Genomic DNA, 57,671 nt, shown 5'->3' on the forward strand with positions numbered 1-57,671 from the left:
TTCTTGGATTCTCTGCAGGTGGTCACCTGGCTTCCTCAGCGGGTACACTATTTGATGCTGGAAACCAAGACGCAGATGATCCTATCGAGAGACAAAGCAGCCGTCCAGACGCTTTAATTCTTTGTTATCCCGTCATATCCTTCGATGAGTTTGGACATGTGGGTTCCAAAAGGAATCTGTTAGGCGAGGCACCGGATGAAAAGCTGGTTACTTTGTTATCCACAGAGAAACAAGTATCGTCGGATACACCGCCAACTTTTCTCTGGCATACTGCAGACGATGCCGCCGTTCCCGTAGAGAACAGCTTGCTTTTTGCCGGGGCGCTTAGCCGTCATAAAGTACCGTACGATCTGCATGTTTTTGAGAGCGGACGGCACGGTATTGGCATGGCGACGGATCATGACGAAGCCTATATGTGGCCTGAACTTTGCGCAAACTGGTTGAAAAAGCAGAAATTTGCATGACGAAGCTCCATTACGAATGGCATCACCTTGGGGATTCGGCCATCGTACTTACGCTTGGCACGAGCATTGAGCTGTCAACGCTAGATCTGGTGCGGCAAGTGACTGCCTATCTGGAGAAGCACCCTTTCGCAGGTTTTATAGAACTGGTGCCCGCTTATACGACGATTACGATTTATTATGATCCGGTCGTGGTATATGAGCATTTCTCAGAAGCGGAGGTTCACCGCAAACATGTGCATCCTGCCGGAGAGAACTATATGCTTCCTTGCGACAAAGTTCTTCAACACATCGGGCGGTGCTTGGACAGTTTTGAGTTCACGAACGAGCAGCAGTCACCCCAGACCGAGAAACTTATTGAAATTCCTGTTTGTTACGGTGGGGAATATGGTCCTGATCTTGCGGAGGTAGCGGCTTATCACAGTTTGACAGCGGAAGAAATCGTCGCCCTGCATACTGCACAAATCTATCCGGTCTATATGATTGGTTTTGCACCGGGTTTCCCATATTTGGGCGGAATGGATGAGCGGTTGGTTACACCTAGAAAAGCAGTACCCCGACCCCGTATTCCAGCCGGATCGGTAGGAATTGGCGGCGCACAAACAGGCATTTATCCATTTGAAACGCCAGGCGGGTGGAACCTGATCGGTCGGACCCCGCTTGCTTTATTTCAGCCGCAATCCACTCCCCCGTCTCTATTGCAGGTAGGGGACCGGGTGAAATTCGTCGCCATCACGCCGGAGCAGTTCCATTTTACCGCTGAAAGGAACCTGGGACATGGGCTTTAAAATCATCAAGCCGGGAATGTTATCGATCCTGCAGGATCAAGGGCGTTATGGATACCGTAAATTTGGCGTCATTGCATCGGGTCCTATGGACTTTTTTGCCCACCAAGCGGCTAACATTCTTGTAGGGAATACCGCCGATGCCGCCGTATTAGAAATGACCTTGAACGGACCAAGCATGGTCGCGCAATCAGATATGCTGATAGCCTTGTGTGGAGCTGATCTCGAGGCGGATGTGGAAGGCAGAAGAGTGCCGTTATGGCGATCTTTTTTCATCCAAAAAGGGGAACAACTGGGCTTTCGCTATGCGGTGAAGGGCTGTAGAGCTTATTTAGCCGTCCATGGGGGCTTTGCAGCGAATGCCAGCATGGGAAGCACAAGCACTTATCTGCGGGCAGGGATCGGCGGGCATGAAGGCAGAGCACTTCAAGCGGGAGATGAACTAAAGCTAAGCAATGCGGGGAAGGCAACCGTGAACATCAACAACTGGTCTGTTTCCGGTGCGGTCACTCCTTTTATTCGACCGAAGTACGAAGACAATCCGGTCGTGGGCATTGTATGGGGCAAGGAAGCGGACCATTTTGCAAAATCGGTCAGAGCGAAGTTTCTGGCACGAAGCTTCACGGTTACCCCACAATCGGACCGGATGGGATATCGGCTGGAAGGGAAACCTCTTTCGTTGAAACGAGGGATTTCCCATGAGATGATTTCGGAAGCCGTTGTCCCAGGCACGATTCAGGTGCCGCCGAGCGGTCAGCCCATTCTTTTGCTTTCCGACTGCCAGACAACAGGCGGCTATCCGCGCATTGCCCATGTCATTACGGCTCATCTGCCGCTAATCGCTCAAGTGAAGCCAGTGGGCAAATTGCGTTTCCGTGAGGTTAGTTTGAGGGAAGCCCAGGAGCAGCTTTTGTTGCAGGCTATGGATATGCGGTTGCTGGAAGCCGGCGTGCAGGCTTGGTTTAGGGATCATGGGTGATTTGAAAAGTGCAGCTAAGAACTTATGAAAAAGCAATGGAGTTAAGAAAGGTGATGGAAGAGTGAGTGGGCTGCGTATAGATTTAAATTGTGATATGGGCGAAGCCTTCGGCGCTTATCGCCTCGGGCGGGACGAGGAGCTGCTGGACTTCGTCAGCTCCGCCAACATCGCCTGCGGGTTCCACGCAGGCGATCCTGCCACCATGCGTAGCACTGTGCAGCTGTGCTTGCGCAAAGGCGTGGCGATCGGGGCCCATCCGGGCCTCCCCGATCTGCAGGGCTTTGGCCGGCGCGAGATAGCCATCACGCCGGCTGAGGCTTACGAGCTGACGTTGTATCAGCTCGGGGCGCTGCAGGCGTTCGTCCACGCCGAAGGCGGGTGCCTGCAGCACGTCAAGCCGCATGGCGCGCTCTATCACATGGCGGCGAAGCGCCATGATCTCGCCGCGGCCATTGCGGCTGCGACGCTCAGCGTCAGTGCGGAGCTGACGCTGCTTGGACCGCCCGCCAGCGAACTGCTGCGGGCGGGTGCCGCCGCGGGGCTGCGAACCGCGAGCGAAGCTTTCGCGGACCGCACCTACCGGCGGGACGGCACGCTGACGCCCCGGGATCAGCCCGGGGCGCTGCTGGAGAGCGCCGCGGATGCAGCGGCGCAGGTCGTGCGCCTCGTCCGCGAGGGGAAGGTCCTCTCCCAAGAGGGAGAGGATCTGAGCATGCGCGCGGACACGATCTGTATCCACGGCGACGGTGCTCACGCCGTGGAGTTTGCGCGCGATATCTGCGCGCTGCTGAACCGCAGCGGCATCGCGGTGACGGCGCTGGGGCATTGATCTGTGACTCTAGCGGACTGAGATGCCGCTATTCTGCCACTTTTAGGATGAAAATTGGATCTAGCGGACTCAGGTGCTGTTATTTACCTGAAAGTTATCGATATCCACCCTAAAATCAGCAGATAGCGGCTATACAGTCTTTTACTCCTTGCTCATACAGCAAAAACACTTATAATAGCGGCAATCAGGTCCGTTAGCCTCTACGGAAGCACTCGATGCCAACCACCCAGTCCCTGCACCCCGTCACCTCCTTTCAGCCACACATTCCTTCCCTTCCTTCCCAGCACCCACCACACGTCTTCCCTCATTCAAATGCCATCCAGTCCCAGCACCTACATACTCATCACATCCAGCCCTGCAATCCTTCAAATGCCATCCAGTCCCTGCACCTACCACACTCTTCGCACCCAGCCCTAGTCCTACCACTCCAACTACCACCATCCTTCAATTCCATCCCAGACACCCGCCTAGGAAAGAATCCTTATAACGATTCTTTCACTTGAGAATGGGGTAGGATTATGAGTAAATAGAGAAGTAGCCGGCCAGCTAATAACTTCGGAAAGGAGTGATCAAGGTGATTACAACAAAAGCGGAGGTGATCTCTGCGTAAGCAGAGGTCATCGTTACAACCGGGGGCCCTCTGGGCTCCCGCATATTCTTTAACTTACGAGTAGACAGCGAGAAGCTTTTTACATATAATGAGAATTGTGAACACGAAGTGAACACACAGGCAATACAGGAGAGACTTTGCTCTCCAACCCCATGTAATACAATCCCAATATTAGGTGAAAGGAGTGTTTTATAATGAACACAATGACAATGACAGTAGCGATGAGTGTTGCGGCCGCCGCAGAGGTAATCGTCTCCTAACTGAATATCATTCGTGGAATAACCGTTCACCTGAATTTGTATAATTGCATATACAACCGACAGGCACGATTATGGTCGTGTTTTTTTTATTCCATTTTGATAAGAATGGTATGAGGTTTAGGGGCGATGAGATTACTCTCTGCAAATCCGAACAAAGTTTAATCTTTGCGACAATTTGAGGAGGTTTTCATCCATGAGTTACAAGAACGGGAAGGACGTTCTTCCCCCTAACCTATTAAAACAATTACAAGAATATATCCAAGGTGAAATCGTATATATCCCTAAGAAAGAGCAGAAACGCGCTGGATGGGGAGAAAATAACGGAACACGCATTATTATCGAGCGTAGAAATCAAGAAATTTTCCGGTTGTACCAAACAGGCTCCACGGTGATGGAGTTAATTAAGGTCTTTCATTTATCGGAAGACAGCATCCGCAAAATTATTGTGAAAACGCGCGAGTTAACAGCTAATCAAGCATAGAAGCAGCATCCATTGTGGATGTTGCTTTTTTTCTTTGCTCGGCTCTACATGAAATTGTAAAAGGTTGGATGTTTTGAAAAGGGATCGGGGAGATGGCTAGCGAATTTAAAATGAACCTTATAAATTACATAATTCGACAGGAGGAGTTTTCATGATATCTGTATTTGTCTACGGCACACTGCTTGTGGGAGAGAGTAACCACTTCGTAGCAGCTCCTTTTGTGCAGTCCGTGCAATCGGGCACGATTTTTGGCCGTTTATTTGATGTTGGACCTTATCCTGCGCTTTTGCTAACGGAAGGCAATGGGGAGCAGCACGTTGTTGGAGAATGGTTGGAAGTGACGGAAGAAGGCCTGCAAGCGATGGATGTTCTGGAAGGTTATTATGGTCCTGGCGCCTCCAATAATGAATATGACCGCGTCTGGATCCGAGATGTGAACGGGCAGCGTGAAGGTTGGGTTTATATCTACCCCACTGTGGATGGACTTAAAGAAATTAATGGCTCTTCGTGGAAAGAATATGACGCATCGCGAATCAAATAATATTTTTTGACTTTATTCGACAAATTCCTATCTTGCCTATGAGCATGATGTTATAATTAAAGTTATATTTTAATAGAGGAGACCTTTATGTCTGTATATAAAATATTGCTGGCTGACGACGAGCTTGCACTCCGCTTTCTGCTCACAGAAACGTTATCGGATGAAGGGTATGAAATCACGGAGGTAGAGGACGGTCAACAAGCCATTGAACAGCTTCAGAAGGAATCGTTCGATCTGGTTATCCTTGATTATATGATGCCGGAGCGTACGGGTGTTGAAGTATGCGAGTGGCTTCGTCAGAGCGATAACGTGAACAGTGACCTGCCTGTTATTCTTTTAACAGCGAAAGCCTTGGACAAAGATAAAGAGAAGGCCAAAGCGGCAGGCGTCACCACTTATATTGTGAAACCATTCAGCCCGCTTCAACTTCTAGATACAGTCGGACACTTATTAGAGAGTTGATTTGAAACCTATAGAGATTAATTTTATTTGTAAAAAGGGTGATTGTGCGTCATGAATCATACGAATCTAGAGCCAAAGAGCTCCAGGTCAGAATCGGATAAAGATGCAAGAATTCTAAGACAAGGCAGGAAACTGTTCATTCGCGAGTTTGAAAAGCAGTTGAAGGAGCTTGAAGCTCTAATAGGTGCTGTTCGCGCTTTGCCAGTCGTAGAGGACTTGAATCGGTTCTATCGCATTATCCATACGCTGAAGGGCAGTGCGCCGATTTTTGGCTATGACAGGATTGGCCGGCTGGCGGAGGAATTGGTGCGCCTATGGGAATGGACGCAAACCATCGATCCGGATCAGGCGTTGTCGTTGACATCGACGAACCCGGTTCAAGAAAACGTTGAGCGCAGTCTCGGGCTCCTTCGCGATATGAATATGGAATACGATATCTGTCTGACGGAGATCCAAATGGACGAGCAGAAGGATCCTACAGGAGGTTCTATGCTTCGAACGTTAAAAAGCCGCTTGCTGCTTGTCGATGATGACGAAGTGCTGCGTTCGTATTTGACCCGGCGCCTTCAGCTTGATGATTGCATTGTCGATGAGGCTGCTGATGTGGAGTCCGCTATAAAACTATTGCGTACACACACCTATGATCTCGTGACGCTTGATCTCATGATGCATCCGCAATCGGGCTATGAGCTGTTTGAGTTTCTCAAAGAAGATCCAACGTTGAAATGGCTGCCTCTCATTGTTCTATCAGGGCGCAACGATTTGAATGATAAAGTTCGCTGCTTCCATCTAGGGGCTGACGATTATGTGACCAAGCCCTTTCAGTATGAAGAATTAGCCGCCAGGATCTATGGTTTGCTCAAAAGGACGAAAAACTTCGAGCAGTTGGCCTTCCGCGATCCGCTTACCGGCGTGTTCAACCGGCGGTATTTTGACCTTCAGATTGGCATGGAGCTTCAGCGGATTGAGCGGTATCCCGCTCCGATATCGCTTGTTTTTATCGATATTGATTATTTCAAAAGAATCAATGATACGTATGGACATCACGTGGGAGATTTGGTGCTGCAAGGCTTGGCTCATCTCTTGCAAACCAATTTGCGCTCAACGGATTTACTGGCGCGTTTTGGCGGTGAAGAGTTCGTGATTGCCCTTCCGAATACAACTTTGGAACAGGCGCATTCCACGATGCAGAACATTCTTCACATCATTAGCTCGAATCCTGTTGCCCACTATGAGGGAAAACCTTTCTCCATCACGTTCTCCGCAGGGGTCGCCCAGTGGCAGGAAGGGTTATCCGTGGCGGATTGGGTTTCGAAGGCGGACGAAGCGATGTATCAAGCCAAACAGCAGGGGCGGAACCGCGTTCTGTGCGCTGCCGCAGAGAAAGAGAGCGATCCGAACAAATCGGCGCCGCCGCCTCTTCCTGAGAAGAAAAGCTTGCTAATCGTTGACGATGATCCAATCTTAAGAGCGATATTGACTTCTCATCTGGAGCATTTGCCGATTGCCATCACACATGCATCCGATGGGGAAGAAGCGCTCAGCTTGCTGCAGGAAAAGACCTATCATGCGTGTATTCTAGATGGCATGATGCCTAGGCTGGACGGTTTTTCCTTGTTAGATCAGATTAAAAAAGATGAGCGCTCCGCGAATGCGAACATGAAGGTGCTGATGCTTTCCGGCAAGAAAAAGGAAGACGATATGCTCAAAGGCTATCAGATGGGCGCTGATGACTATATGACGAAACCTTTCTCACTCGTAGAACTGGAAGTTCGCGTGAAAAAACTAATGAACTTTATCTAACAAGCAGGAGAGCGGGGCGTATGTCCGCTCTCTTTTATCATTTTTACATAAAATAGCGCTGCCCATTTTGCGACAACCCTACTTTCTGGTAGAGTGAAGGTAGAGGACAGGTTAGTTAGAAAGGAGCGTGATCCCATGTCGGAGAAAGAAACGCTTGTACGTTTTGGCATCTCTATGCCGCAATCATTAATTGAGCAATATGATCGGCTCATTGCCATTCAGGGTTATAGTAACCGCTCTGAAGCGATCCGAGATCTCACACGCAAAGCGTTGTTGACCTCCAGTAGCATGCAGTTGGACGAAACGGTAGCCGGAACGATTGTAATGGTATATGACCATCATATTAGCGATCTGCCCATTACGTTGATGGAACTGCAGCATGAATATCACCATGCCATTATTTCCACGATGCATATTCATTTAAATCATCAGCAATGCTTGGAAATATTAGTTGTTAGGGGCAAGGTGGAGAAGCTAAGAGAATTGCAGCAGCGAATTCAAGTGCTTAAAGGTGTCGGATATGCCGAGTTGTCTGTGACTCATGTGGATGAGCATGGATCCTCACACGAGCATCCGCATACGCATGTGTAGAATTCGAAGTTGCGCTCTTTTTTTGTTAAAATTAGGCATGGAGGTGCGAGATGTCTGATAAAAAATATTTTAGCTTGGAAGAAGCGAATGAAATGCTTCCGTTTGTTGATCAGGAGTTAAAGAAAATGCAAATGCTGAAGCGGGCTTTTGAGGAGAAATACACAGAGCTTCGCAGGAAGAAAAATGAGTTGGCTGAGAAGCCCGGCACGGAAAAGGATCCATTTTTTATGCAGGAAGCCGAACTTGAATTTATGCAAATCGAAGCGCGCGGGCTGATCCAACATTTTCAGCAAACGGGTATCGAGCTTAAGGATATAGAGACGGGTCTTGTGGATTTTCCCTCTACGATCGGGGGCCAAGAAGTTTTGCTTTGTTGGAAACAAGGAGAGGACAAGATCCGTTATTACCACGGCAAAGAAGATGGTTTTGCCGGACGTAGACCAATAACGGATTAGAGGAATTTATCTATGTATAAACAGAAACAACATGTTCGTCGGTTTTGGTTCTTGCCTGCTGTTTTATTGTGTATATTATCAATGATGCTCTTAAGTTCTTTCGTCGCCCCGCAAACGGCTTCTGCTCATGCATCACTGGTACAGGCAATTCCGGAATCGGGCGCTAAGCTGAAAAGCTCTCCGCCCCAAATCGCTATTACCTTCAATGAACCTTTAGATGCAGGGCTCTTTTATATCAAAGTTTTTAATCATGACGGCGACGAAATGACCCGTAATAAAGCTTATTTGAACAAAGAGCAAACAGGTGTGCTCCTTGATCTGCCTAAGCTGACCGAGGGCGTTTATTTAATCAGCTATCATGTCATTTCGGCTGACGGCCACCCTGTTGGCGGAAGCTATCCCCTGACAATCGGCAATCCGCCGCAAGAAGATACACTAGATCTTCCTTCCGCCCATGCTAATCACGAGCACGGTTCAGGTCCGCTGACGACGAAGGTTCTCTTGCAATATGCGTCTCGCGGGCTGTGGTATCTCATGGTGCTCGCTTTGACAGGATGGGTCATATGGTTAAGGATGCTAGGTACGAATGGCGGGAATGAAACAAGAAAAACATTATCTTCATGGACGCTGAATTTGCAGCGTGCTCAACTTGTCGCCCTCCTTTTGCTTATTTTTACTCATATCGAGGATTTACTAGGCGGCGGCGGTGTAGAAGAAGTCGTGAAGCTTTTTAGTGCGACAAATATCGGGATATCCTGGCTGATTCTACTAGTCTTATCTTTCCTCGGGTTTGTCCTTATCGGCAGGTGGGCATGGTTAGATTGGATATGGCCATTAGGCTTGCTAGCGGCCAAAAGCTTTAGTGGCCATGCGGCTTCTTTTTCACCTGTATGGGCAACGATCGGACTTGATTGGATTCATTTGGTGGGCGCAGCCATGTGGGTGGGAGGCTTGGTACTTCTCTACGCGAAGTGGCGTCAGAAGAACAGTGACATTGCCACGTACATGCGACAATTTTCGAATATGGCGCTGATTTCCATTATCGTGCTCACGATATCCGGATCTTTATCTGTGTTGTTATTCCTGCCGAATTTGCATTATTTGTTATACGCCGGGTGGGGGATCTTGCTGCTAGTGAAAGTTGGCGCAGTTATTCTAGTCGTGCTTACGGCATTTGTGATTCGTCTCATGATGCGCAAAAAGAAGGCTGCACAGTCCTTCTTATGGGTAAGAGTGGATTTGACCCTAATGGTTATCATTGTGCTGTTGGTGGGAATTATCACCTATGTGGCGCCAATTCCGGCCAATGAACCGCTGCAGTGGCATCAGATGGGAGATAAAGTCCATGTATCTGCGGATATTACACCAAAAATCCAGGGAACCAATTCGTTTACAGCCAAAGTATTCCTTCCTGAAAATTCAGGGAAACCGAAGCAGGTGCTGATGATTCTTCATTATTTGGACGACAAAGAGATCGCTCCGATTTCAGTGCCGATAGCGGCTTATGAGGATAAGGAAGTAGAGGAGTCATACGGCTTTGCCAAGTTCAGCTATCGAGCGGAGGGAGCTTATCTGCCATTCAGAGGGAACTGGGAATTGGAAATGCGTGTGATGGATACAGAGGATAATGAAACGGTTTACAAAAAAGAATTCATCGTCTACTAACACATTGACCGAAAGTAGGTGCCGTCATGGCTTGGATTAACATGCTCGAAAGAGAACAATTGTCTGTTAAATTGGATGACAAGGATGAGGTGGCCTTGCTGGAGATCAACGATGGCGGAATATCACCTAACTATGTGACGGTTCGCCTGAATGAAAATGAGATTGATGAACTGATTGAAGTGTTGCAGCGAATTAAACGAGCCATTCAATAGCTTGCTTTATATACGAAGTAGCTGTCCCATAAGTTAAAAAGAAAGAAGCTCTCCCTCCATCATTTGATGGCTTCTGGGAGAGCTTCTTTTTTTGCGGAGTCATATCCGCGCAGCCTCTTAAAACAAGCTCCAGTCAAACTCCTGCGAAAGCTTCCCCAGGAGATGAACGCCAGCGGTGCTGTTGCCTTTGCGGTTGAGGGCAGGGCTGACAAGACCGATGCCGTATCGTCCGGGCACCATCGTTAGAATACTGCCGGACACACCGCTCTTAGCGGGAAGCCCTACGTTCATGGCGAACTCGCCTGAAGCATTATACATCCCGCAGGTAAACATGAACGTCTTCGCGATTTGTACGAACCGCCGCGGAATCAGGCGCTGGTTGCGAATCGGATCGACGCCGTTATGAGCGAGAACTAAAGCCATTCTCGCCAAATCCGTGCAGTTCACTTGGATGGAACAGTGGCTGAAATAGACCTGCAGGACATCGTCAACCTCGCGGTCCAGAACGCCGTTATCTTTCAGGAAGTAAGCAAGCGAACGATTTCGGTGGGCCGTGTCTGATTCCGATTTGAATACATCCTGATTAATGTCCAGCGCCGGATTGTCCGCAAGTTCCCGGAAAAACTGCAGAATTCGCTGCGTTTGTTCAGGTGGCGTGTCCCCTGCAATTAAGGACGAGATAGCGATAGCTCCGGCATTGATAAGCGGGTTAAAAGGGATACCGGGCTCTACCAGCTCGAGCTTCAGCATCGAGTTGAAATCGTCTCCTGTCGGCTCCATGCCGACCTTGGAGAACACATACTCTTCGCCGTTATCCATGAGAGCCAGAATAAGGGTGAATACTTTGGAGATGCTTTGCAGCGTAAAATGATAGTCGGTATCACCGGCTGCAACGGTATTCCCTTCTGCATCCATGATGCAGATCCCCAAGATATCAGCTGGAGCATTCGCTAGTTCAGGAATGTAGGAAGCAACATGGCCATCTTCGGTATGGACTTTGCTAGCTGTAACCCATGACGCCAAATGGTCATTAAGCTGCTTCCAAGTTGTTGTATGCTCGTCCAAGTTCATCTAGAAGTTAGTCCTTCCTATTGCTTAAGCTTTCCATGCTTGTGGGTGGTTGTCGCTGATAAGATCCGTTGCACTTGCGTTTGCAATAACTTGCTCAGGATTTTTGCAGCCTGGAATGACGCTTGTTACAGCATCATGCTTCAAGCACCATGCGAGCGCCCATTTGGCCATATCCATGCCTTCCGGGACTTCTTCTTTTTGAATGCGCTGCACTTCCTCCAGCTTTTGTCTGACGTTCTCCGCATCATGGCGATGACGGACATCGTTGTTGCCAAACACCGCACCGGGCTTGTACTTGCCGCTTAGATAGCCGCTTGCCAAAGGCACGCGTGCCAGTACGCCAAGATCCTGATTCACACAGGAAGGGAAAACAAGCTCTTCCGGCGCTCGATCTAGACGATTATAGACCACTTGAATCGCTTTGGAATTCACCTTCGTAGAGGCTTCGGTCTGATGGATGTTGGCATTGCTGCCGATGGAAGTTCCCAAATGTCTGATCTTCCCTGCCTGCACTTGTTTATCTAAGGTTGTCCATAAGTCATCGTTGTCGAATACACTGTCCGGTCCCGAGTGAAATTGGTATAAATCTATGTAATCCGTTTGCAAAGCCTTAAGCGAAGCATCCAACTGTTTGATGACACTTTCCGAGTTGAATTCGTCGGTTCGCGTAAATAGATCGTGGAAATGGTGACCGAATTTCGTGGCTACAACCCAATTCTCACGATTGCGTCTGGATAAATAATTGCCGATAAACGATTCGGAAAGATGATCCCCATAGCATTCCGCGGTATCTATTAGGTTAATGCCAAGATCAGCGGCTTGATCCAAGATAGCATCTGCTTCTGCTTGCGTGTACGTAAGTCCCCATTCTCCTCCGAATTGCCAGGTTCCAACACCAACGATAGAAACTTTTAAGTCTGTTTTCCCAAGTCTGCGATATTTCATGGTAATCACTCTCCTTTTATAGTATCCAACCTCATTAAACGCTATTGATGCAAGGTTGTCAAAAGATAAAAAGCCCCCAACCTTCCGAAGAAGGAGGGAGCCTGATGGATACATTAAGCAAGTTCAGCGGAAAGGTCTTTTTCAGCTTTTGGACTTGTCTTTTTCGATTTAGGGCCAACTTTAATGTTGCCGATAAAGAGGGTAAGAACTGCCCCCAGCAATACGAATACTAGCCCGATTATGAATACTTGATGAAGAGAGGAGACAAGGGCATTTTTTAAAATAGGCAGCATGTGCTCTACAAATTCTTTCGGCATTTTCGCCAACGTTTCAGGACTTAAGAGAGACGAATACAAGCCCTGCGGATTGGAGTGAATCATATCTGTCATTTGATTGGATAATTGGCTCGCTTCTGCAGGCAGCTGCTTAACAACAGGCGTTAAGTCCTGATCGAGCAAAACCGATGATTTGTGGTTCATGATGGCACCTAGAATGGTCATACCGAATGTACCGCCGATTTGACGGAAGAATTGGCTGGAAGACGTAACCACACCAAGCTCAGATTTAGGGAAGCTTTCTTGCAAAGCAAGAGTTAGAATCGGCATCACAAGCCCCATGCCAAGACCTAAGATCAGCATATAGGCAGAAGCTATCAGTTTGGTTGTGTCTATGCCCATCGTGCTTAGGAAATAGAAGCCTACGGCCATGATGATCATCCCAGCTAACAGTTGCTTCCGTACACCGATTTTATGAATAAATTGACCGGAAACTACGCTGGCCGCAATCATCGTCAGCATCAGAGGCATCATCACCGTACCGGACGCAGAAGCGCTGATCCCGACAATGCCTTGCATGAAGAGAGGTACGAACATAATAGCACCGAACATACCGATAGCCATAAGGAAACCTACACCGTTAATGGTTGTAAAAGTTCTGTTTTTAAATAAACGAACGGGAAGAATTGGCTCTTGCGCTTTGCTTTCAATAATGACGAAGGACACTAACGATACAATCGCTAAGGCAAACAGACCAATGATTTGCCAAGATAACCAAGCATAATCTTTACCGCCGAATGTCAATGCTAACAGTAGGGAAACAACACCGATAATCATGGTGACAATCCCCGGAATATCGAATTTCACTTTACCGATGGCTTTATGCTTAGGCAGTGCAATTGCGATTAAGATAACAGCCAGGATACCAACGGGAAGATTGATATAGAATACCCAGCGCCAATCTAAAGCATCAACGATCCAACCGCCGATTTGCGGACCGACAACGGAAGAAAGACCGAAAATCGCACCGAAAACACCTTGCCATTTGGCACGCTGTTTACCGGTAAATAGATCCCCGATAATAATCATCGCCATCGGCATCATGATACCACCGCCCAGACCTTGCAAGCCGCGGAACAGGATGAGTTCCGTGATGTTCTGGGACATCCCACATAACGCGGAAGCTCCGATAAAAATGATAAGACCTGTCACATAAATAACGCGGCGGCCCATTAAGTCAGCCAATTTACCAGCGATAGGAACAACAACGGTTGAAGTCAGCATATAAGCTGTTGTAAGCCAAGCCATTAAGCCAAGACCGCCTAATTCACCAACGATACGAGGCATGGCGGTTCCGACAATCGTACCGTCGAGGGCACCGAAAAGCATGGCAATAATAAGTCCTGTGAGCAGGAGGCCGCGATTTTTTAGTACAGGAGCCGCTGATTCGGAAAGGTTGTCGTCAGAAATTGTTTTTTGTATAGTTTCCAATACAGTTCACTCCTTTTTTAATCATAATAGATTTCAATAATAGGTGGTTAGCTTTTCAAAAGCACTTACGAGGACCCTGAGTTCTTCAGGCGGGAGCTTAGATAAGCCTCGGGCGATTACTTCTTTTTGAACGTTTTGAGCTGTGGTAAGAACCTCTTGGCCAAGCACTGTGTTTTCTACGAGAACAATGCGCCGATCCGATTCATGATGCTTGCGTATGACATGTCCGCTTTGGACAAGACGATCGATCATTACGGTAATCGCACTTGGTTTGACCCCCATTTTCTCAGCGAGAACGGTTTGTTTGGGAGTTCCCTCCTTGGCGATCATGAACAGCATAAATAACTGAGGCCCCGTTAACTCTGATTTCAATTCAGCGAATACGGCGCTGTTAATTTTTCGATGGGCTGCTTCAAACGTTGTCCGAAAACGATTGGTATAAGCCATCAAGTCATCTTCCATTGAAACGCTCCTTCCGGTTAATTGCATGATCAAATGATTAAACAATAAAATATTTATATAAATTAATGTTTAAACTGTTTAAATAAAATATACGCTTATTTACTTTCCGAGTCAACTGGGAAAATGCGAAATGTGAAGGGCGTATACTTGCATATGAGCACTATCTTGCATATAATTACTGGTACATATACGTAAAATGCTTTGACGGAGAAGAGTACGCAGTGCTTCTTGACAGGGAGGGTAAGTCGTTGATTGAGAGCTGACCCCGAGAATCAGGCTGCAGAAGTTCGCTCCCGAGCAGTCCTTTGAACCGAGCTAAGCTTTATTGGCTTTCTTCTAAGTAGAGGGAACCGGACACATCGTCCGTTATCTGGAATGAAGTGAGATCGTTTTTTGGCCTATTGGGCGGGAAATGTATCTAATTAGGGTGGTACCACGGCTTTTCGTCCCTTGCGAGGGAGCGGAAAGTCTTTTTTGTGTTTTCATTTTGGTTGATTCAGGGGCCTAATTCAGGAGGGATTGCAATGAAAGAGCGGTTAGAAGCTTTGAAGCAGGAAGCACTGCAAGAGCTAAGCGGCGTACAAAGCCAGCAGGAGCTGAACGATTTACGTATTAAATATTTGGGTAAAAAAGGTCCATTAACCGAGGTTCTTCGCGGAATGGGAGCGCTAAGCGCAGAAGAGAGACCGATCATCGGGCAAGTGGCGAATGATGTTCGCGCTGCGATTGAATCGGTGATCGAAGAGAAGCAAGCGGCGTATCAGCAGCAGGAAACGGAAAACAGACTTCGTGCTGAAATGATCGACGTTACACTGCCGGGCCGTCCGTCTGAGCAAGGCGCCGTACACCCATTAAGCAAAGTGATTCAAGAAATTGAAGATATTTTCATCGGAATGGGTTATACCGTTGCCGAAGGTCCGGAGGTTGAGCAGGACTATTACAATTTCGAAGCGCTGAATCTGCCCAAAGACCACCCGGCCCGCGACATGCAGGACTCCTTCTACATTACAGAAGAAATCCTGATGCGTACGCAAACTTCCCCTGTTCAAGTGAGAACGATGGAGAAACGTAAAGGTGAAGTTCCGATCAAAATCATTTGCCCGGGTAAAGTATACCGCCGCGACGACGACGATGCGACACATTCCCATATGTTTACGCAAATCGAAGGTCTGGTTATTGACCGCAACGTTCGGATGAGCGATTTGAAGGGTACCTTGCTGCAATTCGTGCAAGAAATGTACGGCAAAGAAACGAGAATCCGTTTGCGTCCTAGCTTCTTCCCTTTCACAGAGCCAAGTGTCGAGGTTGATGTGAGCTGTGCGATGTGTGGAGGCGTTGGCTGCCGGACTTGTAAACAAACAGGTTGGTTAGAAATTCTCGGAGCGGGTATGGTGCATCCGCGCGTTCTTGAGATGGGCGGCTACGATCCGAAGGAGTATACAGGGTTTGCTTTTGGTATGGGCGTTGAGCGTATTGCCATGCTGAAATACGGAATCGAAGATATCCGTCATTTCTACACGAATGATCTGCGTTTCTTAAAACAATTCTTACATCTGTAAGCACCAGGAAAAGGAGGGGTTAAGCATGAATGTTTCATACCAATGGTTATCGGAATATGTAGATGTATCAGGTTTCACAGCTGAGGAATTAGCGGAAAAATTAACCCGAAGCGGTATCGAAGTGGATATCGTAGAGGATCGAAATAAAGGCGTAACGAACGTAGTTGTCGGGTATGTGAAATCCCGTGAGAAGCATCCGGATGCGGATAAATTAAGCGTGTGTATCATTGATGCCGGTCAAGGCGAAGATTTGCAAATCGTCTGTGGAGCCAAAAATATCGATGCGGGTCAAAAAGTGCCTGTCGCTATGATTGGAGCTGTTCTACCGGGAGGCTTGCAAATCAAACGGGCCAAACTGCGCGGCGTTGAATCCCAAGGTATGATTTGCTCTGCCAAAGAGCTTGGCTTGAATGATAAACTGCTGCCGAAAGAAATTCAGGAAGGTATTCTGGTGCTTCCGCAGGAAACGGAAGTCGGAAGCTCTGTTCTTGATGTTCTGGCGATCAATGATAAAGTGCTGGAGCTTGATCTGACTCCGAATCGTTCCGACTGCTTAAGCATGCTCGGAGCTGCTTATGAGATCGCAGCGATCCTTGGCCGCAGCGTTAAACTGCCGGATGCGGAAGCGGCGCTGCAACAGGCTGGATCAGCCGGTGTGAAAGCCGCTGACCGTATCAGCGTGAAGATCACAGCGACCGAGCAGTGCTCTCACTACGCAGCGCGCCTGATCGAAGGCGTGCGCGTAGGCACTTCTCCGCTGTGGATGCAAAACCGTTTGATGGCGGCAGGTATCCGTCCTATCAATAACATCGTCGACATCACGAATTTCGTGATGTTGGAGTATGGTCAGCCGCTGCATGCTTTTGATGCAGAACAGCTGAACAACGGCCACATCGACGTACGCCTTGCTGAGGCTGGCGAGAAGCTTGTTACGCTCGACGATGTTGAGCGTACCCTGGAGCCGCACATGCTGCTTGTCACGGACGGCACGAAGCCTGTAGCGATCGCCGGTGTTATGGGCGGCGCGAATTCCGAAGTGACGAATGATACGACTCGCATTTTGCTGGAATCCGCAAAATTCGCAGGCTCCTCTGTGCGCCGCACATCGCGTCAACTAGGCCTTCGCTCTGAAGCGAGCCTTCGCTTCGAGAAAGAAGTGAACCCGGAAGCGGTGCTTCCGGCATTGAACCGCGCGGCTGCATTGATTGCTGAGTATGCAGGCGGCAAAGTCGCGGACGGCATCGCCCAAGCTATCGCCGGCTCGCACAAGCCCGTCAGCATCGAGCTAGCTGCTGACCGCGTGAACAACTATCTCGGGACGGCGCTTTCGCTTGACGAGATGGGCCAAATCATCGAGCGCCTGCACTTCACGTTCGAGCCGGCGGGAGAAGGCAAGCTGCTCGTGCACGTGCCGAGCCGCCGCGGAGACATCACACGGGATGTTGATTTGATCGAAGAAGTGGCACGCCTCTTCGGCTACGATAACATCCCGACGACCTTGATGACCGGCGTGACGACGCCAGGCTCCTTGTCCAAAGAGCAGTCGATTCGCCGCATCGCGCGGAATCTCCTGACACAAAGCGGGCTGCATGAAGTCATCACGTATTCCTTCACGCACCCTGATCAAACCGTTTCGCTGCCGGGTCTATATTCAGCGGCTAAACCGATCTCCCTCGCAATGCCAATGAGCGAGGATCGCAGCCAATTGCGTACCAGCTTGCTTCCGCATTTGCTGGAAGTCGTGAGCTACAACCGGAACCGTACGATGGATGACGTGGCTATTTTCGAAATCGGCAAAGCATTCATTACTGATGAGTCAGCACTTACTGCGCTGCCGCAAGAGAAGCTTCTGCTTTCTATTGCTATGACAGGCAAACGCCGCGGGGCGCATTGGGCGCAGAAGTCCGAGGCCGTTGATTTCTATGATATCAAAGGAATCTTTGACCGCCTGATCAGCTACTTGGGTGTCAAAGGTCTTACTTACACATCGGCTTCCCCGGATGGTTTCCATCCAGGGCGTACAGCAGAGCTTTTACTTGCTACTTCCGAAGGTTCGAAAGTAATTGGCCGAGTGGGTCAACTGCACCCAACCGTTCAACAACAGCGTGATCTGGATGACACGTATGTGCTTGAGGTCGAACTGTCTCCTATTCTGGAAGCTGCTGGCGATGCTATTGTGTATAAATTGCTGCCGCGTTATCCGTCCGTTGGACGCGATCTTGCAGTCGTTGTCAATGCAAGCGTACCGGTCGGTCTCATGGAGCAGTCCATTGCCGAAGTTGCCGGCGATTTGCTTGAATCTATCCAGGTTTTTGATATCTACACAGGAGAGCGCCTTGGTGCAAATCGTAAGAGCGTAGCGATCGCTCTCGTGTACCGTCATGCGGAAAGAACCCTGTTGGACGAAGAAGTAACGGAGCTCCATGCCAAAGTGGTTCAAACCCTTGAACAGCAATATGAGGCAGAGTTAAGAAAATAGAGCAAGTTTCTCATAAGTTGCAGGAAAACAGGCTGGTCTTATCGAAATTAACCTCGATAAGGCCAGCCTTTTCATCTAAGGGGGAAATAATATGACTGCAGAAGATAAAACGAAAATAACCGTTGACATATATGGAAATCAATACAAGTTAAAAGCAGATACAAGCACGAATTACATGAAGCGTGTGGCGGAGTATGTAAATGATCAAATGTTTCGCATCGCCAAGGGCTATCCGCGGTTAGATTCACAAAGAATTGCCGTGCTCGCCGCTGTGAACATGGCCGATGAATGCTTCCGAATGAATGAAATTATGGAAGAGTTGAGCGCGGCGCAGAAAGAGCAAGAGGCGACCAAAGCGGCATTTGAGAAAGTGAATGTTACATACAATCAATTGAAGCATGATTATGATAAACAGCAAACGTTCCTGAATGAACAAAAAGGGAAGTTAGACCAAGCTCAAGCACAAAAAGAGCAGCTCCAGCAGGAAGTGCAGAAGAGCAAACAAGAGCAGGAGCTAGTCAAGCAGCAATTGCTGCAGCAGCAAGAGCAAGCGAAGCAACAGCAAGAGCAAACGAAGCAACAGCAAGACCAAGCCAAACAACAGCAAGACCAGGCTAAGCAGGTACATGAACAAGTCAAACAACAGCTCGAACAAGAAAAAAAGCAAGCTGCCCAAACGCGACTGCTGCTTGATCAGGAAAAACAGCAGCATCAACAAGCGAAAAAGCAAATTGAACAAGGTAAACAGCAGCAGGAGCAGCTGAGACAGCAATTGCAGCAGGTTAAAAAGGAACAGGATCAAGCTAAACAGATTCACGAACAAATCAAACAGCAGCTGGATCAGGAGAAAAAACAACGAATGCAAGATCAGCAGCTGCTTGAACAGGAGAAACAGCAGCATTTGCAAGTCGTCAAGCAGCTTGAACAAGGCAAACAAGAACAAGAGCAAGAACAAGAACAGCTAATCCAGCAGTTGCAGCAAGTTAAAGAGGAGCAAGTTAAAGCCAAGCAGCTTAGCGAGCAAAACACGCAACAACTTAAACAACAACTGGAACAAGAGAAAAAACAGGTTACGGAAGCACAGCAGCTGCTTGAACAGGAAAAGCAGCGGTACTTAGATCTACAACAGCAGTTCGAACAAACTAAACAAATACAAGAACAAATGGAACAACAATTACAACAAGCTGGCCAACAGCATGAGGAAGTCACAAGTATTCAGGAGCAACTCAAACAACAGCTTGAACAAGAGAAGCAGCAGCACTTCCAAGCCAAACAGCAGATCGAACAAGGGAAAGAACAACAAGAGCAGCTGAAACATCAATTGCAGCAAGCCAAACAGCAGCAATTAGAAATGCAACAACAACTGGATCAAAATAAACAAATTCAAAAGCAATTGGAACAACAATTACAACAAGTCAGTCGGCAGAACGAAAAAGTCACACTTATTCAAGAGCAAATCAAACAACAGCTTGAACAAGAGAACCAACAGTACTTGCTAGCCAAACAGCAAATCGAACAAGGCAAGCAGCAACAAGAGCAGCTGAAGCAGCAATTGCAGCAGATCCAGCACGAGAAATTAAAGTTGCAGCAAGAGTTGGAAGAAGAGAAAAGTCAGACTACGAAAGTAGAGCAAAAATTTGAGCAAGAAAAAGAAGCGCTTGTTCAACAATATTTGCAAGAAAAAGCTGACTTTGTAGCAGATTTCCAAAACCAACAAACAAACATCGTACAACAGTATGAAGGCCAGAAATCTACCATTATTCAGCATTACCAGGCTCAAATTAAAACGATCATTCAGCAGCAACAGCAAGAAAGAACGTTGTTGAACACCTATTTGGAAGAAGAAAAAGAACGCATTCAAGAACAATACAACAGTGACAAAGAAGTATTGCTGAACCAGAGTTTAAATGACGATGCCTTGCAACAGGAATTACAGCAGATTAAAAAAGAATACAGTGAACTGCGCGAGGAGTACGCTAAACTTCAAAATGAGTATAATGAATGGATTGAATTAGCTGAAACAGACAGCCCGGCCAGGTAATCCTTGAGATGCTGAACAAACTGGATTATTTCTTATTGGCTATAGTTGCTTTGGGATTGTTGATTGGTTACTTTAGAGGGTTCATTGCTCAAATTGTATCCATCTCCGGGTTTGTGCTCGCTTATTTAGTAGCCTTTTATTTTTACAAGGATTTTGCACCGGTGCTTCGAAATGCAATCTCACTGCCTACGTATCAAAGTTATCAGAAATACGAATTTATCGTGAAAGGCCTCAATCTGGATACCTATATCTCGAATGCAATCGCCTTTGCCATCTTGTTTTTTGGTGTGAAATTCGCATTGGTCTTCATCGGAAGAGCATTAAATATTTTAGCTAAAACGCCGGGATTGAATGTCATTAATCGTTGGAGCGGGGCGTTGCTGGGCTTAGCTGAAGCACTTTTAATTGTCATTATCGCCGTAAATGTGATCACGATCATTCCATCGGATGGACTTCAAAAGTTGCTTTCGAGCTCAGCCGTAGCTCCTTATCTGATTAATGAATTACCCAATATCGCCGGTAAACTGCAAGAGCTCTGGAAACAGGGGATCCCCATATGAAAGCTGCCGATTTCTATTTTTTATAGAAAAAGGCGGCTTTTTATTATTTCCGAAACAACAAAAAAGCCTTACCGCGTTTGCCGCGATAAAGCTTTTAACATGTAGTCATTCAACAATTAATGTTGTTTTCATATTGGCGTGGCCGCTTCCGCACATGATGGAGCATGTAATAGGAAATGAACCCGTTTTATCCGGTGTAAAAGTAAAAGTTTTGTTGCTGTTATCAAGTTTAACGTTGAATTCTTTGATCGACGCGCCGTGAATACCTTGTGAGTTATCAAGCGTAATCGTTACAGGCTCGCCTTTTTTTACGCGATATTCCGTCTGATCAAATTTGAAGTTCGTTGCTTTCAGAGTTACGTTCTGACCACCAGCCGCTTGTGTTGCTGCAGCAGGAGAAGTCGTTTCTGCCGGCTTGGACGCTTTACTTCCACAAGCAGTGATTGCGATAACTATAGCAACTCCCATTAAAAGAACGAGTAGTTTTTTCATAAATACCCTCCGACGACAAAATGTATTTGTTTTCCTTTCAATTGTACATCACCGATTTAGAAAAAACAGTGACAAACTAGTGAAAGCGTTCGGATGGGTTTGCGTAAAAGGAAAAGATCGGCCCGGCGATTGGTACGCAGCAGACCGATCTTTTTGGGGCTTTATCATGGCTATCAGGACTACAAACTGATACAGTTATCGACGATCTTCTCTTCCTGTGATCCCTTGTTCGAAGGGGGTTTTCACAGGAATGAACAAGTCGATGATCCCAATGACTAAAGCGGCTAAAATCGCACCTATGATGCTCGTTGAAACATTGCTTACGACGAACTGGGCGGCCCAGATGACCAGAGCGCTCACCAGAAAGCCTACGATTCCTCTGCCAAAAGGAGTGATTTGTTTGCCAAAAATCCCTTCAATGATCCATGCGGCAATGGCAATGACCAATGCAAGGAAAAACGCGCTCCAGAATCCGCCGACTTGAAATCCTGGCACTAACCAACTTACAAACATTAATACCAAAGCAGATACAATAAACCTGACCAGATGTCCTAGAAGATGCATTCAAGAACCTCCTTTTTTCTACGATGAGACAACCGTGCGCTCATGGCTAGAAAAGATGTTTTTGTTGAATTTTGCTTGGTGTGTTTGACATGTACTTTGATTCCTTGGCAGAAGGAATAGGTGCACAAATTAGTGTATCCAACTTTTGAACAGATTATGGCAGGCAGCATCTTCCATATAACAATTGTCTCCGTAGCTAATCATACGCAAAATGGTTTATAATATAGGATAGAAATGAGGTTGGGACAGTTGAATCAGAAAATTATTAAAACATTGGAATATGCGAAAATTTTACATAAACTAGCTCATCACGCGGCTACCTCTCTCGGGAAGGACGCTGTCCAGCATCTTGAACCGATCGGGGATTTTGAACTCGTTAAGCTGCGGCTGCAAGCAACCGATGAAGCGGTAAATGTAGAACGTCTGAAGGGTAACGCGCCGTTCGGCGGCATACGGGATATTCGTTCCTCCTTGCACCGTGCCAGAATTGGCGGGATGCTGAATCCGGCCGAATTGCTGGATATATCGACGACGATGTTTGGTACCCGCAGGTTGAAACGATTTATACTGGCTGTCCACGAGGAGTATTCGATTCCGATGCTCAAGGGGCAGGTTGAATTGCTTACTGAGAATAAATCATTGGAAGATAAGATTAATAGCTGTATTGATGAGAATGCCGTTGTTGTCGATAGCGCAAGCATTGAATTAGGTCGTGTGCGCAGTGAGCTGCGTACGGGCGAGAGCAGAGTGCGCGAACGTTTAGAGCAAATGCTCCGCAATTCATCGATACAAAAGATGCTTCAGGATGTCTTGATCACGATCCGAAACGATCGTTACGTGATTCCGGTCAAATCCGAATATCGTTCTAACTTCGGCGGGATGGTACATGATCAATCGGCTTCGGGAGCGACTCTATACATTGAACCTGACGCTATTGTTCAGCTGAATAATAAGATTCGCGAGCTTAAATTCAAGGAAGAAGCGGAAATTGAGAAAATTTTGCGCGCCTTAACTGCTCTTGTGGCTGAACAAGTTGATGTCCTTGTTTATGATGTAGATCAGTTGGCTGAGCTTGACTTTACGTTTGCCAAAGCGGGTCTGGCCAGAGAACTTAAAGCGACGATGCCAAGGTTGAATGACCGCGGCTTTATCAAGATCAAGCGCGGGCGTCATCCGCTTATCGCGGCGGATATCGTTGTTCCGCTTGATTTGGAGTTAGGGAATGATTTTACGCAAATTATTGTGACCGGACCGAATACAGGGGGAAAAACAGTCTCTCTCAAAACGGTAGGTTTATTAAGTTTGATGGCGATGTCCGGTTTGTTTGTACCTGCGGAAGAAGGCAGTCAATTATGTGTATTCGATGCGATTTATGCCGATATTGGGGATGAACAGAGCATCGAACAGAATCTAAGTACTTTTTCGAGTCATATGACAAATATCATCAGCATATTACGGGATATGACGCCTAAGAGCTTAGTGCTGCTGGATGAGCTTGGAGCAGGTACGGATCCTGCCGAAGGCTCTGCGCTGGCCATCTCGATTCTTGATTATATTCACCAAATAGGCTGCCGAATTATTGCAACGACCCACTACTCGGAGCTTAAGGCTTACGCGTACCAAACGCGAGGCACGATAAACGCGAGCATGGAATTTGATATCCAAACATTAAGTCCAACTTATCGTTTGCTTGTAGGGGTTCCAGGGCGAAGCAACGCGTTTGCGATTGCGGAACGGTTGGGCTTGTCGCGCCGAATTATTGAGCATGCGCGCACCCAGGTCGGCGAAGAGGAGAAACGCGTAGAGTCGATGATCGCGTCACTCGAAGAGAACCGCTTAATCGCGGAAGCGGAGCGTGAGAGCGCCGAGAGGCTGCGGCGCGAGGCGGAAGAGATGCGCCGCACACTAGAGGCGCAGCAGCAGAAGTTCGACGAGCAGCGCGACAAGCTGCTCGAGAAAGCCGAACGCGACGCGCGTGAAGCTGTCGCCAAGGCACGCCGCGAGGCGGACGAAGTGATCGCCGACCTGCGGCGCATGGCGCAAGAAGAAGCCGGTGGGGTCAAAGACCACCGGCTGGTTGAAGCGAAGCGCCGCCTCGATCAGGCGGCGCCTGAACTGCGCGAGAAGCAAGTTCGCGCAGCAAAGAAGCGGCCTGAGAGAATCGAGGCCGGCGATGAAGTGCGTGTCGTGAGCCTGGGTCAGAAGGGTCACGTGGTCGAAATCGTTAGCGCTACGGAAGCAACCGTGCAGCTGGGGATTATGAAAATGAAGGTGGAGATAGCCAACCTTGAGAAAATCGGCAGTACGGCTCAGAAGAAGCCGGCTCATCAGGTGGCGACCACCGTCAAACGAACAAGGGATGACAGCATTCGTATGGAATTGGATATGCGCGGGCTGAACATGGAGGAAGCGTTAATTGAGGCAGATCGCTTCCTGGATGAATCGTTCCTTGGCAATCTGGGGCAAGTATATCTGATTCACGGCAAAGGAACAGGCGTGCTGCGCACAGGCATGCAGGAGTATCTGCGCCGCCACAAACACGTGAAAAGTTACCGTATGGGGAACTACAATGAAGGCGGAGCCGGAGTGACCGTTGTGGAATTGAAATAACTTTTAAAAATATTTTCAACTTTTTGAAACTCATTCTTTGGGATTGCGTATTTAATGTGTGTAAGCACCGGTGATTAGAAAACAAAACGCAATACCAATTATAAAATAAATAAGGATTAACCTTAGGAGGAATTCAAAATGGGTATTTTTAAAAGATTACGTGATATGACTATGGCTTCGATCAATGATTTGCTGGACAAAGCAGAAGACCCAGTCAAAATGTTAAATCAGTTTTTGCGTGACATGGAAGAAGACATTCTAGAAGCGGAATCCGCAGTAGCTAAGCAAATCGCGATCGAGAAGAAATTCAAGCTTCAATTCGAAGAAGCGGAAGAAATGGTTACCAAACGTACTGAGCAAGCGATGAGAGCTCTTGAAGCCGGCAATGAAGATTTGGCCCGCCGTGCGCTTGAAGACAAGAAAGAGCAGCAAGTTCGCTTCGATGAGTTGAAGCGCCAATATGATCTTGCCAAAACAAATGCGGATCAGCTTCGCGGCCAGTTGACGGAAATGAAAGACGAGTTCAACAAAATGAAAAACAAGAAAGATTTGTTGATTGCCCGTGCTGAAACAGCAAAAGCGCAAAAACAAATCAATCAAGCGATGTCCGGATTCGGTACAGACAACGCAGCCAAAGGCTTTGACCGCATGAGCGAGAAAGTCCTCCAAATGGAAGCTGAAGCGCAAGCAAGCGGCGAGATTCGTGCTAAAAACCGCAGCTTGGATGATGAGCTAGAAGGACTTGGCTCGAGCAAAAGCGGCATCGATGATGAATTGGCCGCTATGAAAGCAAAGCTTGCTGAAAAAAAACAATCTTAATGATATACTAATAGTACCTGCGAGAGACTGAGCCAAACTCAGTCTCTTCTACCGTATATAGGGATTTTTAAATCAACGTTTAAACTCTCTACGTGGAAGGAAGGCAGGAGACGAAATGAATGAAGAGGTGGATGTGTTGCTGAGTAATCCGTATTTATCGACGCTTGCATTTTTTGCAGTAGCTGTCATCGCGCTTGTGGTATTTTTAACAATTTTCGAAATGGTCACGAAGTATGATGACTGGGCAGAGATCAAAAAGGGCAATCTCTCTGTGGCAATGGCGACAGGCGGGAAAATTTTTGGGATTTGCAACTTGTTCCGGTTTTCCATTTTGAATAATGACACGATGATTCACTCTCTCATTTGGGCAGGCTACGGATTCTTGCTGTTGCTAGCAGCCTACTTCATTTTTGAGTTTTTAACGCCTTATTTTAAAATTGATGAAGAAATCAAAAAAGATAACCGCGCTGTAGGGTTCTTGTCTTTGACGCTATCTGTCTCCCTATCTTACGTAGTAGGCGCATGCGTAACCTAGAATCATACATAGTCTTGGAGGCTTGAACATGAAATACCTGTGGGGCACCTTGTTTGCTATTGCATTTGTGTTTATGGCGGCAGGGATTTATTATTTAATGAAATTTGCTTGAATGCAATAGATGGAGGATTACGTCATGAGTGCGAATGAAGAAGTGGTTTGTCCTTGGTGCCAAACAGAGATCGTTTGGGATCCTGAGATTGGACCGGAGGATGAATGTCCGCATTGTTTTAACGAGTTGAATGATTATCGCAGTATTGATTTGAAAGTGAAATTAACGGGTCAACCGCTCCGTTTTCAAGATCAGGAGTTTCCTGATGCGGACGAGGATTTGTCTCTGGCATGGGATGACTCGGATGAACCGCTTGATAAATATGGAGAAAAGGTACAGCACATCACAGATGAGCAGGAAGAAGCGCCGGAATGCTCGAACTGTCATGAACTGCTTCTGCTGGCCGGGAATGAAATTGTAAACGAGACTTCCTTCACACCAACGATTCCAAAAACGCTGGGCAGTGCGTTCCTGACGGCGCCGTTCACGATGAATGTGTATGTATGTCCGTCCTGTTTTAAAGTTGAAAAAGTGTTGTCCGATACAGATCGACTATTGATGGTTGAACGCATTAAATCGGAGTAAAAAGGAAACCGAGTCCTCATGGATTCGGTTTTTTTATATGGAAAACCTCATATTTTCACCCGAATGGGGAAGCTTAACTAGAACTATTTCGTATCCGCGGGGAAAGGTGAGGAATTATGCACAAGGATCAGAGTATGCAGCGAATGCATCTAGGTAAAGGCAAAGAACGACAGAAGGGCAATTATTTCGAAGAACGCGATCAACAACCTGCTCAGCCTAACAACTCGGCCAAAAAAGGGCGATTGGATGCACAAGCGATTCTCCTGCTTATCGTTCATACGTTATTTGGGAGCGCAAACGCACTGTCAGGAACTTTTGTTGGGGTCTACTTGTGGAAAGCCAAAAATGACTACGCTTTAATTGGCTGGTTCACGTTAGCAACTCATTTGACGATGGCGATCACCTTCTGGTTAGCAGGGAAATGGGTGAAGGAACACAATAAAATGAACTGCTTGCGCATCGGCGTAGCTATTTCGGCCGTATTTTATATGCTGGTTCTGTGGTTGGGAGCGAACAGCTTTCAATATTTTGTGTGGCTGGGCATCGTGCAAGGAATTTCAGCAGGGTTGTTCTGGGTTGCTTTTAACGTTGTTTATTTCGAAGTAACGGACCCTGACAATCGGGATCGGTTTAACGGTTCGGTCGGGTTGCTTGGGGCTGGAGCGGGCATCATTGCGCCATGGATTTCAGGCTTATTGATTGTGAGTTTGGGCGATATCAAGGGTTATCGATTAATCTTTTCAATTTCGCTCGGCATCTTTCTGCTGGGCGTAGTGATTAGCTTTTTTTTGAAAAAGAGAAAAGTGCAAGGTACCTACGAATGGATGTTTCCTATTCGAAGCCTTAGGAAAGCGGAAACGCCTTGGAAGCGCGTCAGTTTGGCATTGGTCTTTCAGGGGGTTAGAGAAGGCGTCTTCGGTTTCATGATCGCTCTGCTTGTTTATATTTCCACATCAAGTGAAGCGAGTCTGGGGAACTTTGTGTTGATTACGTCAGCGGTTTCTTTAGTTAGCTTCTGGGCGGCGGGTCGGTTTATAAAGCCAAGGTTTCGGAAGGTTAGCATGTTTATCGGTGCAGCTATGGTGGTAGCGATCATTCTTCCTTTTTTCTGGAAAATGGGTTACAGCACTTTGCTTATTTTTGGATTGGGATCAGCGCTTTTCTTTCCCATGTACTCTGTACCGATGGTATCGGCCGTATTTGATTTGATTGGTTCTACGGAAGAAAGCGCCAGGCAAAGAGAGGAGTATATCGTGCTTCGTGAGCTTGCTTTAAATGTTGGCAGGGTCTGCGGGGTGCTGCTGTTTATTTGCGTCATATCATGGAGCAAGGCGCCACTTGTCATTAATGTGCTTTTATTAATCATCGGCAGTTCTCCGCTTTTCAGCTGGTATTTTATGAAAAAGCAGTTATCTGTAATTAAAACTTGACATCTTTGCGGCTTCCCGATAAAAATGTGGATAGTGTTGGTTAATGGAAGAGGAGGGGGCAACCCTTGACACATAAAAAAATGGTGAACAGCATCACAGAGTTAATTGGCGATACGCCGGCTGTCCGAATTCAACGGTTGGTTGAACCTGGCGATGCAGAGTTGTATGTCAAACTTGAATATTTTAATCCAAGCGGCAGTGTAAAGGATCGGGCGGCTTTTAATTTAATCGAGCAGGCGGAGAAAAATGGACTGCTTAGCCCGGGCGCCACGATCATTGAACCGACGAGCGGCAATACAGGCATTGGCCTCGCTATGAATGCAGCGGCCAAAGGGTACAAAGCCATTCTCATCATGCCGGATAATATGTCGAAGGAACGGATTAACCTGCTCAAGGCTTATGGCGCAGAGGTCGTTCTAACTCCTGCCGCACTGCGGATGCCAGGAGCTATCGCCAAAGCACAGGAGCTGAGGGATCAAATCCCGAACAGCTACATCCCTCAGCAATTCGAGAATCCGGCGAATCCGAGCATTCACCGCGTTACGACCGCCCCTGAGATTCTGGAGCAGATGGAAGGGCGTCTGGATGCTTTCGTTGCTACTTCAGGCACCGGAGGAACCATCACCGGAACGGGCGAGGTGCTCCGTGAGAAGCTGCCGAACATCCAGATTTATGTCGTGGAGCCCAAGGGATCTCCTGTGTTATCCGGAGGAAGCCCAGGGCCTCATAAGCTGGTTGGCACGAGCCCTGGCTTTGTACCGTCTATTTTGAATACGAACATTTATGATCAGATTGTGCAAGTGACGGATGAGGATGCCATCGGCACGATGAAGGACTTGGCTAGTAAAGAAGGCATTCTCGTAGGACCATCCGCAGGTGCCTCGGTCTGGACAGGACTGCAGGTCGCCCGTAAGCTTGGAGCGGGGAAAAGGGTGCTTTGTATCGCGCCGGATACCGGTGAACGATATTTAAGTATGGATCTATTTTGATTAAAAGATAGGTTATGAGTACGGCTGCTGGACTAAAATGTCCGGAAGTCGTATTTTTTTGTAAATTAAGAAAAAATATTGAATAAATATTCATTATTGAGTATAATTATAGAAGTAACAAAGCGAAGGCAGAGAGGTGGATTTACCTTGAAATTAGCTTATATTAATGGACATCCCAAAAATGATCAACTTTATGATTTTATACAGACATATACAAACGAATGCATAACAACCGGTACTCAGAACCAAGTGAACTGGAATCAACTGGAGTCTCAGAATGTGATTTCTGTGTATGACGAAAATACGCTTGTCGGGATTGGCTGTATGGATGGGGAACCGAGTATCCATGTACGGCCTACGTATGAACACCGTGAAATTGAACATACCGTTGCTAAATTGCTGAAAGCTGGCATCTAGTTGGTTGTATAAATAATAAGCTGCCTGGTTCAGGCGGCTTTTTGTTGTTCATATGCAGGAAAATTCATTTATACACAAATTATCTGAAAATTTGATGAGCGGAGTAATTGAATTAGGACAGCAATTCATTGTAAGATTAAAGGATGAATGAATACGATCACAGAAAGGTTGGTTAACCATGGATGCTTTGAAGCTTAAAATTCTCGAATTACTGAAAGAAGACGCCCGCCGGAGTGCGGAACTCATCGCCACAATGTTAGGAACGGCGGAGGACGAGGTGGCGCGAGCGATAAGCGAGATGGAAGCGGATAAGGTCATCGTCAAGTACGCGACAGTTGTCAACTGGAGCAAGGTAGATGACGAAAAGGTTACCGCCCTGATTGAAGTGCAAATTACGCCTGAACGCGGACGCGGGTTCGACGCTATTGCGGAACGGATCTACTTATATCCAGAGGTCAAATCTGTATATCTCATGTCTGGCGCTTATGATTTGCTTGTCGAGGTTGAAGGCAATTCGCTTAAACAAGTCGCTTCTTTTGTATCTAACAAGCTATCGCCAATTGATCGCGTGCTATCAACCAAAACGAATTTTATCTTGAAAAAATACAAACAAGACGGCATCATTTTCGAGGATCAGGCTGATGATCATCGGATGCTTGTCTCTCCGTAAGGAAGAGGTAACGCCATGATCAAAAATGAGACAATCGTAGAGCCGAACGAAGTGAAATCAATGCAGGGCTACCTTGCTCCTGCCGTTCGTGAAATGAAACCTTCAGGTATTCGGAAGTTCTTTGATCTAGTAAGCAACAGCAAGGATGATATTATTTCCCTTGGTGTGGGGGAACCGGATTTCTCAACCCCATGGCACGTTCGTGAAGCAGCCGTTTACTCTTTAGAGCGCGGCAGAACGAAATATACGCCAAACTCAGGGATTCCTGAGCTTCGCGAAGCGATTGCGGATTATTTGTACAACTCATTTAAAGTGAAATATGAGCCGTCGAATGAAGTCCTTGTGACCGTCGGAGGCAGTGAGGCCATTGACTTGGCATTGCGCGCTTTGATTACGCCGGGGGATGAGATTCTGATTCCAGAACCTTGCTACATCTCGTATTCGCCTATTACGAGTATTAGCGGCGGCGTTCCAGTCGGAATCGAAACATTCGCGAAAGATCAGTTCAAGCTGACTGAGAAGGCGCTTCGTGATGCCATTTCGCCACGCTCCAAGATTTTAATTCTATGTTACCCAAGCAATCCTACTGGCGGCATTATGACTTATGAGGACTGGCTGCCGATTGCCAAAGTCGTGGAAGAGAACGATCTAATTGTCATTTCGGATGAAATTTATGCGGAGTTGACTTATGGGCAGAAGCATGTAAGTTTTGCAGCTGTTCCAGGGATGAAAGACCGGACGATTCTAGTCAGCGGCTTCTCCAAAGCTTTTGCGATGACGGGTTGGAGAATGGGATACGCCTGCGGTCACCGAGAGTTGATCTCAGCTATGACCAAAATTCATCAGTATACGGTGATGTGCGCACCCGTGATGGGTCAAGTGGCTGCACATGAGGCTTTGACGAATGGTTTGGAAGAGAAAGACCGCATGATAGAGTCTTACAATCAACGCAGGCGTCTGGTCGTCAAAGGATTCCGCGATATTGGACTTGAGTGTCACGAACCGCAGGGGGCTTTCTATGCCTTCCCAAGTGTTATAGCTACAGGACTCACTTCAGATGAATTTGCCCAACGGCTGTTATTCGAAGCTAAGGTGGCTGCCGTACCGGGTGATGTGTTTGGTTTAGGTGGGGAAGGTTTCTTACGCTGCTCTTATGCCTATAGTGTTTCTCAACTGAATGAAGCTTTAGAGAGAATCGGAAAATTTCTTAGAAATTTGTGATTCAATACGAAAAATATATGTTAATTATTCATGAAAACTGGTATTCTTGTAGTAAGGAGGGATGAGCATGGCTTTCATGGAATACCAACTATCAACCTATCGAAAACATCTGCAAATCAATGAACAAGATTTCGAACAACGTTGGTTGACTAAGCGTGCTAAGAAACGTAACTCCCTAAACTTATTAGAAGAAGAGATTCATTCTCTGCGACGCAGGTTAGAACAGATGGTTCTGGACGGGGAAGAAATGACATCCGAATCTGTCGTAGAACTCAGTACGATACTTGATCTCAAAATAAATGAATATATGAATAATTGGAAGAAAAGTCGGTGAAAACCGACTTTTCTCGCGACTATCGATATATATAGACCGTATACGGAGGTACTCTTACATCATGAAATTGAAATTGCTAATGGTAATGCTGGTGTCGGCACTTATGGTGATGCTTGCGGGTTGCGGAGGACCGAAACCGGATGTTTCTATCTTTGTCATGGGTCAAAATGGTTTCCCAAGTGATGCCGGCGAGAAGCTGGAAGCTTCATTAAAATCAAAGATCGGCGAGGCACCTACCGTCAAGCTGAATACATCTCCCATTTTCTCCATGGAAAAAATGATTGTTGAATTGGCGGCAGGTGGAAACGGTATCTTTATCTTGGCGGATGACCAATTTAAAGGTTTAAGCAATCAAGCAGGATTCGTCTCTTTGGACGAGACGATTAACCCTTCTGATTATCCGGACGGGGTCATTGAAATTGCGGAAGAGGGCAAGCCTGCCCAAAAGCATCTGTATGGAATTCCGCTTTCAGGCAACAAGTGGATGAAGGAGCAAGGCTTCGAAGGAAAAGGACTTATTGCATTCATTCCTGTCAATGCCCCTAAGCTGGAGGAAGCTAAGCAAGTACTCAAGGTTATTGCACAAAAGTAGCAAGAAGTCTATAATCGACTATTAGATTGATAGTCAAATATGCAGCCATTGGTGCCGGCAACGAATTCACATATGAAATTCGTTGCCGCTTAAAAGGGAAGCCGGTTCAAGTCCGGCGCGGTCCCGCCACTGTAATCCGGAAGTGAAGTATTGCCGGGGAGCCAGGATACCTGCCATGGTGCCGTTACGACATCCTTCGAGGAAAAGGATCGCTTTAAATCAGGAGGCAACGGATTTGTTGCTGAGCACCACGATTTATCGTCCCCTTTGTTCCTTAGGAACAGAGGGGCTTTTTATTTGGGATCTATTGAAATCACAGGTTTCAGAGAGAGGGGTTACACCATGCAAATGAAAAAGAACGGGATAAAGAGGGCGCTTCTCTTATCCGTTGCTTTAGCGACGGCGGTTAGTTTAGCGGCTTGCGGTAAGCAAGAAGCGGAAATTACCAGTCCATCTAAGCTTGGCGGAGAGACAACAACGGCGCCTACGCCATCAGCATCAACGTCTGTGACATCCAAAAAGACAACATACCCGCTGAAAATTAAAGATGCAACGGGGAAAGAATTCACGTTTGACAAGGCACCGGAGCGGATCGCATCGGTTTCTCCCGCAGAAACGGAAGCACTTTTTGCACTTGGATTGGATGATAAGATTGTCGGCGTATCCGATTTCGATGATTATCCGGAAGCAGCGAAGTCAAAGCCCAAATTGGGAAGTATCACGAAGCCGAACCAGGAAGCTTTGATTGCGACTAGCGCGAATATTGTTTTTACAGGTGTCTCGATGAAAGCGGACACGGTTGAAAAACTGCGTGAATCGAACATCAATGTGTTTAAAGTGGAACCAAAGACGCTGGATGATGCTATTGCGAACATTCAAACTTATGGGTTGATTACAGATCGTCAGGAACAAGCTGAGAAAATCGTCTCCAAGATGAAGGCGGATCGCCAGAAGGTTGTCGACGCCGTGAAAGACGTAAAGCAAGAAAATAAGAAAAAAGTATACATAGAATTCAGCCCGGGCTGGACCGTGGGCAGCGGCGAATTCATGGATGAACTGATCAAACTTTCGGGCGGCATTAATGTAGCCGGCGACGGTAAAGGCTGGTACCAAATCAGCGAAGAAAAAATTATCGCACAAAACCCGGCTGTTATTCTCTTTGCGAATGGTGTCGTAGATACCAAAAGCAAAATGTCGCTTGATGAAATTATTCGCACACGAAGCGGCTGGAATGCTATTGAAGCTGTAAAGAACAAACAGGTAATTGGTCTTGACCAGAATCTGCTGAGCCGTCCGGGACCGAGATTGACCGATGGACTGCTGGAAATGGCGAAAGGCATTTATCCTGAACTGGTGAAATAAATGAAAAAGAAACTAATGTTATGGGGAGGAGTAGGGGTTATACTCCTTCTTCTTTCTATTCTGGCAAGTTTATCGCTGGGAACGGCTAATCTGCCAATTCTCCAAATTGCGGGCATCCTAGGGAAGCATATCCCTTGGGCAGGTGATTACATCGACGTCACTTGGCAGCAGTCTGCGGAGCAAATTATAAATAAGGTGCGTTTGCCTCGCGTATTGCTCGGGATTCTCGTAGGGGCCTCTCTTTCCGTTGCAGGAGCTGCTTTCCAGGGCGTGCTGCGCAATCCGCTTGCGGATCCATATGCGCTGGGAGTGTCTTCAGGCGCTTCGGTCGGGGCGGCGTTTTTAATCTATTTTGGCCTGCAGATGGCTTTGTTCGGGCAGTGGTCGGTTCCGATTGTTGCTTTTGTGACGGGACTTATTTCACTTTTCCTCGTGCTTAAGCTAGCTCAGATCGATGGCAAGCTGAAGATGGAGACGCTTATTTTGTCCGGCGTTGTCATGCAGGCTTTTCTTGGCGCAATTGTCTCGTTTATGGTTTCGATTTCCAAGCAGGTCATTAATGAAATTGTTTTTTGGTTAATGGGCAGCTTGGCGATGCGGGGCTGGCCGTACATAACGATTATTTCACCTTATTTAGTCATAGGTTTAGTAATACTGCTTAGTTATGCAAGATCATTGAATTTGCTTGCATTGGGAGAGCGGCAGGCCTCCCATTTGGGAGTAAATATAGAACGCACGAAGCTGATTGTGCTAATTGTCGCTACATTTATTACGGCGGCAGCTGTCTCTGTAGCAGGTGTTATCGGTTTCGTAGGGCTTATCATTCCGCACTTGGTTCGTCTAATCGTCGGTCCGGACTACCGTCTTATTATTCCTTTATCCGCGATTGGCGGCGGCATTTATGTCTTGTGGGCTGACACGCTCGCTCGTACATTGCTTAGTCCGATGGAGATTCCGCTTGGTGTTATCACAGCGTTTTTGGGTGCGCCATTTTTTGCCTATTTGCTACATAAGGATAAGAAAACGTTAAGAGGTTGAAAAAGATGATTAAAGTGCAGCAGCTTTCCCAAAGCTTTCATGAACGGCCGGTACTTGGAAATATAAGCTTTGAGGTCCAACACGGTGAGTTTTTTGGCATTATTGGGCCAAATGGCAGCGGGAAATCGACGTTACTACGCCTTCTTTCCGGGATTGATCCGGTTAAAAAAGGTTCAGTAGAGCTGGAGGGTCGCCCGACGTCGGCCTATTCACGAAAGGAACTGGCCAGATGGCTGGCGGTTTTGCAGCAAGATGCACTGCCGCCAGTTGGATTCACGATTCGCGAGGTCGTGGAGATGGGCCGTTATCCTTTTCAGAATTGGCTTGGCGAGGATACCGTGGAAGCGGAGCAACTCATCGAAGCGATTATTCGGAAACTGCAGTTGGAACCGCTTGTTGAACGAACGATTGAGCGTCTCAGCGGAGGCGAGAGGCAACGGGTCGCGCTTGCGAAAGTCATGGCTCAGCAGCCGCGATTGCTTATGTTGGATGAGCCTACTACCTTTTTGGATATTGGGTATCAAGTACAGATGATGGATTATATTCGTGAATGGCAACGCGAGTCGCAGTTAACCGTTGTGGCGGTTCTGCATGACTTGAATTTGGCCGCGCAATATTGTACACGGTTAATGGTGATACATAACGGAGAATTGGCAGCGATTGGAACGCCTGATGAAATCATTACAAGCAAATTAATTACAGAGGTCTATGGAACAGAACCTATTGTTCTGCAGCACCCTGCGAACCAAGCACCACAGATTTTATTGCAGCCGGGAAAATAATGAACTTGATAACGGAGGAATGGATGATGAGTAATTTGCAAACGATGATCGATGCTATTGAGCCTATTCATGCAGATGTGGTGAAGCAGGCGAATGATCATTTGAATCAATTAACCAAACCACAGGGGAGCTTAGGCAAACTAGAAGATATTGCGCGACAAGTTGCCGGGATTACCGGTGAAGTGAAGCCGTTGTTTGATAAAAAAGCAGTCATTGTAATGGCTGGCGACCATGGTGTTTGTGAGGAAGGCATTAGCGCGTTCCCAGCGGAAGTCACGCCGCAGATGGTGCTGAACTTCCTTCATGGCGGTGCAGCGGTTAATGTGCTGGCCAGACATGCAGGGGCAGACGTTGTTTGCGTTGATATGGGAGTCAACGCGGATCTGGAGCATCCGAGCCTGGTTTCACGCAAGGTGAGAAAAGGATCGCGCAACATGGCGCGCGAAGCGGCGCTTACGTTAGATGAAACCGTACAAGCGATTGAAGCGGGCATCGAGTTAGTGGATGACCTGGCCCAGAAGGGTTATCGTCTTTTTGCGACCGGCGAAATGGGGATCGGCAACACAACGGCTAGCGCAGCGATTCTATGCGCATTGGGCGGTGTGGATGCTGAAATATCCGTAGGCCGCGGAACGGGCATTGACGACGCGAAATGGCTGCATAAGCGGTCGGTTGTCAACAAGGCGCTCCACGTGAACGGACTTCGTCCGGCGAAGGACAACGTGATCAGCACAAGCGGCGATTTCGCGCTTGAAGTGTTGAGCAAGGTCGGCGGATTGGAGATCGCCGGACTGGTTGGCGTGATTCTTGGCGCAGCGAAGAATCGGTGTCCGGTTGTCGTCGACGGCTACATCTCGTCGGCGGCAGCGCTCGTGGCGAGCCGATTAGCCCCGCTAAGCGCGTCCTACATGCTCGCCTCGCACTTATCGCAGGAGCAGGGGCATGCGAAGATGCTCGAGGCTGTAGGCCTCTCTGCGATGCTGCAAATGGATATGCGCCTGGGCGAAGGAACAGGCGCGGTGCTTGTCTTTAACTTGATCGAAGCCGCAGGCAAGATCATGCGAGAGATGGCGACATTCGAAAGCGCAGGCGTGTCACGGGAGTAGACAGCAGGAGAAGGAGGCGAAGGCGCCATGGCGGTTTTGGTAACGGGCGGCGCGCGCAGCGGCAAGAGCTCTTTCGCGGAGAAGCTCGCGATGCATGGCAGCGAGCGGGGAGTCTATATCGCGACCTCCCACATCTACGATGAGGAAATGAGGGAGCGGGTCCGTCTGCACCAGCAGACGAGGATCCGTTCGGGGTATCCATGGGATACCCGGGAGGAGCCGTTTCGGCTGTGCGAGCTCTTGCAGCAGCTGGACGAGAGCGGTGAAGAGGCGGTTGTTCTGGTCGATTGCTTAACACTTTGGTTAAGCAACTGGCTGCTCCAGTATGAAGGTGAGCAGGACGCTTCCACCTTGGTGATGAAGCAGGTTGAGCAACTGGTGAATACAGTGTCAGGTTACCGTGGACGTGGACAGCTCATCATGGTAACGAATGAAGTCGGAGACGGCATTGTGCCGGAATACCCGCTTGGCCGCAGCTTCCGCGATTTGGCCGGAAGAATGAACCAGCGCTTAGCTGAGGTGTGCGAGCAGGTATTCCTGGTAACGGTCGGGATCCCTATTGAGCTGAAAAGCATGGCTTACCGGCTGGATGGATATAAGCAGTCTTAGAGGATGGAATGAATGGTGCGGTGATGATTCATGTGGATTTATTCCTGGCAGGAGATCGTCAGTATGACGGCTGCTGCCATTGTACTAGATTGGCTCATTGGCGATCCGAGATGGCCGACACACCCCGTTATTCTTATCGGGCGTTGGATTCGCTGGATGGAGGGGTTGTTGCGGAGTAAAAATGACTCCCCCTCCAATGAAAAATTCAAAGGAGTACTGCTTACAACTACTACTTTGATAATCAGCACGGGAAGTGTAGTCGTACTCGTGCTAGCCGCCCGTTCGGTTCATGAATGGCTCGGTTACGCCGTCTGTACGTGGTTGATTTCAACGACGATTGCGATCAAGGGACTCAAGGATGCCGCGTATCTCGTGTACAATCCGCTGCGCAAAGGAGAACTTGCCGACGCTCGCAAGTATACGGGTTACATCGTCGGCCGCGATACGGAAGCCTTGGACGAAGAAGAGCTAACGCGCGCGGTCGTGGAAACCGTGGCGGAGAACATCGTTGACGCGGTGATTTCGCCGCTCTTCTATGCGCTGATCGGCGGAGCGCCGCTCGCTATGCTGTACCGGGCATCGAATACACTGGATTCGATGGTCGGCTACCGAAATGACCGTTACCGTCATTTCGGCTGGGCGTCGGCCCGCTGGGACGACGCCATGAACTGGATCCCGGCCAGGCTGACCGGGATCCTGCTGATCCTCGTCGCCCTGCTGCAGCCGGGCCTCTCGGCGAAGCGCGCAGCGGCGGCGATACGCCGCTTCGCGCACCTGCACCCCAGCCCGAATAGCGGAATTCCGGAGTCGGCGGTCGCCGGGGCACTCGGAATTGAGCTTGGCGGGCTGAATATCTACGGCGGCGTAGCAAGCGAGCGCGCCCGCCTAGGCTGGCCGCTGCGTCCGCGGACGCAGCAAGATATTGTCTACGCCGTCAGGATGCTTTACGGCGTCAGCTTTGTAGTGATGGGAGGATTGCTGTGCATACTGCTCGTATTGTTCTAGATTGGCTGCGTGCTTGCATCGCAGCCTTTCAATTTCTAACACGTTTGCCGATTCCCGTGCAAATAACCTATACAGACCTTGTCTTTCGGCGCAGTGTGATCTTCTATCCGCTAGCCGGCGGCGTGATAGGTCTCCTGCTGCTTCTCGCGAGTGAAGGTCTAAGTCTGTTCCTTCCTCCACTTCCGGCAGCTGTGCTGCTTCTGGGACTTTGGGTGGTTTTAACAGGCGGGCTGCATCTGGATGGGCTAATGGATACCGCGGACGGTATCCTCAGCCACAGATCGCGCGAGCAAATGCTCGAAATCATGAAGGACAGCCGTGTTGGAGCGATGGGCGTCATTGTTGCCGTCCTTCATCTGCTGCTTAAGTTCGCGCTTCTCTACACGCTGTTGGAGTCCAATCAGTGGGATGGAGCCACTGGGATGAAGGGATACTTGCTGCTGGCGATTGTGCCTATTTGGAGCAGATGGTTTATGACGGCAGCCATTCAGGGGTGGCCATACGCGAGGAAAGAATCGGGCTTAGGCAGTTTTTTTCAGGGAGTAACAAAGTGGCATGTGGCCATCTCGTTAATAGTAGCTCTGTTTACAACTACGCTTTTTGTTTGTTTTAACGATGCAGGTTCGGATACATCCGTATGGCCTATCCCTATTTATTTTGCCTGTGCCACATGGTTGGCAGGATGGCTGATTGCGACTTACATCAGCCGTAAATTAGGGGGGCTGACCGGAGATACCTATGGTGCTTTGAACGAGCTGCTTGAAGCGATTCTCCTGCTTGGCGTCATTATTTGTGCAACACCCTAAAGAAAGGAGTGGAATTCATGTTAGAACGCTACGGACACGGAGGAGATCTCTGGACTGCTGAAGAAGCTTTTGGCCGGCCGAGAGATCAATTTCTTGATTTTAGCTCAAATATGAATCCGTTGGGTCCGCCTCCCGCTATTAGAGGAATCTGGATGGACGCCTGGAGAGACGTCGTGAAGTATCCAGATCCTGCGGTCCGCGAATTACGCCATAAGTTGGCTCAGAAATATAAAATCGAGATGGAGAGCATCTTGGTTGGCAATGGGGCGGCAGAGCTGATTGATTTGACAGCAAGGGTTCTGAAGCCAGCCGTGACGGGGCTTGCAAGGCCGTCATTCAGTGAATATGAGGAAGCGATTCACAAAACGGGCGGCAGGATTTACAATATCCCGCTGCGATCATCCCATCAGTTTGAGTTGCAACAGCCGGATGTGGAAGCCGCATTATCGGCAGTCGATCTCTTTTTCCTGGGCCACCCGAACAATCCGACAGGCCGGCTGCTTCCTCGCCACGTCGTAGAAAGTCTTCTAGAGAGTGGTCGCAGCTGTGTGCTCGATGAGGCGTTCATGGATTTTGTGCCTGATGAGCAGGAACACTCATTCCTTAAGCTGGCTTCAACGAGTCGGAAGCTCGTTGTTATTCGTTCGATGACGAAATTTTATTCGATTCCAGGAATTCGGCTAGGGTTTATGGTGGCGCACCCGGATTTGATTCGGGAAATCAGGCAGCAGCAAGTGCAGTGGAGCGTTAATTATTTGGCTCAGCGCATCGGTACGGCTGTACTTGAGGGTGAGGAGTTTGAGCTGGCGAGCCGTCATTGGCTGCAGGATGAGAAGGCGTGGCTCACTGGGCAGCTGCGGCAATTGGGCTTAGATGTAGTGCCTACGGATGTAAACTTTGTATTATTTTCTTTTCCTCCGGAACTGGGCTTAACGATAAAGCAAGCGCAAAAACATATGGGACAAATGGGGATTTTGATTAGAGACGCCTCACTGTTTGAAGGTTTGAACGAACAATATGGCCGAGTCGCTATTCGGCTTCGCGAAGATAATGAGCGGTTGATTGAAGGACTCCGGCAAACTGTGGCAGCTTTGGCACAGAATCGAGGTCGAACGCATGACTGAAGCCGCGACATTAATGATTCAAGGCACAGCTTCGGACGTTGGCAAAAGCATTCTTACGGCAGCATTATGCCGTATTCTCGTTCAGGATGGGTGGCAGACAGCCCCTTTTAAATCACAAAATATGTCGCTTAATTCCTACGTGACCTTTGACGGGAAAGAGATCGGAAGGGCTCAAGGCGTACAAGCTGATGCCTGCCGCATTTTAGCTACAACGGATATGAATCCAATTTTGCTTAAGCCGAAGCAGGATATGGTCGCTCAGGTGATTGTGCACGGCAAGCCATACTCTGATTTAGATGCAAGGACCTATCGGGAATCGTACCTGCCGAAGGCGGAAGCGATTGTCAAAGACGCCTTAGGCCGGCTGCGCAGCGAATATGAGATTGTAGTGCTGGAGGGAGCGGGAAGCCCTGCCGAAGTTAATCTGAAAGATCGCGACATCGTCAACATGCGTTTAGCCGGATGGGCGGACGCGCCTGTGCTTCTCGTCGCTGATATTGATCGCGGTGGTGTCTTTGCATCGATTGTAGGGACGCTGGAGATTTTGACGCCGGAAGAACGAGATCGTGTGAAGGGCTTTATTATCAACAAGTTCCGTGGGGATGTCAGTCTGCTGAAACCGGGATTGGATTGGTTGGAGGAAAAGACAGGGAAACCTGTGTTAGGCGTGATCCCCTATTTGACGCAGCTGGGCATTGAGGATGAAGATTCCGCTTCTTTGGATTCCAAACGCATGCAGAAAAGGGCTCAAAGCACGCCTGAGAAATCAAAGGATCAACTGGACGTTGCTGTGATTCGCTTACCTCGTCTATCTAATTTTACGGATTTTGATCCACTACAGGAAGAAAAGGATGTTCATTTCAGATACATTACCCATGTCTCCGATTGGGGGAGTCCCGACGTTGTCTTGCTCCCGGGAAGCAAAAATACGATGGATGATCTGCGGCATTTGAACGAGTCGGGCTTGGCGGCGCGCATCAAAGCGTTTGCGTTATCCGAAAATGGATGGGTCGTCGGCATTTGTGCGGGTTATCAGATGCTTGGCGTTAGGCTGCTTGATCCGCAGGGTTATGAATCCGATCATCCTGAGCTTGAGGGGATTGGGCTTTTGCCGACAGAGACCGTGTTTACCCCGGACAAACGTACGGTTCAAGTGAAGGGTAGTTCGTCGCTTTTTGCAGATGATGCTGATGCCAGCCGGATGTTTGAAATTGATGGGTATGAAATCCATATGGGGCGAACACGGTTTTTGGAAGATGTCGTCATGCCTTTTCAAATTAGAGCGTATACCAATGATGAGGCCATCGCCTCGGATAATGTGTTGCACGGAGACGGAGCAGCTGTGGAACAGGGACGTATTTGGGGGACTTATGTGCATGGCATTTTGCATAATGATGATTTTCGGAGAGCGTGGTTAAACCGGATTCGCAAAATGAAAGGGCTCACGCCTGTTAACGGGGGCTTGCGCTTCAAAGAACGCAGAGAGGCCGCGTTTGATAGGCTGGCTGACCATGTTAGAAGTCACTTGGATATGCAGCGCGTTTATGAGATGATGAAGGTATCACAGCCTTGTCAAAGGGAGGACGTCAAAGAATGAAAATTTATACTCGCACCGGGGATGCCGGACAGACAGGCGTAATTGGCGGTCGTGTGGATAAAGACGATGCTCGTGTTGAAGCATACGGTACGACGGATGAATTGAATTGTTATGTGGGCCAGGCAATGAGTTTTATGGACCCGGCCAAATATCCGGATCTCTTGCCGGATTTGCTCCAGGTGCAGCATGAGCTGTTCGATTGCGGGTCGGATCTTGCGCTCTTGAAGCAGGAGCTGCGCCCATACAAAGTTACTGCAGCAATGGTGGATGCGCTTGAGGCGTGGATCGATAAATACGATGCGGAAACGCCGGATATTACACGATTTATCTTGCCAGGCGGCGGAAGCGTGTCCTCTACGCTGCATGTATGCCGCACGGTTTGCCGCAGAGCGGAACGCAGGGTCGTCACGCTCGCACGCACACAGGAAATTAATCCGGAAGTACGCAGGTACTTGAACCGGCTGTCTGATTTGTTCTTTACGATTGCCCGCACAGCGAACCATCGCGAAGGGATTGCTGATGTGGAGTATGTACGCAGCGCCGAGGTGTTTAGACGTAAATCATGAGCTATTATGAACCGCTAGTATATATGGTGCCGCCTGAGGAGGAAGGTTTTATTCTGAAGACGGTGCTGCAAAAAAGATTGATGGTCTCACGCAAGCTGCTGTCCCGCATTAAATTGACGGAGCAAGGCATTACCGTGAATGGCGTCAGGCAGTACATTAATATTAAGGTGAAAGCAGGAGACCGTGTAGAGATCCGTATGGAGGAGGAAGCGTCCGAGGATATTTTGCCGCAAGACCTTCCTCTACATATTCTTCATGAAGATGAGCATCTGCTGATTCTGGCCAAAGACGCAGGGATCATCGTGCATCCCACACATGGACATTACGTGAATACGATTGCTAACGGCGTTGTGTATCACTGGCAGCAGGCTGGCATTACATGCCGTTTCCGCCCTGTGCATCGGCTGGATCAAGAAACATCCGGTGTATTGGCAATCGCTAAAACGCCATATGTGCACCAGCAAATATCCGAGCAGATGATTCAGCATCAGGTGAAGAAGGAATATTTGGCCTTTGTTTGGGGGCGTTTTGAGGAAGCGAAAGGAACGATTAATGAGCCTATCGACCGCGATCCCGAGCAACCGCATGTCCGTATCGTCACTCCGGAAGGTTACTCGGCTGTCACCCATTATGAAGTCGTGGAACAATATGCGCAGGCTGCTTTAGTTCGTATTTGGCTTGAGACTGGGAGAACGCACCAAATTCGTGTGCATATGCGGCACTTAGGTCACCCGTTAATCGGGGACAAAATGTATACATTGCCCGAATTTGAGACGAGCCCGGCAGCTGAAGAGGCTGGCAAGCGGCTGAACCGGCAGGCACTGCATGCTTTTAGGCTCGGCTTTGTTCATCCTGGGACAAGGGAATGGACGGAATTTAACGCTCCGCTTCCTGCAGATTTAGCCGGTTTACAAGCGTGGTTACAAAAAAATGACTAGTTTTACAAAAACCATCCAAATTTTAGGGTGGTTTTTGTTTGGAATAACTTGACTTTCCAATTAAATTAGCCCAAAATTTTAATTAATTATGGATTAGCTTCCCACATACATAAAGGAGTCCTTACATCATGAGAGTAAAAGTATATGGTTATGATAAATGCGGTACGTGCCGAGCAGCCCTGAAATGGTTAAAAGCGCATGACGTCGAAATCACGGAGAATGTTCCATTATTCGAGACGCCTCCTTCTGCGGGCGAGTTGTCCAAGCTGTTAAGTGACAGCGGGCTTGGCATCAAGAAGTTTTTTAACACCTCTGGTGAAGTGTACAAAGAAATGAATTTGAAAGATAAGCTCCCGGGCATGACGCAAGAGCAAATGTTGGAACTATTAGCTTCAAACGGCAGATTGATTAAACGCCCGATTGTGACAGATGGTGAGAAGGTTACGGTTGGCTTTAAGGAAGCTGAATTTGAGGAAGCATGGGCAAGGGGGTGAAGTGAGGTTGGATGAGAAACAGAAACCACCACGCAAAAAATCACCGCTAGCCATAGGCGGTTTCCTCGCGGTTTTGCTATCGCAAGGCAAGCTGCTTTTGGCGGCCTTAAAATTCGGCAAGGTCGGCGGGGCCGTCATATCGATGTTTATTACCATTTGGGCTTACGCTTATCTTGCGCCACTTCCTTTTGCCATTGGCATTGTGGTCATGATTCTGATACATGAACTTGGTCATGTTTTAGCGGCAAAGTTGAAAGGGCTTCCCGTCTCGGCGCCTGTTTTTATCCCTTTTCTAGGTGCATTGATAACAATGAAAAAAAATCCGACCGATGCAGCAACGGAAGCATTTATCGGTATCGGAGGGCCTATTCTCGGGACGTTAGGGGGCGTTGCTGCATTTGCACTAGGCATGTACGTGGATTCCCCTGTTATTGTTTCGGTAGCTTATGCTGCGTTTTACCTGAATTTAATTAATTTATTGCCGATTCATCCGCTTGATGGCGGTCGAATTGCAACTGCTGTCACCCGTTGGTTATGGATTGTTGGTTTAATTGGCGGTTTAGTCTTTATTTTTTATCTGGACCATTATGTTAATCAGCTTATTTTCTTTGCTATCTGGGCGATGTTTGCCTGGGATTTGTATAAGAAATACGTGAAATACAGGCATAAAGAGCAGTTAGTTTCCGTTTCCACCCGATTTGAATTTGCTGCCGAACATTTACTTCAGCAAGGGTATATGATCCCAGGTGAAAATCACACCCGCGATTTGGATTTTACGACGTATTCGGATTTACAGGGCGTAGGTGACGGCAGGCAAACGATTGTCATGTACTGGCAAGGAATTGGGTTTGAAGGACAGGCCTATTTGCCACAACAAGCCTTGATTCGAAGAGTACAGCTTGTCAAAGTAGACCGTTTGCAGAAAGAAAGCGGATTTTATCTAGGTCTGCAGGTACAGGTCGATTTTACACCTTTAGGTATTCAGGAGCGATATTATGAGGTTCCGGCCAAAACCCGTTGGAAATTCGGAGCAGCTTATTTCGGGCTCATTTTATTCTTACTTTATATGATAAGACTGGTTCATCAAGCAGGAATTATGGATTGACTGTTTAATACAACATAACGAGGATAACTATCATGACATTTATGGGATCAAAGCGGCTTAGCCAGCTAGGATCGGCTATTTTTTCGGAAGTGGCGGATTGGAAGAGAGAGGTTATGAACCAAGGGGTAGACGTCATAGATTTAGGTATAGGAAGTCCTGACCTACCGCCGTCCGAACGCATTATTGAAGCCATTACAGAGGCAGTGCGCAACCCGGCACACTATGGATATCCAACATCGGAAGGAAGCTTTGCCTTTCGTGAAGCGGTAGCTAGATGGTACCAGTTCCGATTTGGTGTAGAGCTTAATCCCGATAATGAAATTTTAACATTAATGGGTTCTCAAGATGGTCTTGCTCATTTGGCGCTTTCACTCTGTGATCCTGGGGACATTGCCATTGTTCCCGATCCAGGTTACCCCATATATTCGGCAAGTCTCGTGTTAGCGGGAGTTGAGCCTTACTTGCTACCCCTGCGAGCTGCAAATGATTTTTTGCCCCAATTAGATGACATCCCAGTAGACGTGGCTGCCAAAGCGAAATTCATCCTGTTAAACTATCCGAGCAATCCGTTGTCTGCTGTTGCAGATCGTGCTTTTTTTGAGCATTTGATAGCTTATGCCAAAAAGCATGAATTGCTTGTCGTACACGATCTAGCCTACTCTGAAATGGCATTTGACGGCTTTAAACCGATCAGCATTTTAGAGATCGAGGGCGCTAAGGAGGTTGCTGTCGAGTTTCATTCACTGTCCAAAAGCTTTAATATGGCAGGTTGTCGGATCGCGTTCCTAACTGGCAATGCGGCTGCGGTAAAAGCGCTGCGAACGCTTAAATCGAATATCGATTATGGCGTATTCGGAGCCATCCAAGCGGCCGGAATTGCAGCATTAGAGGAAGATATGGAGCACGATCATTCCGTAGCCGGCGTTTATGAAAGAAGACGAAATGTGTTTATTTCGGCTTTAGCAGATGCAGGTTGGAGGATACCGCCACCCAAGGCAACCATGTTTATCTGGGCACCCATTCCAAAAGGATGGACATCTCGACAAATTTCCCGGGAAATGCTGTTCCGTGCCGGCGTCGTTGTTATACCTGGAGACGCATTCGGAGCAGAAGGAGAAGGCTTTGTACGAATTGCTTTGGTGCAGGATGAAGCCAGATTACTTGAGGCGGCAAGACGCATAGGCGATTGGCTTCGAACCGTAGAATGAAAATTAGAGATTTTGGTAAAAATAGGAGAATGAGAGATATATGATTTTTTTGCACAAGAAGATTAAACCTTAATAGTTGAAAGGGGTAAGCATATGGACGCCATTTCCTCATTATCAGAGCTCTTAGCAGAGCAGAAGCCTTCATCGTATGTAGAAATTCCTGGAGTCTTGGGACAGACGTTTGGGCAAGCGACAATTGCAGCAACATTACCTATGAGCAAATTATTTTCACTCTATGAAGTTGATTTAGAAGTTCAGCGTGCGATTATTCCACGCAATCTTTCTAAATTGATTGATTATGTTAATCTGTACTTGGAAAATCGCCAACCGATCTATTTCCCGGGTATTATTTTCTCAGCAAGAGGTGCAGGTCAATATGACGATGAACAACAAGCGCTTCGTTTGCAACCGATTGAGAAGTTGTACGTGGTCGATGGCCAGCACAGACTGGCAGCTTTCCAACGTATTATGGAAACGTTGCAAAGCCAGATGGCACGTGCCAAAGACCGTCGGGAATACGAGAAGATGGAAGAGATCACAGAGAAGCTTCGCCGCTTGTATGCCTTCCCGATTTCCACGATGACGTATTTGGACATTAATGCTCGTCAAGAACGCCAACTGTTTTCGGACATTAACAAACTTCCTCGCAAGCTTGGCGGTAACTTGGCTGTGCTTCGGGATCAACGCAGATTTTACCATGTTGCTGCAACGGAGCTTGCTTCCAAAGCCCCAGCTATGCAAAAGCTGACTGTTGACATGTTCTCTGAACGCGGCAAATCGCCTGAGTATTTGTTCTCGTATCACTTGCTGATTGAAATTTTGGTTGCCTTGTTCGAAGGCAGAATGAAATCGGCAGCTCGGAATAACGGTTACCAATATGAGGACAAAGATCTTCAGGATCTGGTCTCTTTAGCGGGTACCTACTTTAACGGTTTGCTGAATTATTTGGATGCGCCGGCTAAAGGTGAAATCGTTTGGACTGAAAATATCCAAATCGCGCTTGCTTTGTTCATCCATGAAGAAGCTACGAAAACAGGCAAATTCAATCGTTATGCGCTTGAGCATGCTTTGAAAATACTTCCTCATGTAAATTGGAATGGGATTTATGCGGGAGACGAGAAGGATCGTTTACCTAGACGTACCCGGATCATGAAAGCTTATAATTTTATCAAGAATTTCTATACAGAGCAGAATGCTTTCCTAATCAGCGATAAGGAGGATGTGAGCTAATGGAAGGATTACGCCTCAAAATGACGATTCATCCGTTTTGCGAGAAATTCGGGCTTTCAACCGTAGCCTTGCGCGTTCAGGATTTGCTCAATTATACGATGATCGACCCTATGGTACAGCGGAAGTTAAGCAATATGCAAAGACGCAAAATCTCCACGTATCTGCAAGAACGTGAATTGGATCATGTCTTTTTCGGTCCGGTTACGCTTTCACTGCGTGAAGTGAATCAACTGTCCAAAGGCGAGAAAGAATTTTTGCTGAAACATGGTTCGAAGCTTTCTATTTTGGACGGACAGCATCGCATCCTAGCGCTTGGTTACGTGAATGAGCAAATGCAGAAGGAAGTTCGACGCTACGAGAAAAAGCTGGTGCTTCTGAAAATCAAACAGCGCAAGATGCCTGAAGATGCAGATATTAAGCAAGAAGTTGAAGAAACGGAAGGCACGATCAATCAACTTGAGAGCAGACGCCTTGATTTGATGGAGACACAGCTTGCCGTGCAAATCTACATTGGCTTAACGGAGGAAGAAGAGCAGCAGCTATTTGGCGATATCAACTCCAAAGTCCAGCTGGTGAGCAAAGAGCTTGGTCACTCTTTTGATTCTATTGATCCGCTTAATCTGGTTATTCAGCAGGTTGTTGATCATAACGTGTATCTCAAAGCTGTCGGCGTAGAGCGACGCAGCAATTTGACGTCGTTTAACCGTAATTTCACATGCTTCAGCTGGTTATATGCGACTGCAACCATGTTATTTTCGGGCAGAATGCAGCCGTCTTATGAGCTTCAGCGCAAGATTCGCCATGATCCTTCGACGTATGTGGAGATCCTGCACCAGTTCTTCAATACGTTATTACCGATGATGCCGGAGCAACCAGGTCTAGCGCAGTATACTTCAGCAAATCGGGTTATCCAAGAAAGCATCGCACTCTATTCGAACCGGTTCTTATTCCCGAACGGGCAATATAACGAGGAATGGACAGATTGTTTGCAAATTCTTGAAGGATTTGATTGGTCTCACGAGAATGAGGAATTGATTTATGTCTTCGGTGCATTGGATAACGGCAAAATCAACCTGATTCACGAAAAATCATTGAAAAAGCATGTAAAACTTGTACAATTCTTCCTCGAAGGCACAGAATCAGTGAATGCGTCGGAAGAAGAAGAGTCAACAGCTTAATAAGCTTGACCTAGTGCCTTTCTCTCTCAACGGAAGTTGTGAGAGGAAGGCTTTTTTGTTTTTTAATAACCCATAATCTACCATTATACGAAATATACGAATATCATCCATCATTCGTCTATACCAAAAAAGTTCACTAGAATACTATGTACTATAAAGATTGAAAGGAGGAGAAAACGATGAGTTGCTCCGTATATGCTACATTGTCTCGCATCAGCCTTGGTACAGTCATCACAATCCATGCAGGTACTACTCCGAACCACACAGGTAGATTCCTAGGTATTGAACATGGTAACGTTGTTCTTGCAAGTAATAACACTGTCTTCTTTTTCCCGGTTGATAGAATCTCCGTTATCCACATCCCTTAATTAAAAAAGTTGGAAGAGACTGTCTGGAAGGTCAGAAATGATCGGATGGACGGTCTCTTTATTTCACGTTACACTTACTATAATTCGGTCGCTTCGATACTTTGTATCGGGGCGGCTTTTTGTGTTTCTTGTGTCCAAAAAAGGAGTGGGGACGTGTGCAGAGCTTTGATCAGAAATATGAGGAATGGCTGCAAATGAATTAAACAGGAAGCTAATCAGAGAAGGCGAGGATTGCTTGAAAATGGGCTTGGTCATGGCATAGTCTGATGGCGCTTGACCGTTGGATATTTCTTCCTGTCGCGTATCTTTCTATTAAAGATGAATCTTGGCGGTGTCGACAGCTCATCCTTTCCTTCATCGGTACTTTTCTCTCGACAGAGGTGGCGTCTGAGTTAACATTTCTTGAAGCTGAAGCTGTGCGTTATTCACGTCGCCTTTTGCGCCCGTTTACAGCAGTGGAGTTAGCAGACCATTTACGAGTCACGGATCGACATGCGCGGCGGCTCTTGCATAATTTAGTAGATCGTGACTTTTTGGTTGTGCATAGTGGAAACAAAAGGTATCGCACGTACTGCTTATGGACAGAGTCGACAAATACTACGAGGCGACAGAGTCCATCAGATATGGAACAGAGGCAAAAATATGCGAAATAACGGCGATGAGGTCCGTTAGCGAAATTACAAGTGTTATGGAAGTTGCTTCTAGATATTTTATCATCGCCCGCTTGTTTCAGCGCTCCCAACTTTGTCCATACTGCATAATGTTAGCACCTTATCGAGCAGGAGGGTCTTGGAACCATGTTGGCCGTTCATCAACGCATGGCGGAGTTATGGACAATACGCAGAGCGCGGGAGTTAACGCGAGCAGAGCAGGATGAGTTAATGCTGTGCATGGAAGCTAACGCGACCTATGTTTGGAATCGCTTAAAACTAGAAAATTTATCGCTTTGCGCCTCGCTTACAGGAGATTATGATTGGCTGCACGATATTTGCGAGCGCATTGAAAAGATTGAACCTAAGCACTGACCGAAAGGGGTCGGTGCTTTTTTCCTTTTCTGCTAGAGAGTGGACGGGTATAATGGTAGTAGTCTATTTTTAAGGAGATGCCTCATGGTAAGCTGGTTCAAGCAAGTGGGCGAAGGGCCCTATAAATTCTTAACTCTGGGTTTACAGCTACTGACAGCGCTATTCATAAGACTCTATCTTGCACCAATCTGGATGGGCTATGATACGGATGTCCGAACGTTCATGGCTTGGTCGGACCGTGCCTATACGGTTGGTTTGTCCGGCATGTATGACAATGCCAAGGAATATTTCCTGGATTACCCGCCAGGCTATATGTATGTCCTGTATGTTATAGGCATGCTGCACCACAAACTGTCCATCCCTTGGGAGAGTGGACAATCGTTATTACTGCTGAAATTCCCTGCCATTTTGGCGGATATCGTAACCGTTTATTTGTTGTTTCGACTTGCAACCAGCAGGGAGGACGGCGCGCGATCATGGCTGCAAGCGATAGGAATAGCTGCATTGTTTGCCTTTAATCCTGCGATCTGGTCGAACTCTGCGATTTGGGGACAGGTTGATTCGTTTTTTATGCTGTTTATTGCGGCGACATTTCTGATGCAGCAGCGCGGGAAACTGCCTCAAGCTTCCGTGTTTATCGCCTTAGCTTTGTTGCTCAAGCCGCAGGCGCTCCTTTTCGGCATTTTTCTGCTCATTGATGTTTTACGCAAGCGCAATTTAATGGTATTCCTGCTGAGTGTACTCAGTGGCATGACGACCATAGCGGTAGTTGCACTTCCTTTTGCCATTGGAAGAGGTTATGGATGGTTAATCGGGCTTTACTCCGGCACGCTGGCTTCTTATCCCTACGCTTCCCTGAATGCGTTCAATCTTATGGCGCTCTTAGGCGGCAACTTTATTGACATAAAAAAGAGTTTCCTGCATATCTCCTATGACAAATTGGGTATAGTGCTCATGATCCTTTCGATCTTGTATACTTGCTATTTGTATATCCGCAGCAAAGGTCAGAAGGGTGCCGTTTTGTATGTGGCTTTCCTATTTATAACGGCTATTTTTATGTGTATGACCAAAATGCATGAGCGTTATTTGCACTACGGGCTACTTCTAGTTCTTACGAGTTTTATTTATATCAAGGATCGCCGTATTCTTGGTCTGTTTATTGGCTTTAGTTTGACTCATTTCATCAATATCGCGGATGTACTGCTGCGAAGTTTTCATCAAGACTATCATATTCCACGGTATGATCCGTTGATGCTGGCTGTATCTGCCATCAATGTTATATTATTTGTTTATGCATGTATTTTGGGATGGAGGCTTTTCGTGCAATCACAACAAGAACAGAGTAATCAGGATGACCTCGTCCCGATTCCACAAGTCCCGATCACGGACAAGTGGACCGAGCGCTGGAATGCCATTTTCAAAGAAAGTAAGGATGGGATAGAACGAAGCCCGAGGGGACGTTTTTTCTCTAAAAAGGATGTGTTATATCTAGGTTTACTGGTCGTCATCTACACGATTATCGCTTTATTCCATCTGGGTGGACACAAAGCGCCTACTACTTTTTGGAAGCCGACAACCACTGGGGAAGCCGTCGTTGCTGACCTCGGCAGCTCCCACAACATTACTAGAATTAACACTTTTGCCGGTGTTGGGGAAGGTTCCTATTCCTTCTGGTTCTCACAAGATGGCCAACAGTGGCAGGATCAAATCTCTGTCAAATCCGATCATACCAAAGTTTTCACATGGAACGCGGTAGAACCGATGAAAGATGCTCGTTATGTTAAAGTGGTCATTGACGGGCAGGAAAGTGCACCGCTGCATCTGCATGAAATCGGGATTTTCGGGGATGGCAATTCGACCATTTTACCGATTACTGATCTGAAAGAGCAGGATATAAACCCGGCGGACGAAGGAAAAACAGCGAATTTATTCGATGAATCCAGCGTAGTACCGTACACGCCTACGTACATGAACGGGACTTACTTTGATGAGATTTATCACGCAAGAACGGCTTATGAACATCTTCACAAAATAGAGCCTTATGAAAGCACGCATCCGCCGCTAGGTAAAGTGCTCATGGCGATCGGCATTTACATATTCGGGCTCAATCCGTTTGGATGGCGTATTATTGGAACGCTGTTCGGGGTTGGTATGATTCCCGTCATCTATGTGTTTGCCAAGCGGATGTTCGGCCGTTCTGAATATGCTTTTATTGCGGCATTCCTCTTAACGTTTGACTTTATGCACTTTGCGCAGACACGCATTGCGACGATCGATGTTTACGGTGTATTCTTCATCATGTTGATGTTCTATTTCATGTATCGCTATACGACGCTAAGCTTTTATCGGGAAAAGCTCTGGGCCACATTGATCCCGCTGGGGCTGTCCGGCCTCTTTTTCGGAATAGGTGCGGCCTCCAAATGGATCGTGATTTACGGCGGTGCGGGCCTGGCCCTTCTGCTGCTATTATCTTTATTAGAGCGTTATAGCGAATACCGGTTCGCTCGGCGCTTGCTGCAGGAGGATGAGCATAAAGCACCAGCTCAGGTTCAGGTGGATACGGAAGATCCAGAGCAGGTCATCTCATCTTGGGATGAGGCTGAGGAGGATACGAAGCCGGCTTTATCCGATTCGGAGCGCAGCCGATTACTGCTTGTGCAGAAACTATTTGCAAAAAATACGATCCTTACTCTCCTGTGGTGCGTACTAACGTTTGTTATCATTCCGTTAGGTATTTATACGCTATCGTATATTCCTTTCATGATGGTTCCGGGACCTGGACATCAGCTGAAGGATGTCGTCACTTATCAGGTGCATATGTACAAGTATCATAAGGATTTGGTAGCGACTCATCCGTTCTCATCCCCTTGGTGGGAGTGGCCGATGATGCTGCGCCCGATCTGGTATTATCAAGCCAAGTTTATGCCGCAGGGCATGTTGTCGAGCATCGTCTCGTTCGGAAATCCGCTGGTTTGGTGGCCTGGCTTTATCGCGGTCATCTGCTCGTTCTATGTGGCTGTGAAGAGGAAAGATAAGCTGCTGCGCATGCTGTTAATCGCTTATTGTTCCCAATACTTGCCATGGATGCTGGTGCCGAGGCTCACTTTTATTTATCACTATTTTGCCATGGTGCCGTTCCTGGTGCTCATTCTGACCTACTATATCAAAGATTATTTGGAAGAAGGTCCGCTTCATAAAAGAAGATGGGTTTACGGTTATTTACTAGGCGTATTCGTCTTGTTTGCTCTGTTCTATCCGATTCTTTCAGGGATGATGATTCCATCGAGGTATTCCTTCTTCCTCCGGTGGCTGCCGGGCTGGAACTTCTTTTAAGAAAAGTGGTTGACGTGCCTGACAGGCGATGGTAAGATAATCCCAAGCAAAATACTATGAATTAAAAGTCGACCGAACAACAGGAGACTCCGACCTTACATTGAACAATGGAAGCGGGGTTTCTTTTTTATCCAAAAACCATAATGGAGTGTGAACGAAATGGCGAAGGTAGTCATTATCTCAGGAAGTCCAACCCCCACATCCCGATTACACGGGGTTATTGAAGTAGCGAAGAATGAATTGGTGCAAGCGGGTCTTACCGTAGACTGGATCAAAGTGCGCGATATCCCTGCAGAAGACTTGCTGTACGCCAAATTTGACAGCGAAGCCATTGTGAGCGCGAACGCGCTTGTTGCTGCAGCAGATGCCGTTTTTGTAGCTACGCCTGTTTACAAAGCCTCCTATACCGGTGTGCTAAAAGCATTCCTTGACCTGCTCCCGCAAAAGGGGCTGGAGCGTAAAATTGTGCTCCCTTTAGCCGTAGGCGGTACTCTATCTCACTTGCTCGCCATCGATTACGCGCTTAAACCGGTGCTGTCCGCATTGGGCGCACAAAATATTTTGCAAGGTGTGTATGTGCTTGATAAACAGGTGACTTGGGGCGAACAAGGACAAGCCATTCTAGAGGATGAAATTTCTACTCGGTTACATGAGTCCGTCACGCAGTTTATCCAAGAAATTAACTGGCATACCAGTCGCTAAATTGGCATACAGATGACATAACCCGCCATTAGTATTCACTTGCTGATGGCGGGTTTTGTGTGGCTGCATTTAGATAGACAGCTGTTCAAGGAGGAGAAGCAATGGGTTTATTTGATGGTTTAATGGGGAACGCCTCGGAGCTTAATCTGGCGGATGTGAATAAGGAATTTGCTCATGTGTTGGCAAGTTCAGAAATGATCGAAAAAGCGTATAAACTGATCCGTGATCTTTTTATTTTTACCAACAAAAGGCTAATATTAGTAGATAAACAAGGATTGTCGGGCAAGAAAATGGAGCTTCACTCGATTCCTTATAAAAGCATTACCCATTTCAGTATTGAGACAGCAGGTACTTTTGATCTCGATGCAGAAATGAAGATATGGATCAGCAGCACACATACGCCGATTGAAAAAAAGTTTAACAAAAGCTTAAACATATACGAACTTCAGAGCGTACTAGCTGAGTACGTTTTGAAATAAATGAGGGAACATAGTGTTTGAACCGCCATTGGTAACTTTTACTGATGGTGGTTTTTTGTGCCGGGGAGAGCGCTGTCGTGCTATACTGAACATATATTTATTTGGATAGGAGCGATTATGTTGTCAGAGAATTCATCGGGTTCCGTGCTGCTAGTTGACGGGATGGCGTTATTATTTCGCGGTTATTACGCGACTTCATCGAGCGGTTATATTATGAAAACAGAAAACGGTGTGCCGATTAATGGCGTATACGGTTTTCTGAAATATTTACTTGATGCGATTCAAACCTTTAAGCCTTCTCACGTGGTGTGCTGCTGGGATATGGGGAGTAAAACGTTCCGTACGGAGAAATTTGAAGCATACAAAGCGAATCGCGGGCCTGCCCCGGAGGAGTTAATTCCACAATTCGATTTGGTAAAAGAAGTGACGGCCAGCTTTAACATCCCGAATATTGGTGTTGTCGGTTACGAAGCTGACGATTGCATCGGAACACTGGCCCGTACATACAGCCCGCTGACGAAAGTTCAAATTTTGACCGGAGATCATGATATGCTCCAGCTTGTGAATGAGAGCACGGAAGTCATTATTATGAAAAAAGGGCACTCCAACTACATGGTTTATACCCTGGAAACATTGATGGAAGAGAAAAGTCTGACGCCTGCGCAGATTATTGATCTGAAAGGTCTAACCGGCGACACGGCGGATAACTACCCGGGCGTCAAAGGAATCGGCGAGAAAACAGCGACCAAGCTGCTGAACGAGTATCAGGATATTGGAGGCATTTTGGAAAATCTGGCGGCGCTGCCCAAAGGTGTTCGAGCCAAAATTGAAGCGGAGTTGGAGATGCTGCATCTATCGCGTGACTTGGCGACGATTCGTCTGGATGCGCCTGTTGCCTGTGCGCTTGAGGATTGCGGATGGGCGATGGAGCGGGAGAAAGTGATCGCGAAGTTCGAGGAAATTGCGTACAAAGGATTAATCAAGTTAATCGGTTAATATAAAATGGAGGGTGCCGAATAGAATTGGCAGCCTCCTTTTTGCGCGTGCTAGCAAAAGCGAGCAAGCTGTTCAATGAGCAGCCCTAACGCTGCTTCTTATCGTTTTTGGCGAGAAATGAGCTACTTCTCTCAGAATTTCATCGCCGATTGCCGATAGCGGAGCGGAGTAGTTTTGGTAATCTGCCGAAAGACACGGCCGAACTGGACTAAGGAGCCGAAGCCGACCTGTTCAGCAATCATGATTACTTTCAGTTTGGTCTCTGTGAGCAGCCTTTGCGCTTCCTGGACACGAACAAGATTGATATATTCGACAAGTGAAAATCCGGTGATCTCCTTGAACATACGGCTTAAATACGCCGGGCTGATTTCAAATCTTTCCGCTAGCTCTTCCAATCGCAGAAGCTCGGCAAAATGGGTGTTAATGTAACGCACAATCGTCGATATTTTCCGATGTAAAGGAGAGACATGCTCCGGTGATGTGACCGGATGCTGGCGAATAAAACGTGTAGTGAACAGCAGCAGCTCGATCAGAAAATGACGCAAAGCGAAGGTTTGTCCGAGCTGAGGTTCTTTTGCTTCATGAATCATTTTGCCGAGAATGTCTTCGACAAAACGACGTGTCGGGAGATCGAGCCTGAGCACCGGCGCAGTATGCGTGAAGGCATCGAGCAGGAAAGGAGCATCGGATCTCATGCTCTCCAGGAAGTGATCGCTGAAATTCATCACGACACGCGCATGCCCAAGCTTATCGGAGTCCGAAGTAGCGTGAAGCTCGCGCCGATTAATGAGCACCAGGTCTCCCGGAAGGATGAGATACGAGCGGTCCCGAATGAAATACATGCGCTCACCTTCGTACAAATAATAGAGCTCATACATATCATGCATGTGCTGTGTTCTCTCGAACGATCCATGACGATGAATATGTTGAATATAAAATGGGCCTTCATCCTCATTGCCGAAGGTGACGGTGCTGGGCATCAGAGTACTCCTTTTGTTCAAGTTGTTGTAATGGAAGTATAACATAAGCGCAGTGAAAAATATGAATAGTTTTCCTTGAAAATAGGAATAGATGAAGAGAAAACGCTCCTAACTTGCGATATGATTAAGCTATAAGAAAATAGCAAACGTTTGCAAAATAAGGGAGGAACACACAAAATGAAAGAGCTTATAGACGCAATCAAATCAGGAAATACATCAACGCTATCAGCGCCAGGCGTTAAAGTATATGGTTCATCTTTAACACAAATTGGAAATACTTCGCTTGTTATGGTACGTACGGAGGCTGGAAAGCGGCTGGTTGCGGTTGGTGAGAGCGATTTGTACAACCAATTAAACGGAGAAGTTGTTGATGGCGCGAAAGTGGCTCCATTAACGCACGAGAACCGTTTGACACTGAATCAATTCTTGCCTTATACGGCCCCGCAAGCATTTGGCACGCAGGTGGCTACGATGGGTCTGGGTGATCGCCTTGGTATTGCAAGCCCTGGACATATTCAAACGATTCGCGGCAGAGATATCCGTCCCGTGTTGGCACAGCAAAGTATTCGTGAGCTTGCGCTTACAGGCAGAACGTATGAGGATGTTTTGGACGCGGCTGCTTATGCGGTTTTCCAAGAAGGCTACAAAGATGGCTATGGCGCAGACGGCGACCATTTGAAGAAAGAGGAAGACATCGAGTATGCACTGCGTCTTGGCTTTACGATGCTGACGCTCGATTGCTCGGAGAACATCGACAACACGATTGAAACATTGTCCGCAGATGAGGTCGCAGTTAAATATGCAGCTTTGCCAGCCGGTTTGCGTGAGCACTATGAGAAACGTTACTTGGAGACGCCTGCTGATGTACCAGGTGCAGCACTTAACTACACGCGTGAAGCGCTCCAAAAAGATGTGCTGATCTACGACGCAGCCATTAATTTCATGGAAGCTATTTACCGCAAATATATCGCAACGCTGGATCGTGCGGTTGATTTTGAAATTTCGATTGATGAGACGGCTACACCGACATCGCCTGAAGCCCACTACTTGGTAGCGAACGAGCTTCGTGACCGTGGGGTTACGATTTTCAGCATGGCGCCGCGCTTCTGCGGGGAATTCCAAAAAGGGATCGACTACATTGGCGATATCGCGCAATTTGAGCGTGAGCTGGCGAGCCATGCGGCGATTGCCGTACATTTTGAATACAAGCTGAGCATTCATTCCGGTAGCGACAAGTTCAGTGTGTTCCCACTAATCGGGCAATACACGAAAGGTTTGTTCCATATCAAAACGGCAGGTACAAATTGGCTCGA

At 47.5% G+C, this 57,671-nt stretch carries 57 protein-coding genes and 1 riboswitch (2 of these 58 running past the window's edge); of the genes, 50 read left to right on the forward strand and 7 right to left on the reverse strand.

All coding sequences use genetic code 11. The features are described from left to right. The 12 genes from RQP52_RS18910 to RQP52_RS18965 form a co-directional block, all read left to right on the forward strand. Window positions 1–464: the 3' portion of an alpha/beta hydrolase gene (locus RQP52_RS18910; protein ID WP_315953306.1), read on the forward strand. Its footprint begins 340 nt before the window's first position; 464 of the gene's 804 nt are visible here — the last part of the coding sequence; its start codon lies beyond the left edge, outside the window; its stop codon occupies window positions 462–464. After that, entirely contained in the window at window positions 461–1,249 is a 789-nt protein-coding gene (gene pxpB, locus RQP52_RS18915) for a 5-oxoprolinase subunit PxpB (RefSeq protein ID WP_315953307.1), read from the forward strand. Before RQP52_RS18910 ends, pxpB begins: the two co-directional genes overlap by 4 nt. Further along, on the forward strand, window positions 1,239–2,225 hold the full coding sequence (locus RQP52_RS18920; protein WP_315953308.1) for a 5-oxoprolinase subunit C family protein: 987 nt from the start codon (window positions 1,239–1,241) through the stop codon (window positions 2,223–2,225). The genes pxpB and RQP52_RS18920 overlap by 11 nt, the downstream gene beginning before the upstream one ends. A 70-nt stretch (window positions 2,226–2,295) precedes the next feature. Continuing rightward, a complete protein-coding gene (locus RQP52_RS18925) occupies window positions 2,296–3,054 on the forward strand; it encodes a LamB/YcsF family protein (protein ID WP_315953446.1) in 759 nt (252 codons plus the stop codon). A gap of 1,063 nt (window positions 3,055–4,117) precedes the next feature. After that, complete coding sequence (locus tag RQP52_RS18930; RefSeq protein ID WP_127457334.1) at window positions 4,118–4,405, forward strand: CD3324 family protein; 288 nt, start codon at window positions 4,118–4,120, stop codon at window positions 4,403–4,405. A gap of 151 nt (window positions 4,406–4,556) precedes the next feature. Beyond that, window positions 4,557–4,946 (forward strand): gamma-glutamylcyclotransferase family protein, encoded by a 390-nt coding sequence (locus RQP52_RS18935; protein ID WP_315953309.1) that lies wholly within the window; start codon window positions 4,557–4,559, stop codon window positions 4,944–4,946. Window positions 4,947–5,033: 87 nt separating this feature from the next. Next, window positions 5,034–5,408: a response regulator gene (locus tag RQP52_RS18940; RefSeq protein ID WP_315953310.1), complete on the forward strand. Its 375-nt coding sequence runs from the start codon at window positions 5,034–5,036 to the stop codon at window positions 5,406–5,408. A gap of 51 nt (window positions 5,409–5,459) precedes the next feature. After that, window positions 5,460–7,211 carry a diguanylate cyclase gene (locus RQP52_RS18945; protein ID WP_315953311.1) on the forward strand — a complete coding sequence of 584 codons (1,752 nt, stop codon included), beginning with the start codon at window positions 5,460–5,462 and terminating at the stop codon, window positions 7,209–7,211. Window positions 7,212–7,346: 135 nt separating this feature from the next. Next, window positions 7,347–7,802 (forward strand): nickel-responsive transcriptional regulator NikR, encoded by a 456-nt coding sequence (gene nikR / locus RQP52_RS18950; protein WP_315953312.1) that lies wholly within the window; start codon window positions 7,347–7,349, stop codon window positions 7,800–7,802. 50 nt (window positions 7,803–7,852) lie between these two features. After that, window positions 7,853–8,257 (forward strand): DUF2203 domain-containing protein, encoded by a 405-nt coding sequence (locus RQP52_RS18955; protein WP_315953313.1) that lies wholly within the window; start codon window positions 7,853–7,855, stop codon window positions 8,255–8,257. An 81-nt stretch (window positions 8,258–8,338) separates the two neighbouring features. Further along, window positions 8,339–9,922 (forward strand): copper resistance CopC/CopD family protein, encoded by a 1,584-nt coding sequence (locus tag RQP52_RS18960; RefSeq protein ID WP_315953314.1) that lies wholly within the window; start codon window positions 8,339–8,341, stop codon window positions 9,920–9,922. A gap of 26 nt (window positions 9,923–9,948) precedes the next feature. Then, the gene (locus RQP52_RS18965; protein ID WP_315953315.1) at window positions 9,949–10,134 is read left to right on the forward strand and encodes a hypothetical protein; all 186 of its coding nucleotides are present in this window, start codon (window positions 9,949–9,951) and stop codon (window positions 10,132–10,134) included. A gap of 117 nt (window positions 10,135–10,251) precedes the next feature. Here RQP52_RS18965 and glsA read toward each other — a convergent pair whose 3' ends face one another. From glsA to RQP52_RS18985, 4 genes are all read right to left on the reverse strand, one after another. Next, window positions 10,252–11,205, reverse strand: coding sequence for a glutaminase A (glsA, locus tag RQP52_RS18970; RefSeq protein ID WP_315953316.1), 954 nt, complete (start codon window positions 11,203–11,205; stop codon window positions 10,252–10,254). Window positions 11,206–11,229: 24 nt separating this feature from the next. Continuing rightward, window positions 11,230–12,150 carry an aldo/keto reductase gene (locus RQP52_RS18975; RefSeq protein ID WP_315953317.1) on the reverse strand — a complete coding sequence of 307 codons (921 nt, stop codon included), beginning with the start codon at window positions 12,148–12,150 and terminating at the stop codon, window positions 11,230–11,232. Between the two features lie 113 nt (window positions 12,151–12,263). Next, window positions 12,264–13,895, reverse strand: a complete 1,632-nt coding sequence (locus tag RQP52_RS18980) for an MDR family MFS transporter (protein WP_315953447.1) — start codon at window positions 13,893–13,895, stop codon at window positions 12,264–12,266. A 54-nt stretch (window positions 13,896–13,949) separates the two neighbouring features. Next, window positions 13,950–14,378, reverse strand: a complete 429-nt coding sequence (locus tag RQP52_RS18985) for a MarR family winged helix-turn-helix transcriptional regulator (protein WP_315953318.1) — start codon at window positions 14,376–14,378, stop codon at window positions 13,950–13,952. Between the two features lie 524 nt (window positions 14,379–14,902). On the opposite strand from RQP52_RS18985, the gene pheS reads away from it, so the two are divergent. The 4 genes from pheS to RQP52_RS19005 all read left to right on the forward strand — a co-directional run bounded on the left by pheS (window position 14,903) and on the right by RQP52_RS19005 (window position 21,017). Next, entirely contained in the window at window positions 14,903–15,937 is a 1,035-nt protein-coding gene (pheS, locus tag RQP52_RS18990) for a phenylalanine--tRNA ligase subunit alpha (RefSeq protein WP_127457323.1), read from the forward strand. Window positions 15,938–15,962: 25 nt separating this feature from the next. Continuing rightward, window positions 15,963–18,416, forward strand: coding sequence for a phenylalanine--tRNA ligase subunit beta (pheT, locus tag RQP52_RS18995; RefSeq protein ID WP_315953319.1), 2,454 nt, complete (start codon window positions 15,963–15,965; stop codon window positions 18,414–18,416). A 91-nt stretch (window positions 18,417–18,507) separates the two neighbouring features. Then, window positions 18,508–20,457, forward strand: a complete 1,950-nt coding sequence (locus RQP52_RS19000) for a hypothetical protein (protein WP_315953320.1) — start codon at window positions 18,508–18,510, stop codon at window positions 20,455–20,457. An 8-nt stretch (window positions 20,458–20,465) separates the two neighbouring features. Further along, on the forward strand, window positions 20,466–21,017 hold the full coding sequence (locus tag RQP52_RS19005) for a CvpA family protein (RefSeq protein ID WP_315953321.1): 552 nt from the start codon (window positions 20,466–20,468) through the stop codon (window positions 21,015–21,017). A 105-nt stretch (window positions 21,018–21,122) separates the two neighbouring features. On the opposite strand, the gene RQP52_RS19010 is transcribed toward RQP52_RS19005, so the two are convergent. After that, a complete protein-coding gene (locus RQP52_RS19010; RefSeq protein ID WP_315953322.1) occupies window positions 21,123–21,509 on the reverse strand; it encodes a cupredoxin domain-containing protein in 387 nt (128 codons plus the stop codon). A 195-nt stretch (window positions 21,510–21,704) separates the two neighbouring features. Next, window positions 21,705–22,073, reverse strand: a complete 369-nt coding sequence (locus RQP52_RS19015) for a phage holin family protein (protein ID WP_127457319.1) — start codon at window positions 22,071–22,073, stop codon at window positions 21,705–21,707. A gap of 249 nt (window positions 22,074–22,322) precedes the next feature. On the opposite strand from RQP52_RS19015, the gene RQP52_RS19020 reads away from it, so the two are divergent. The 33 genes from RQP52_RS19020 to RQP52_RS19180 all read left to right on the forward strand — a co-directional run bounded on the left by RQP52_RS19020 (window position 22,323) and on the right by RQP52_RS19180 (window position 55,378). Continuing rightward, on the forward strand, window positions 22,323–24,683 hold the full coding sequence (locus tag RQP52_RS19020; RefSeq protein WP_315953323.1) for an endonuclease MutS2: 2,361 nt from the start codon (window positions 22,323–22,325) through the stop codon (window positions 24,681–24,683). A 138-nt stretch (window positions 24,684–24,821) separates the two neighbouring features. After that, window positions 24,822–25,502: a PspA/IM30 family protein gene (locus RQP52_RS19025; protein ID WP_315953324.1), complete on the forward strand. Its 681-nt coding sequence runs from the start codon at window positions 24,822–24,824 to the stop codon at window positions 25,500–25,502. Between the two features lie 115 nt (window positions 25,503–25,617). Beyond that, window positions 25,618–26,037, forward strand: a complete 420-nt coding sequence (locus RQP52_RS19030; RefSeq protein WP_127457316.1) for a DUF350 domain-containing protein — start codon at window positions 25,618–25,620, stop codon at window positions 26,035–26,037. A 136-nt stretch (window positions 26,038–26,173) separates the two neighbouring features. Then, window positions 26,174–26,674: a hypothetical protein gene (locus tag RQP52_RS19035; RefSeq protein WP_315953325.1), complete on the forward strand. Its 501-nt coding sequence runs from the start codon at window positions 26,174–26,176 to the stop codon at window positions 26,672–26,674. A 116-nt stretch (window positions 26,675–26,790) separates the two neighbouring features. After that, complete coding sequence (locus tag RQP52_RS19040) at window positions 26,791–28,104, forward strand: MFS transporter (protein ID WP_315953326.1); 1,314 nt, start codon at window positions 26,791–26,793, stop codon at window positions 28,102–28,104. An 80-nt stretch (window positions 28,105–28,184) separates the two neighbouring features. Then, complete coding sequence (cysK, locus tag RQP52_RS19045; protein WP_315953448.1) at window positions 28,185–29,093, forward strand: cysteine synthase A; 909 nt, start codon at window positions 28,185–28,187, stop codon at window positions 29,091–29,093. Between the two features lie 147 nt (window positions 29,094–29,240). Next, complete coding sequence (locus RQP52_RS19050; protein ID WP_315953327.1) at window positions 29,241–29,510, forward strand: hypothetical protein; 270 nt, start codon at window positions 29,241–29,243, stop codon at window positions 29,508–29,510. A 178-nt stretch (window positions 29,511–29,688) separates the two neighbouring features. Further along, window positions 29,689–30,180, forward strand: a complete 492-nt coding sequence (locus RQP52_RS19055; protein ID WP_315953328.1) for an Lrp/AsnC family transcriptional regulator — start codon at window positions 29,689–29,691, stop codon at window positions 30,178–30,180. A gap of 15 nt (window positions 30,181–30,195) precedes the next feature. Beyond that, a complete protein-coding gene (locus tag RQP52_RS19060; protein WP_315953329.1) occupies window positions 30,196–31,401 on the forward strand; it encodes an aminotransferase class I/II-fold pyridoxal phosphate-dependent enzyme in 1,206 nt (401 codons plus the stop codon). Between the two features lie 67 nt (window positions 31,402–31,468). Continuing rightward, window positions 31,469–31,735, forward strand: coding sequence for an aspartyl-phosphate phosphatase Spo0E family protein (locus tag RQP52_RS19065; RefSeq protein ID WP_127457311.1), 267 nt, complete (start codon window positions 31,469–31,471; stop codon window positions 31,733–31,735). A 61-nt stretch (window positions 31,736–31,796) separates the two neighbouring features. Further along, on the forward strand, window positions 31,797–32,327 hold the full coding sequence (locus RQP52_RS19070; RefSeq protein WP_315953330.1) for a hypothetical protein: 531 nt from the start codon (window positions 31,797–31,799) through the stop codon (window positions 32,325–32,327). Window positions 32,328–32,358: 31 nt separating this feature from the next. Then, window positions 32,359–32,519: riboswitch (cobalamin riboswitch) on the forward strand. Window positions 32,520–32,669: 150 nt separating this feature from the next. Further along, on the forward strand, window positions 32,670–33,689 hold the full coding sequence (locus RQP52_RS19075; RefSeq protein ID WP_315953331.1) for an ABC transporter substrate-binding protein: 1,020 nt from the start codon (window positions 32,670–32,672) through the stop codon (window positions 33,687–33,689). Continuing rightward, the gene (locus RQP52_RS19080) at window positions 33,690–34,727 is read left to right on the forward strand and encodes a FecCD family ABC transporter permease (RefSeq protein ID WP_315953332.1); all 1,038 of its coding nucleotides are present in this window, start codon (window positions 33,690–33,692) and stop codon (window positions 34,725–34,727) included. Window positions 34,728–34,732: 5 nt separating this feature from the next. After that, the gene (locus RQP52_RS19085; protein WP_315953333.1) at window positions 34,733–35,509 is read left to right on the forward strand and encodes a heme ABC transporter ATP-binding protein; all 777 of its coding nucleotides are present in this window, start codon (window positions 34,733–34,735) and stop codon (window positions 35,507–35,509) included. 26 nt (window positions 35,510–35,535) lie between these two features. After that, window positions 35,536–36,615, forward strand: a complete 1,080-nt coding sequence (cobT, locus tag RQP52_RS19090) for a nicotinate-nucleotide--dimethylbenzimidazole phosphoribosyltransferase (protein WP_315953334.1) — start codon at window positions 35,536–35,538, stop codon at window positions 36,613–36,615. Between the two features lie 27 nt (window positions 36,616–36,642). After that, window positions 36,643–37,224: a bifunctional adenosylcobinamide kinase/adenosylcobinamide-phosphate guanylyltransferase gene (gene cobU, locus RQP52_RS19095; protein ID WP_315953335.1), complete on the forward strand. Its 582-nt coding sequence runs from the start codon at window positions 36,643–36,645 to the stop codon at window positions 37,222–37,224. 30 nt (window positions 37,225–37,254) lie between these two features. Then, window positions 37,255–38,229, forward strand: coding sequence for an adenosylcobinamide-phosphate synthase CbiB (cbiB, locus tag RQP52_RS19100; RefSeq protein WP_315953336.1), 975 nt, complete (start codon window positions 37,255–37,257; stop codon window positions 38,227–38,229). Then, a complete protein-coding gene (gene cobS, locus RQP52_RS19105; RefSeq protein WP_315953337.1) occupies window positions 38,205–39,035 on the forward strand; it encodes an adenosylcobinamide-GDP ribazoletransferase in 831 nt (276 codons plus the stop codon). Before cbiB ends, cobS begins: the two co-directional genes overlap by 25 nt. 17 nt (window positions 39,036–39,052) lie before the next feature. Next, complete coding sequence (gene cobD / locus RQP52_RS19110; RefSeq protein ID WP_315953338.1) at window positions 39,053–40,159, forward strand: threonine-phosphate decarboxylase CobD; 1,107 nt, start codon at window positions 39,053–39,055, stop codon at window positions 40,157–40,159. After that, window positions 40,152–41,756: a cobyric acid synthase gene (locus RQP52_RS19115; RefSeq protein WP_315953339.1), complete on the forward strand. Its 1,605-nt coding sequence runs from the start codon at window positions 40,152–40,154 to the stop codon at window positions 41,754–41,756. Before cobD ends, RQP52_RS19115 begins: the two co-directional genes overlap by 8 nt. Continuing rightward, complete coding sequence (locus RQP52_RS19120) at window positions 41,753–42,322, forward strand: cob(I)yrinic acid a,c-diamide adenosyltransferase (protein WP_127457300.1); 570 nt, start codon at window positions 41,753–41,755, stop codon at window positions 42,320–42,322. The genes RQP52_RS19115 and RQP52_RS19120 overlap by 4 nt, the downstream gene beginning before the upstream one ends. Further along, complete coding sequence (locus RQP52_RS19125; protein WP_315953340.1) at window positions 42,319–43,260, forward strand: RluA family pseudouridine synthase; 942 nt, start codon at window positions 42,319–42,321, stop codon at window positions 43,258–43,260. The genes RQP52_RS19120 and RQP52_RS19125 overlap by 4 nt, the downstream gene beginning before the upstream one ends. Before the next feature lie 125 nt (window positions 43,261–43,385). Next, window positions 43,386–43,754, forward strand: a complete 369-nt coding sequence (locus RQP52_RS19130; RefSeq protein ID WP_315953449.1) for an arsenate reductase family protein — start codon at window positions 43,386–43,388, stop codon at window positions 43,752–43,754. 7 nt (window positions 43,755–43,761) lie between these two features. Then, entirely contained in the window at window positions 43,762–44,859 is a 1,098-nt protein-coding gene (locus RQP52_RS19135; protein WP_315953341.1) for a site-2 protease family protein, read from the forward strand. Window positions 44,860–44,891: 32 nt separating this feature from the next. Further along, the gene (locus RQP52_RS19140; protein ID WP_315953342.1) at window positions 44,892–46,067 is read left to right on the forward strand and encodes an aminotransferase class I/II-fold pyridoxal phosphate-dependent enzyme; all 1,176 of its coding nucleotides are present in this window, start codon (window positions 44,892–44,894) and stop codon (window positions 46,065–46,067) included. Between the two features lie 168 nt (window positions 46,068–46,235). After that, window positions 46,236–47,297 (forward strand): DNA sulfur modification protein DndB, encoded by a 1,062-nt coding sequence (locus RQP52_RS19145; protein ID WP_315953343.1) that lies wholly within the window; start codon window positions 46,236–46,238, stop codon window positions 47,295–47,297. Further along, entirely contained in the window at window positions 47,297–48,475 is a 1,179-nt protein-coding gene (locus RQP52_RS19150) for a DNA sulfur modification protein DndB (protein WP_315953344.1), read from the forward strand. The genes RQP52_RS19145 and RQP52_RS19150 overlap by 1 nt, the downstream gene beginning before the upstream one ends. Window positions 48,476–48,654: 179 nt before the next feature. Next, window positions 48,655–48,843 (forward strand): hypothetical protein, encoded by a 189-nt coding sequence (locus RQP52_RS19155; protein WP_315953345.1) that lies wholly within the window; start codon window positions 48,655–48,657, stop codon window positions 48,841–48,843. A gap of 797 nt (window positions 48,844–49,640) precedes the next feature. Then, a complete protein-coding gene (locus RQP52_RS19160) occupies window positions 49,641–49,868 on the forward strand; it encodes a DUF7667 family protein (protein WP_315953346.1) in 228 nt (75 codons plus the stop codon). Between the two features lie 84 nt (window positions 49,869–49,952). Continuing rightward, window positions 49,953–53,201: a glycosyltransferase family 39 protein gene (locus tag RQP52_RS19165; RefSeq protein ID WP_315953347.1), complete on the forward strand. Its 3,249-nt coding sequence runs from the start codon at window positions 49,953–49,955 to the stop codon at window positions 53,199–53,201. A gap of 159 nt (window positions 53,202–53,360) precedes the next feature. Further along, on the forward strand, window positions 53,361–53,903 hold the full coding sequence (gene ssuE, locus RQP52_RS19170; protein ID WP_315953348.1) for an NADPH-dependent FMN reductase: 543 nt from the start codon (window positions 53,361–53,363) through the stop codon (window positions 53,901–53,903). A gap of 101 nt (window positions 53,904–54,004) precedes the next feature. Next, window positions 54,005–54,382 (forward strand): PH domain-containing protein, encoded by a 378-nt coding sequence (locus tag RQP52_RS19175; protein WP_315953349.1) that lies wholly within the window; start codon window positions 54,005–54,007, stop codon window positions 54,380–54,382. A 117-nt stretch (window positions 54,383–54,499) separates the two neighbouring features. After that, entirely contained in the window at window positions 54,500–55,378 is an 879-nt protein-coding gene (locus tag RQP52_RS19180) for a 5'-3' exonuclease (protein ID WP_315953350.1), read from the forward strand. Window positions 55,379–55,509: 131 nt separating this feature from the next. Here RQP52_RS19180 and RQP52_RS19185 read toward each other — a convergent pair whose 3' ends face one another. Further along, window positions 55,510–56,358, reverse strand: coding sequence for a helix-turn-helix transcriptional regulator (locus RQP52_RS19185; protein WP_315953351.1), 849 nt, complete (start codon window positions 56,356–56,358; stop codon window positions 55,510–55,512). A gap of 177 nt (window positions 56,359–56,535) precedes the next feature. On the opposite strand from RQP52_RS19185, the gene RQP52_RS19190 reads away from it, so the two are divergent. Further along, on the forward strand, window positions 56,536–57,671 hold the 5' portion of the coding sequence (locus RQP52_RS19190; RefSeq protein ID WP_315953352.1) for a tagaturonate epimerase family protein. It continues 349 nt past the right edge of the window; only the first 1,136 of its 1,485 coding nucleotides appear in the window; it begins with the start codon at window positions 56,536–56,538; its stop codon lies beyond the right edge, outside the window.

It is taken from the genome of Paenibacillus violae, assembly GCF_032461945.1.
In the GTDB taxonomy this organism is placed as follows: domain Bacteria; phylum Bacillota; class Bacilli; order Paenibacillales; family NBRC-103111; genus Paenibacillus_E; species Paenibacillus_E violae.

Coding starts and splice junctions, on each gene's coding strand:
- pxpB (WP_315953307.1), top strand. CDS start 461: ATGACGAAGCTCCATTACGAATGGCATCACCTTGGGGATTCGGCCATC.
- RQP52_RS18920 (WP_315953308.1), top strand. CDS start 1,239: ATGGGCTTTAAAATCATCAAGCCGGGAATGTTATCGATCCTGCAGGAT.
- RQP52_RS18930 (WP_127457334.1), top strand. CDS start 4,118: ATGAGTTACAAGAACGGGAAGGACGTTCTTCCCCCTAACCTATTAAAA.
- RQP52_RS18935 (WP_315953309.1), top strand. CDS start 4,557: ATGATATCTGTATTTGTCTACGGCACACTGCTTGTGGGAGAGAGTAAC.
- RQP52_RS18940 (WP_315953310.1), top strand. CDS start 5,034: ATGTCTGTATATAAAATATTGCTGGCTGACGACGAGCTTGCACTCCGC.
- RQP52_RS18945 (WP_315953311.1), top strand. CDS start 5,460: ATGAATCATACGAATCTAGAGCCAAAGAGCTCCAGGTCAGAATCGGAT.
- nikR (WP_315953312.1), top strand. CDS start 7,347: ATGTCGGAGAAAGAAACGCTTGTACGTTTTGGCATCTCTATGCCGCAA.
- RQP52_RS18955 (WP_315953313.1), top strand. CDS start 7,853: ATGTCTGATAAAAAATATTTTAGCTTGGAAGAAGCGAATGAAATGCTT.
- RQP52_RS18960 (WP_315953314.1), top strand. CDS start 8,339: ATGATGCTCTTAAGTTCTTTCGTCGCCCCGCAAACGGCTTCTGCTCAT.
- RQP52_RS18965 (WP_315953315.1), top strand. CDS start 9,949: ATGGCTTGGATTAACATGCTCGAAAGAGAACAATTGTCTGTTAAATTG.
- glsA (WP_315953316.1), bottom strand. CDS start 11,205: ATGAACTTGGACGAGCATACAACAACTTGGAAGCAGCTTAATGACCAT.
- RQP52_RS18975 (WP_315953317.1), bottom strand. CDS start 12,150: ATGAAATATCGCAGACTTGGGAAAACAGACTTAAAAGTTTCTATCGTT.
- RQP52_RS18985 (WP_315953318.1), bottom strand. CDS start 14,378: ATGGAAGATGACTTGATGGCTTATACCAATCGTTTTCGGACAACGTTT.
- pheS (WP_127457323.1), top strand. CDS start 14,903: ATGAAAGAGCGGTTAGAAGCTTTGAAGCAGGAAGCACTGCAAGAGCTA.
- pheT (WP_315953319.1), top strand. CDS start 15,963: ATGAATGTTTCATACCAATGGTTATCGGAATATGTAGATGTATCAGGT.
- RQP52_RS19000 (WP_315953320.1), top strand. CDS start 18,508: ATGACTGCAGAAGATAAAACGAAAATAACCGTTGACATATATGGAAAT.
- RQP52_RS19005 (WP_315953321.1), top strand. CDS start 20,466: ATGCTGAACAAACTGGATTATTTCTTATTGGCTATAGTTGCTTTGGGA.
- RQP52_RS19010 (WP_315953322.1), bottom strand. CDS start 21,509: ATGAAAAAACTACTCGTTCTTTTAATGGGAGTTGCTATAGTTATCGCA.
- RQP52_RS19015 (WP_127457319.1), bottom strand. CDS start 22,073: ATGCATCTTCTAGGACATCTGGTCAGGTTTATTGTATCTGCTTTGGTA.
- RQP52_RS19025 (WP_315953324.1), top strand. CDS start 24,822: ATGGGTATTTTTAAAAGATTACGTGATATGACTATGGCTTCGATCAAT.
- RQP52_RS19030 (WP_127457316.1), top strand. CDS start 25,618: ATGAATGAAGAGGTGGATGTGTTGCTGAGTAATCCGTATTTATCGACG.
- RQP52_RS19035 (WP_315953325.1), top strand. CDS start 26,174: ATGAGTGCGAATGAAGAAGTGGTTTGTCCTTGGTGCCAAACAGAGATC.
- RQP52_RS19040 (WP_315953326.1), top strand. CDS start 26,791: ATGCACAAGGATCAGAGTATGCAGCGAATGCATCTAGGTAAAGGCAAA.
- cysK (WP_315953448.1), top strand. CDS start 28,185: ATGGTGAACAGCATCACAGAGTTAATTGGCGATACGCCGGCTGTCCGA.
- RQP52_RS19055 (WP_315953328.1), top strand. CDS start 29,689: ATGGATGCTTTGAAGCTTAAAATTCTCGAATTACTGAAAGAAGACGCC.
- RQP52_RS19060 (WP_315953329.1), top strand. CDS start 30,196: ATGATCAAAAATGAGACAATCGTAGAGCCGAACGAAGTGAAATCAATG.
- RQP52_RS19065 (WP_127457311.1), top strand. CDS start 31,469: ATGGCTTTCATGGAATACCAACTATCAACCTATCGAAAACATCTGCAA.
- RQP52_RS19070 (WP_315953330.1), top strand. CDS start 31,797: ATGAAATTGAAATTGCTAATGGTAATGCTGGTGTCGGCACTTATGGTG.
- RQP52_RS19075 (WP_315953331.1), top strand. CDS start 32,670: ATGCAAATGAAAAAGAACGGGATAAAGAGGGCGCTTCTCTTATCCGTT.
- RQP52_RS19080 (WP_315953332.1), top strand. CDS start 33,690: ATGAAAAAGAAACTAATGTTATGGGGAGGAGTAGGGGTTATACTCCTT.
- RQP52_RS19085 (WP_315953333.1), top strand. CDS start 34,733: ATGATTAAAGTGCAGCAGCTTTCCCAAAGCTTTCATGAACGGCCGGTA.
- cobT (WP_315953334.1), top strand. CDS start 35,536: ATGAGTAATTTGCAAACGATGATCGATGCTATTGAGCCTATTCATGCA.
- cobU (WP_315953335.1), top strand. CDS start 36,643: ATGGCGGTTTTGGTAACGGGCGGCGCGCGCAGCGGCAAGAGCTCTTTC.
- cbiB (WP_315953336.1), top strand. CDS start 37,255: ATGTGGATTTATTCCTGGCAGGAGATCGTCAGTATGACGGCTGCTGCC.
- cobD (WP_315953338.1), top strand. CDS start 39,053: ATGTTAGAACGCTACGGACACGGAGGAGATCTCTGGACTGCTGAAGAA.
- RQP52_RS19115 (WP_315953339.1), top strand. CDS start 40,152: ATGACTGAAGCCGCGACATTAATGATTCAAGGCACAGCTTCGGACGTT.
- RQP52_RS19120 (WP_127457300.1), top strand. CDS start 41,753: ATGAAAATTTATACTCGCACCGGGGATGCCGGACAGACAGGCGTAATT.
- RQP52_RS19125 (WP_315953340.1), top strand. CDS start 42,319: ATGAGCTATTATGAACCGCTAGTATATATGGTGCCGCCTGAGGAGGAA.
- RQP52_RS19140 (WP_315953342.1), top strand. CDS start 44,892: ATGACATTTATGGGATCAAAGCGGCTTAGCCAGCTAGGATCGGCTATT.
- RQP52_RS19150 (WP_315953344.1), top strand. CDS start 47,297: ATGGAAGGATTACGCCTCAAAATGACGATTCATCCGTTTTGCGAGAAA.
- RQP52_RS19155 (WP_315953345.1), top strand. CDS start 48,655: ATGAGTTGCTCCGTATATGCTACATTGTCTCGCATCAGCCTTGGTACA.
- RQP52_RS19160 (WP_315953346.1), top strand. CDS start 49,641: ATGTTGGCCGTTCATCAACGCATGGCGGAGTTATGGACAATACGCAGA.
- RQP52_RS19165 (WP_315953347.1), top strand. CDS start 49,953: ATGGTAAGCTGGTTCAAGCAAGTGGGCGAAGGGCCCTATAAATTCTTA.
- ssuE (WP_315953348.1), top strand. CDS start 53,361: ATGGCGAAGGTAGTCATTATCTCAGGAAGTCCAACCCCCACATCCCGA.
- RQP52_RS19175 (WP_315953349.1), top strand. CDS start 54,005: ATGGGTTTATTTGATGGTTTAATGGGGAACGCCTCGGAGCTTAATCTG.
- RQP52_RS19180 (WP_315953350.1), top strand. CDS start 54,500: ATGTTGTCAGAGAATTCATCGGGTTCCGTGCTGCTAGTTGACGGGATG.
- RQP52_RS19185 (WP_315953351.1), bottom strand. CDS start 56,358: ATGCCCAGCACCGTCACCTTCGGCAATGAGGATGAAGGCCCATTTTAT.